We start from the raw sequence: 57,671 nt of genomic DNA, 5'->3' as shown, positions 1-57,671 counted from the left end.
ACATCACTATGCGAAGAAATGGATTTGAATTTTGCCGTTTTCTTTAGCATCGGGCTGTAAATGTAAAAGGGAACATGAAAACGTGATAAATTATCTTTTTGCGGAACCGGAATTAGCCTGTGATCACCTGTGATTATAAAAATGGTGTTGGCATAATCAGGTCGCTTAGCATAAGCTTCCATGAAATTTTGGATAGAATTATCGGTGTACAGCAAACAGGCAAATATGTCTTTATATTCATTCAGTTTGTTTTTTTCGAAATATGATTTGGTTTTTAAGATGCCTTCAACTTTTTCTAAATACGCTTTTTTAGAAGGGAAATCAAATGGTTCGTGATTAGTAAGCGTCATTATAATATCCAGTCTGGGTTGCTTATTATCTTTTAATTCAGCTAATGTTTTACGATATATTTCGGCATCCGGATAACCCCAAGAAAAACCACCGGCGTTCTCTTTTGTTTTAACATATCCGGGACCAAATTTATTGATATCAATAATTTTATCAATACCATTGTATTCTAAGAAATTACTTTTTCTATCAAAACTGGATTCATCTCCACAAAAATAATTGGTAGTGTATCCATTTGATTTCAGAATACTGATAAGTGAATTGTGTTTGGGTAATGGATTCAATTCCATGAAACCGTTTTCTCCAAACGGTAATGAACCTATTAAAGAAGGTAATGCGCCAAATGTTCGGCCAGCATTACTTACAAAGTTTTCCCAATACAGCGATTTCGATGTCAAGGAATCCAGATAAGGCGTGAAACCATTATAGTCACCATCATCCGTAAAGTCACTTCCCAATCCTTCAACAATTATAAAAACAACATTTGGTTTTTCTTTACTAATATTGAAAAATGGAGCCAGAACATCCTTAGTATTTAATGCGGATTGTTCTAAAGGATATTCCTTTTTAAAAGTAGCATTTCCTTGAGAAGCCAAAGATTTATCATTTTCAGCTCGTATGATATCACTCAACAAAAAATTCAATTTGTTTTGAGTAGCTGGTTTATTACTTCCTGCGATTATTAAAGTCAAACTTCCAAAGAAAAATATAACTACAAGTAAAATTTTAGGATTGATTTTATGTCCAAAGAAATGTAACAACCAATTGAGTCCTAAATAGACAAGAGGCAAAACAATAAAAGGTAAAAATAAAAGGAATGAAATGGACAAAGATGCAGTTACAGTAGTGTACATATCACTCAAAGAATACCCTAAAAGATCTGCGCCAAGATTGATATGAGTTGTCAGGCTGTATCCTATTAATCCAAGTTGAATGAGTGCAATAACCGAAAATAGTACTTTGATGACAATTATTCCCAAAGAATTTTTCATATATTTTAATACTAAATACAACGGAAAAAACAATAATCCGATTACTGTTCCCGTGAAAAAATCATTTAATATTTTATATGCGAATGGTAGTGTGTCAAAATTTTTGAATACTTCAATTAAACTCAATAAGCAAAAAACAAGGATTAACGAAATCGTTGCATATAGGTATTCTAAAATGTCTTTATAAGTAAATTTTATTTCCATTTATAGGTGGTTTATTGTTTTATGCTTTTGTCATTCCTTTTCTGGTCATTTCTCCCCATTTCTTCTTTTTGTTAAAGTAGTAATCTATATTTCCTCGAATTGCAGCATATAAAATAAAGGGATGCGTAACAATTGGTTCTAAAAAAGCAATCCGTAATAAGCGAAAACCTGTTCCTTTCTTTTTATACTGATGGTAGGTTAATTCTTCAGTAATTAAGGCTATCAGCGAAAAGAAAACGGTAAATAAGTAGGCTAAAGTAATAAAGGCAAAGGAATAATCCCATCGCACAAAATTAAATAAAATAAGGATTCCAAAATAAAACAGGCCAACCACTTCGATTACCGGTGCCAATCTTTCGAAAAAAAACCAATACGGATAACTCAGCATTCCAAGGGCTTTATATTTTGGATTAAACCCAATTTTTCTATGTCTTCTCAAGGTTTCTATTGTTCCGCGAGTCCATCTGTTTCTTTGAGAAATAAATATTTTATAATTATCAGGCGCTTCGGTCCAACATAACGGATCAGGAATATAGGCTACTTTGTATTTTTTTTTCAGTTCTTCCATGTGACCTCTCATTCTGACTACAAGCTCCATATCTTCGCCTACAGTTTTAGTGTCGTAACCGCCAACCCGAATTGCAATTTTTTTATCAAAAAGACCAAAAGCTCCAGAAATAACCAACAAGCCATTAAGTCTGCTCCAAGCCATTCTTCCTAATAAAAAAGCACGAATGTATTCTAGAATTTGTCCTTGTTCTAATAATTTTTTAGGAAAATTAACGTCATGTAATTTACCGTCTTTTACAACGCAGGAATTCGAAATTCTAATCACTCCACCGGCAGCAATAACTCTTCTACCAGTCGTTTCCAGAAATGGTTTTATCATTTTTTGAAGTGAATCTTCTAATAGTAAACAATCAACATCTATACAAGCTACATATTTACTGTTGCTTATATTAAGTCCCATATTCAAAGCATCAGATTTCCCTCCGTTTTCTTTATCTACAATAATCAATTTTTCAAATGCGGGATTGGTAGATTTGTAAATTCCTTTTCTGAGGGGTTTGGTCGGAATTTGTTCGTTGATGAGGTAATCTATTTGTACCAAGTCATAAACTTCAATCAGTTTTTCTAAGCTGTCATCTTTACTTCCGTCATTTACTATGATTACGTCATAATTTACATAGTGATTAGACAATAAGGAGCGCACGTTTTCAACGATATTCAAACTTTCATTATACGCAGGTGCTATAATGGAAATAGAAGGTGAAATGTTTGAGGACATTATTTCTTTGTAATTAACAAAGCTGTTTTTTCGTTTGTATTCAACCGTCTCCACAGCAGAAATTGCTGCAAGTACAAGATAAGATCCTATTGCCGCAATACTATAAATAAAAAATAAATAATGAATTATCTCAAGAATAATTTGATACGTAGTTGCTCCCATATTTAATTATTTTCGATAAAATTTACGATTCTCAAAAATTTAGGCTCTGAAGACTCAAACTTAAGAAGATTGAATCTTTCTCTATTGAGTACTTTTAAAATTTTTAAAGTAGAGACCTTAATTTCAAAAATTTCGTGATGGATGTATTTCACTACAAAAGATTCATCCGTTTGTTCATACAAATCCTCCATCATTTTAAAAAAAGCAATTTGTTCCTCCGGACTACGTTCTTCTATATTGTTTTTCAAAATTTCTTTGGCTTCCAAAGCATTTAAATAACTTAATACATGTATTGATTCCAGTCTGATTTTTTTATTAATGTGGTGTAACAAATTAATGAGTTCGTCTTTTGCTTCAAACTGATTGTAGATTTTTGCAAGTTTCAAAGCAAAAATGATAACGGAATCATTAGAAGAATTTAACCAAGATTTGATGTTGGAAATATTTTGGTTTTCCATTCGTTGTAATACTTCTAATAATTGAATCTGGTCCCACTCTGATAATGGCGTTTCTAAAACATCTAAAAAATCCAGTCCTTCAAAATAAAATAAATTGACCATGTACAATTGCATTTCTTTTCGGACCTCACGTCTGGGATGATTGATGTGAACAATAACTTCATCATGCGCTTCCTTCACATGGAATTGCTTTAGTTCTCGGATTCCTTTCGCAATAACAAACCACTTTTCATGTTTTAATCGCGATAAAGCAAAATTGACAAGACCTGTATGAAAATAAAGTTTATGAATGGATTCAGCAATTTCCCCTGAAATTTCATTTTTTAACTTCAGCAAAACACCAATTAAAATTTTTCTTCTAAAAGGGTCTTTAATACATTCTTTTAATTGATTGATAATTACTTGTTGCTCTGCGCTGATTTCCTCTTCTTCATTTCCAGAATACAAATAATTAATAAGAGACGATTCATAATCATTTTCTAATTCAGCTGTTACCCTTTCTTTTTTTCTTAAATGTCCCCTCAGAAATTTTAGATAAAGAATTAATGGAATGATAATTATAAAAAACACAACACTAATGCTCCATGCTACTTGAATAATAGATGGTGATTCATTAAAATAATCAATCAAAAAGTAATTTGTATTCATAAAATAATCTGGGCAATTTGAACTATTAACGCAATAATCTTTTTACTCTAATGACAAGTTCATTGGGACTTAAAGGTTTACTCATAAAGTCAGTAGCTCCTAAATCAAATGCTTTAAGGACTATTTCCTCTTGACCGGCTGATGAAAAAACGATGATTGGAGTTTTCATGTTCAATTTGTTTCTTACATGACTGATAACCTCTAAACCGCTGATGAATGGCATCATAATGTCAGTCAAAATTAATTCTGGACTGTGTTCTTCAATTAAGTCAATTGCTTCTTTTCCATCTACTGCAGTCAGGATTTTATATCCCTCTTTTTCCAATCTGAATTTTAGCAATAACAAAAAAATAGAATTATCCTCTGCTAAGACAATTTTTTTGGCATCACTCATGGTGCATTAATTTTAGTTTTGGTAAAAAAGTAAATGATATATAAATAAAAATTGATTGGTAGAAGTTTGTAAGCTCTGCAATTTTATTTTGTAGTTTCTCTTTTAGTAATTTGTTCATCATGGATTGAATCTCTAATTTGTTCTATTTGGGAATACCAAATAGGAATGATTGACCTAACATCTATACTTACGAAATGTCAGCAACAATAGTTTCTGACTTTTGATTAATTAATGAAGTTATTTACAACTTGTGGGTTTGAGTAAATTATTAAAGTAACTACGCAAAGATTATACCCATTGTGTTGAAGACTTCATTATAAATTTTGTTTTAAACTAATACACGTAGTTCAAAGAAAAATTTCTTTTGAATAAATCATTAATTTCGTCTTTGTTTCCAAAATCATTATCATTACGATATCGTAACAACTGAAAGCTAGGGAAGTAAAAAAGCGCATGATGTTTGGCAAAATACCGAATCAAATCATTGGATAATTTGAATATATAAAAGAGATTATTTGTAGAATTAAATTCAGGTTTAATATTTTTCAGGACACTAAAAAATGCTAATTTAGTTCGGAAAATAGTATTGATATCAATAGTATTTCGCAGCAAAACACTCAAGTAGGTTTTCATGTTTTTGTTCATTTTAAGTTCAATTTTTGTAAGGGCATTTGTAGTAAATAAAACAGCGGGGACTATTCTATAACAACTTCCGGTCTAAATATATAAATAAAAATTATACAAACAATAAATTTACTTTTAGGGAAGTTAAAATCCCTCGAAAACACCTAATCCAAATAAAGCAAAATCGTATTTAACAGGATCTATACTATCTAATTCACGAAGTTTTATGTCCAATTCTGACAAGGCTTTTCCATCATTTTGTTTCCTTGTTAAGATTCCTAATTTTCGTGCTACATTTCCGGAATGTACGTCCAAAGGGCACGATAATGAGGCTGGCGAAATGCTCTTCCAAATTCCTAAATCGACTCCTTTATTGTCTTGACGAATCATCCATCTAAGATACATGTTGATTCTTTTTGCTGCGGAATTATTCAGCGGATCTGATACATGTTTTTGGGTTCTATACTGGTGTGGAATCTCAAAAAATATTTTCTTGAATTCATGGATACTTTTTTGCATCGAATGGGTTTCCTGATGTTTATTGAAAACCGATTCTAAACCGCCATGATTGCTGTATATGTGTTGTAAACTTCTAATAAAACTAGTAAAATCTATTCCGTTGAACGTGCGGTGTACAAAAGTTTCCAATCGTTCCAAATCATTTTCAGTATGTGACATGACAAAATCATATGGCGCATTTCCCATCAAATCCATCATTCGATGAGAATTTTTGATAATCATCGTGCGATTTCCCCAAGCAATGGTAGCGCTCAAAAAACCGGCAATTTCAATATCTTCTTTTTGTGAAAATAAATGTGGAATTTGTACCGGATCACTTTCTATGAAATCGAGTGTATTGTATTGCAGGACTTTTTCGTCAAGGAAATCTTTAAGTTCTGATGGATTCATTTTCGATTGATGACTTTGAATACTAATTTGTTTTAGGAAATACTTCTTGTTGTTTCAAGGTATAGCTCAGATAGAAACGGCATCCTTTTTATTTTTTCTTTAAAAATGAAAAGATAGAGTGTATAGCTGGAAATAGCTCCTAGTTACTAATTAAACCGTCTACCATTATTAGTTTTCTGTCGGCCATGTTCGCTAATTCCTCGTTGTGTGTCACTATGACAAAAGTTTGTCCCAACTCATCGCGCAATTTGAAAAATAATTGATGCAGGTTTTCAGCTGAAGCTGTGTCGAGATTTCCCGAAGGCTCATCAGCAAAAATGATGGCTGGTTTATTAATCAGCGCTCTAGCCACTGCCACACGTTGCTGTTCTCCACCCGAAAGTTCGTTGGGTTTGTGATTCATTCGGTGCGAAAGACCAAGGTAGGTTAATAATTTTTTGGCTTCAGTCTCAGTCTCCTCTTTGGATTTATTGGCAATGAAAGCGGGAATGCACACATTTTCCAGGGCAGTAAATTCCGGTAATAATTGGTGAAATTGAAAAATGAAACCTAAATTCAAGTTTCTGAATTTCGATAAGGTTTTGTCATTCATGGTTAGAATGTCTTCATTATTGATGCGCAACTCAATTCCGCTTTCAACGGTGGGCTTGTCTAAAGTACCAAGAATTTGTAAAAGTGTCGTTTTTCCTGCACCGGAAGCACCTACAATAGAGACTATTTCTCCTTTTTGAATATGTAAATCAACTCCTTTCAACACATGCAGTTGGTCGTAATATTTATGTAGATTTTTGGCTTGTATCATTTTGAAACTGTTTTTACAAAGAAACAAAGATTTTAATGATTATGAATTGGAACACCACTTATTTTCCTTTGACAAACTATAAACTTTAGTTAACAGAGAATATTCACAACGATTTATTGAATAAATTTGATTCTAAATCATACAAATTATGAAAAAAATAATTGGGATTTTTTTGGCGCTATTGCCTTTTTCATTTTGTGCAAAAGAAAAGAATATTACTTTGCCAAAAAGTATAGAAACAAAAAATATGGAAATACAAAACGGAATGGAAGTTGCAACCTTTGCAGGAGGTTGTTTTTGGTGTACTGAAGCAGTTTTTTTAGAACTGGACGGTGTAAGTAAGGTAGTTTCAGGATATATAGGTGGAAACACTGTGAATCCTACTTATCAGGAAATTAGTACTGGTGATACTGGTCATGCCGAAGCGATTGAGATTACGTTTGATCCCAATAAAATAAGTTTTGGTGAACTATTAGAAATATTCTTTGCCACGCACGACCCTACGACATTGAACCGTCAAGGAAATGATATTGGAACACAATATCGAAGTGAAATTTTTTATCACAATCCTTTTCAAAAACAATTATCTGAAGATTATATCGCTTTGATGACGACTGAGAATACGTTTGGAAAACCAATTGTTACAAAAATTTCATCAGCAACCAAGTTTTATGTAGCCGAAGATTATCATCAAAACTACTACAATCAGAACAAGACTCAGGGCTATTGCAGTTATGTGATTACTCCTAAAATTGATAAATTGAAAAAATTATATCAGGACAAGCTCAAAAAATAATTGGCATTAGATTTGTACGTATTCTGGAAAATAATAATCTAAATACTATGACAGAACAAGTGTCCGTTAGTGCAGTAAATAACAAAACCAGAAATCTGGTATTGGGAATTCTGTTTGATGCCATTGGAATGCTTTCGTTTACCGTTCCTTTCATCGGTGAATTTTCAGATGTAATCTGGGCTCCTTTAGCCGGTTTTTTAATGACTTGGATGTATAAAGGAACAATAGGAAGAGTAGGAGGAGTTGTTACATTTCTGGAAGAAATTTTACCATTTTCGGATTTTATTCCAACTTTTACGTTAACCTGGATTTATAATTATGTAATTAAAAACAAAGATGCCTCGTAATTCGAGGCATTTTTTGTTAGTCGTTAAAAAGAAATCCTAGTCCCATGCGTTTCAGCATTTTTTTTTCGAAAGACCAAAAGAATTTGAACTGTCCAAACAAAAATCCTATCAATACTAATAAGACTTGATAGATTGGAAAGATTAGAATTAACCGAATAGGAGTAAACCAATAGCCTAAATCTTCTTTTGTAATTCCAAGCCAAAAACAAAAAGGTTTAGAAAGCCACGCCGATGCAGATCCGGTTATCGCAAAAACAATAAATATAATGGTAAGTTGAAAATTGCTATCAATTCCCCAACGTTGTTTCAGTTTGTTCATTTTTATTTATAATGAATACAAATATAGTGACATTATCTGATGGGGACAAAACCAAAAAGTTTTTGTTTGTATGTGTTTTGAAAATAAATCATGTAATTGTATATCAAATAATTTACCTCATATCCATAATCAATATTAGGGTCATAATTTATTGTCATTTCATATAAATTTGGATCATAACGTAGCGGTTGCAAAACACGACTGTTCCATTCCATCACATAAAGCTGATTTTTGGTTTCCAAAAAAGATTGCGAATGATACCCTCGTGGGAACGCTCTTGAATTAAGCCATGTATTAAAGCCGGGATCAATGATAATCACCTCGTATTCCAGTTCATCATTAGCAATTCGGACTGTGTCGCCCTGAGCAGCAACAGATTTTTCAGTGCTTGGAAATGCAGTTTTTGAAGTGGTGCAACTCAAAAACACACAAAAAAAGACGATTGTAATGTAATAACTGTTTTTCATGACGAAAAAAATTGAACTATAAAGTTACAAAAACAAATGATTGATTGATAGGGTTTTGACCAAAAAAAAGAGGCTATTTAATAAAAACAGCCTCTAATTAAATATTTTACTAAGTAAAAACTTAGCCTAACAAACTAATAATTTGTGACGCTAATTCAGTACCAATTCTGTCTTGTGCTTCTCCAGTTGCTGCTCCAATATGTGGAGTCAACGAGATTTTATGGTTCATCAAAATAGCCATTTCAGGAGTTGGTTCGTTTTCAAAAACGTCTAATCCTGCAAATAATACTTTTCCACTGTCTAATGCTTTTACTAATGCCACTTCGTCAATAACGCCTCCACGAGCACAGTTTACAATACCTACACCATCTTTCATAATCGCCAATTCTTTTTCGCTAATGATGTAACCATCTTGAGCAGGAACGTGTAATGTAATGAAATCAGCTTCTTTGAACAACGACTCCAATGATTGTGAAACGATTGTAGTGGTTATTGATTGTCCGTCAAAAAAGGATACTGTAACATCTACTTGCGGGATAAAACTATCGGCTGCAATAACTTTCATTCCCAATCCTAGCGCCATTTTAGCGGTAGCCTGACCAATACGGCCAATTCCAACTATTCCAAGTGTTTTTCCTCTTAATTCGATTCCATTTGCGTACGCTTTCTTCAAGCCATCAAAGTTGGTATCGCCTTCAAGCGGCATATTTCTGTTCGAATCATGCAAGAAACGAACACCAGAAAATAAGTGTGCAAAAACCAATTCTGCCACTGATTCTGATGATGAAGCCGGAGTATTGATTACGTGAATTCCTTTGCTTTTAGCATAATCCACATCAATATTGTCCATTCCTACACCACCACGGCCTATAATTTTCAAGCCCGGGCAAGCGTCTATGATATCTTTACGAACTTTAGTCGCACTACGAACCAAAACAACGCTTACATTATTCTCATTAACAAAATTAGCCACTTGTTCCTGCGCTACTTTTGTCGTTATAACTTCAAATCCACCTTTTTCTAAAGCTAGAATTCCACTTTTAGAAATTCCGTCATTGGCTAATACTTTCATTTTTTATGTCATTGCGAGGAATAAAAAAATCATCCTCATATTATTTATAATTTTATTTTTCTGGAGCTATTTCCCGCTTTCCATTGCAATCTTTTATGTTTTTAAAGAAAAAACATAAAAGGATTTCCATTTCAATCGGGGCTAGGTGTCCAGAATTCAATTGATGTTTTTTGTGAAACTGAAAACTGCGACTGAAAACTAAACTTTAGCTTCCAAGGCTTGCATTACATCAACCAATACTTGAACGCTTTCTAACGGAAGCGCATTGTACATAGAAGCCCTGTAGCCACCCACTGATCGGTGTCCAGGCAAACCTGAAATTCCCGCTGCTTTCCACATCGCATCAAATGTTGCAGCATGTGCTTCATCATTTAATAAGAACGTAGCATTCATGGTCGAACGGTCTTCAACAGCTGCAGCTCCTTTGAATAAAGGGTTTCTGTCTATTTCTCCATAAAGCAACGCCGCTTTAGCATTGTTTATTTTTTCAATAGCAGCAATTCCACCTAGGTTTTTCAACCACTGTAAGGTCAATAAAGACGCGTAAACAGGAAAAACAGGTGGCGTGTTGTACATGCTCTCTGCTTTGATATGTTTGGCGTAATCCAACATGCTTGGGATTATTCTACCATTTTTACCTAAAATTTCTTCTTTTACAACAATCAGCGTAGTTCCTGCTGGTCCCATATTTTTTTGTGCTCCTGCATAAATCAAATCAAATTTAGAAAAATCCAATTCTCTTGAAAATATGTCAGAACTCATATCACATACAAGTGGTATATCAACTGATGGAAATTCCTTCATTTGTGTACCAAAAATAGTATTGTTACTAGTGCAATGGAAATAATCAGCATCTGCAGGAACAGTATATCCTTTTGGAATGTGATTGTAGTTTTCTTCTTTTGAAGAAGCGATAACCACAGTTTCACCAAAAAGTTTTGCTTCTTTTATAGCTGCTGCTGCCCAAGTTCCTGTATCAAGATAAGCCGCTTTCCCGCCTTCTTTCATCAAGTTATAAGGAGCCATAATAAATTCTAAACTCGCTCCGCCAGCAAGAAATAAGGCGCTGTAGCCTTTGCCTTCAAGGCCTAAAAGTTCCAGAACGATTGCTCTAGCTTCATCCATAACGGCAACGAAGTCTTTACTTCTATGCGAAATTTCTAAAAGAGATAACCCAGAATCGTTAAAATTTAAAATTGCTTGTGCTGATTTTTCAAAAACTTCTTGCGGTAAAATACAAGGTCCTGCGCTGTAGTTGTGTTTTTTCATGGTGTAGTTTATGTCCAAAAAATTAAAGTGCAAATTTCGACAATAGGAGTTTAAAAAGCGTTAATTTATTCGAAATAATTGCACTTTTTTATACTATATTGTTAACAAAAACGAAATAGTATCGGTGTTATCTGCGTAATTCCATAATCGGGGATTTTGAGTTTCTCCAAAGTCCACGCTGTTTTCTATAGTCTCATCAGCAACAATACATTGTAATAGCTCACTTTCCGACTCTAATCTTGTTTTTAATTTATTTATATCTTCGTAAAACTCATAAAAAACACTCGAAATAGGCGAGGCATGACTTTGATCTTCTTTTAAAGTCAAAAATCCGTTATCCAATAATTTGAAATTACTCATCAAGAAAACGGCTTTGTTGTAATCGTAATTGTTGGCGTATTTTTCGTAATGAATGACGTCCTGGTAGGCAAATATCGCTTCAAAAAACGGAACAAAGGAATATCCTTTTGGAACAAAAAGTTTAGAAACATTGCGGCAACCCAATCCAAAATAGCGAAAAATATCTTCACCCAAAGCGGTAAGTTGCTCTTTGGTTTCATTACCGGTTAAAACTGCTACTGAATTTCTGCTTTTTCGAATAATCGACGGTTTATCTTTGAAATAATATTCAAAATAACGGGCTGTGTTGTTACTTCCCGTGGCTATAACGGCATCAAAATTTTCTAATTTCCCCTCTACAAAAGTAATATTATGAGCTAGTTCTGGTTGAACAGCAATGATATATTTCGCTAAAAAAGGTAATAAATGCTGATCGTTTGAGGATGTTTTTACTAAAACAGTATTTCCGGTAATCAAAACCGAAAGGAAATCGTGAAAACCCACCAACGGAATATTACCTGCAAGAATTAAAGCGACTTTTTTAGGCTCTTGAATTGGAATTGTATAACTTGAAAGCCATTGATTCAGGTTTTCTTCTGTTAATGCTTCTGCCCAAGATTGTATGGAAAAATAGACGTTTTCAGGAGTATACCATCCATTATGCGATTGTGATAATTTTATCAAGTCAACAAAAGCATCAAAAAACGTTTCGTTGTGCAAAACAGCCGGATTTTTTAAAGTGTTATTTTCGGAAAACTGACTTAAAAATTTTCCTAATTCAACAAAAACACTTTTTTTTGTTTCTAATGTCATAATGTTTGCTTATGAATAGTTTTGATTGTAATTTTGCACAAAAATAAGCTATAAAACGTATAGTTAAAAGATTAAAAGAGGAAAGATATGAGAATCTTAAATCCAAAATCTTATTTCCTTAATATCCTAAATTAAAAAGATGGCAATTATAATAACAGACGAATGTATCAATTGTGGTGCTTGTGAACCCGAGTGCCCAAATACAGCAATATATGAAGGAGCAGACGATTGGAGATACAAAGACGGAACAAAACTGAAAGGAAAAGTGATTTTGCCTGATGGTACCGAAATTGATTCTGATGAAGCTCAAACTCCAATTTCTGACGAAGTGTATTACATCGTACCAGGAAAATGTACCGAATGTAAAGGTTTTCATGATGAGCCACAATGTGCGGCTGTATGTCCTGTAGACTGTTGTATTCCGGATGACAATCACGTGGAAAGTGAAGAGACTTTGTTGAACAGACAAGCGTTTTTACACAACGAATAATAAATATTACGATATTAACAAACATAAATCCTGAGTCTATACTCGGGATTTTTTTTATTTTGTTGTCAAAATATCAAAACTCATAATCAGTGTATTTTTTAAGTCAAATATAGTTTTACGGTAATTATTAAATTTTTCAGAGAATAAACAAAAAAAAAGGCTGTCAATGACAGCCCTTTTTAAATTATTCTATAACTGAATTAGAATTTATAGTTCAATGATAAATTAAACATAGTTCCTAATTGGCTGAAGTGATATCCATCATACGTCATTTGAGAGTAACGTTGGTTGAAAGTAATCAAGTCAGATTGTTCTTTGATTGCAACTGCATTATTAATAAGCGCAGTTCCAGCAGCATTTTCAGCTTTAAAATTCCATTCAGGTAAAACATTTAATAAATTATTTACATTTAAAGAAAGTGTTAATTTCTCAGTTGCAGAGAATGTAACTCCCAAATCAGTAACAACTTTTGTTAAAAATTCGATTCTTAAATCATCGCTCATACCTGCGTTTTTGAATTTTGTAGGTCCAAAAACAGTATTATTCAAAGAAAAACCAAATTTACCAACTTCGTAATCTCCTCCCAAAATATATTTGAATTTTGGTCTTGACGTAAAAAGTAATGCTTCCTGTGTAGCATCAATAATAGTTTGATTCGCTAAAGCTCCTGTTAAGTTTTTTACACTTTGAGGGTCTTTTACAGCACCATCTCTTTCATTTACAAACGTGTAGTTTCCAGAGAAATTAAATCCTAATTTACCAGAACCTAATTCAATATTTCTATAATTGGCAACTACATCAAGTCCAGAAGTTTTAGTATCCATACCATTTACAAAAAAACTTTGTTTGTTAGTTGGTTTTCCAGCTTGATCAAGTTCAAAAGCAATTTCATTACTTAGCAATACTCTGTCTTTTACTTTGATATTGTAGTAGTCTAAAGTGAAAGTAAAATCTTTAGAAGGTTTTAATCCAAAACCTAATGTTAAGTTTTTCGATTTTTCAGAATCTAATTTTGGTATTCCGTTTTGTCTTGCTGCAGATGAAACATTGTTTATTAAACCTGTTACCACAATAGCTCCACCAGCTTCGAAAGAGGATTGCGATTTTTGAGTGTAAATTTGGTGTAAAGACGGCGCTCTAAAACCAGTTGAAAGCGAACCTCTTAAAGTGATTTTGTCATCTAAAAATTTATATCTTGAACTTACTTTCCAAACCGTTGCTCCTCCAAAATCACTATAATCTTCATAACGAACAGTACCATTAATCAAAAAATCTTTAGTTACATCAAACGCAACATCAAAATAGCCACCTAAATTGTAACGATTAAATTTTCCTGAATTCTCAGGAGTATTTCCTTGGAATGAATCTGCACCTACACCAAAATATGAAGCTTCATCTCCAGCAATAATTTCAAAATTTTCTGTTCTAAATTCAGATCCAAAACCAATGCTAATTTTATCAGAAACTGCTTTAGAAATGTCCAAGTTACCAACTATATGATTAAACGATGTTCCTCCTGGTCTGAATGAAATTGGGCTTAAACCACCGTAAACAAAATCATATGTTGCTGGATCTCCGTCAAAGTCTGACCTATTGTGAGAATTACTAACGGTATAGCTTTGTTTGTTCCCGCCTGTTGTAATACTCACATCTGTATTCCATTCATTCTTTGTAGCTTTATAACCAACTGTAGCATTATAATCATTCAAATCTCCTGTAAAAGTAGGAACATAACCTACATAAGAACTTGGATTTGTGCCGTCTCCAAATAAATCTAATAAATAAGGAAATTCATCTAATGTTCTCCAATAAGGAGTTCTGTAGTTTGCAAATGAGTTTACTTTCTTGTAAACGTAAGAAGCATTGTAGTATAATTGAGTGTTTTCTGTGTAATTAACTCCACCATTTACTAAAAATTTAGCAGCAGCAGTTTCAGGAGAACCATTAATATTTCCAGCATCAGGATATTTTGCAAGAAAAGCTTGAACATCTGCTAAAGGAGCTCCAAAACCTGTGTTTCCATCCGCTTCGGCAGCTGCATCAACTTTTCCGGGTCTGTTAGCCAGATTGACTTTAGAAAAATCTATTGTATAATTTACAAATCCTTTATCACCAACAGTTGATCCATTGTTCAAACTCACACCTAACATTTCGCCATCTCCCTCAGATGTAACACCAGTTCTTACTGTTACAGATCCGTAATTAGTATTCTTTTTTAAGATGATGTTCATTACACCAGCAATAGCATCAGATCCATATTGAGCAGACGCTCCATCACGAAGAATTTCAACTCTTTCAATAGCATCTGTTGGAATTGCAGAGATGTCTGAACCTGTTTCTCCACGTCCCGGAGAAGTTTGCGTATACACAAGTGAACTCATGTTTTTTCTTTTTCCATTGATTAAGATTAGGGTTCTACTTGGTCCCATATTTCTGATTTCATAAGGATCAAGTAATGAAGTTGCATCATTCACAGGTGTTTGAACCGTGTTGAATGATGGAATTTTGTACTGTAATGCTTTGTCAAATGAAGCTTGTCCGGTTGAATTTAAATCTTTTGCTGATAATACATCTATAGGAAGCGCTGATGTTGTGTTACTTCTTGGAGCCGTTCTGGTTCCTGTAACTACAACTTCGTCAAGATTTTGTCCGCCTTCTTCGGATAAAACTATATTTATAACCGCATCAGTAGCTGCTCTTTCTAATTTAGAAAAACCAACATAGCTAAAAACTAAAGTAGCCCCTTCTTTTACTTTAATGGTATACATTCCGTCCATGTCAGTCGAAACTCCGTTTTGAGTTCCTTTTTCAACAATGTTTACGCCCGGTAAAACATTGCCAGTGTTGTCTTTTACCACGCCCGAGACTTGCTTTTGAGCAAAAATAAACGAGACGTTTAAAAGGATTAATAATAATGCAAATTTTTTCATAATAAGTTGTGTTTAATTTTTGGTTTGGTTTAAAATCATTCGCAATATAATTTTTTTTAACATAAAATTTGTAATTTTTTTATTTTTTTATAAAAAACATATTAGACCTCTTTAATGTATAGTTTTTAATTATTTAAAACATTTATAAAATCTTATATTTGCAAACTTTTAGAGCAAACGTTATATTTAAACTTAGCGTGTTATTTGCAGAAAAAAGTAGTACGAATTCTGTTTAAAATACAGAAAGAATACGACAAAATATTCCATTAAAAAACAAATATTATCTACATATGAAAGCAGGAATTGTAGGATTACCAAATGTTGGAAAATCAACATTATTCAATTGTTTATCCAATGCAAAAGCGCAAAGTGCCAACTTTCCTTTTTGTACTATCGAACCTAATATAGGAGTTGTAAATGTTCCGGATTCCAGAATAGAAAAATTGGAAGAACTAGTAAAACCAGAACGTGTACAAATGGCTACTGTTGATATTGTTGATATTGCAGGATTGGTAAAAGGAGCTAGTAAAGGCGAAGGTTTAGGAAACCAATTCCTTGGAAATATCAGAGAATGTAATGCGATTATTCATGTTTTGCGTTGTTTTGATAATGACAACATTGTTCACGTTGATGGAAATGTAAATCCTATTCGAGATAAAGAAACAATTGATATTGAGTTGCAGTTGAAAGATTTGGAAAATGTTGAAAAACGTTTAGAAAAAGTAAAACGTGCGGCTAAAACAGGAAATAAAGAAGCAATTGTTGAGGAAGCGTTGTTGAACAGAATTAGAGAAACGTTACTTCAGGCAAAATCTGCTAGAACTATTACTCCGCAAAATAATGATGAAGAAGTTTTGATGGAAGGTTTCCAATTGATTACCGCAAAACCAGTATTGTACGTTTGTAATGTGGATGAAAATTCAGCTGTTAACGGAAATAAATATGTAGACCAAGTTCGTGAATTAGTAAAAGATGAAGATGCAGAAGTTATCGTGCTTTCTGTAGGTGCGGAAGCCGATATTACCGAATTAGAAAGCTATGAAGAGCGTCAGGTTTTCCTTGAAGACATGGGATTGACAGAGCCAGGAGCTTCGGTTTTAATTCGTGCCGCTTATAAATTATTGAAGCAACAAACCTATTTTACCGCCGGTGTCAAAGAAGTTCGTGCTTGGACCATCAATGTTGGATCAACCGCGCCGCAAGCTGCGGGAGTAATTCACACTGATTTCGAAAAAGGATTTATCCGCGCCGAAGTTATTGCGTATGAAGATTTCGTTCATTACGGTTCTGAAGCCAAATGTAAAGAAGCTGGAAAATTCAAAGTAGAAGGAAAAGAATACATCGTTAAAGATGGTGATGTAATGCACTTTAGATTCAACGTTTAATATTAGATTAAAGAAAATAGACTAAAGAAGATAGAGAAAACTGTTCAAGCAATTGGACAGTTTTTTTATGGACCTATTCCAGCTTTCCACTTCAAGATTTTCCCATCAATCTCTTTTTTATAAGACAAAAAAGGAGCTTCCTTCGGTCGCTCTTTTATGTCAATAAAAAATGAAATTGATCAAAAAAATGCTTTCCGTTGCAATCTGGGGTAAAATCGATTTGTAGGAAAATGAAATTTTGTTTTTTTCTTATTTGTTGTCGTAATCTGTGAATCAGTGGCTAATTATTTTGTTGTTATTTTATTTTTACTACTTTTAATAAAAACTAATCATCATGAAAATTATAGCCTTTGGCGCAAGCCCCAGTAAAAACTCTATCAATAAAAAATTAGCGACGTACGCAGCAACTCTTTTTGAAAATGCCGAAGTGGAGGTTTTGGACTTAAACGATTTTCAAATGCCGATTTTCACAGTAGATATCGAAAAGGAAATGGGACAACTTGAGTTAGCAAAATCATTTCTGGCTAAAATTGCTACCGCTGATGTTTTAGTAGTTTCCATGGCGGAAAATAATGGTAATTATTCAGCGGCTTTCAAGAATATTTTTGACTGGTGTACTAGAATAAATGCTAAGGTTTTTCAGGAAAAACCAATGTTATTGATGGCAACTTCGCCAGGAGCAAAGGGCGGGGCTAGTGTATTGGGGATTGCAAAAAATGCCTTTCCTTTTTATGGAGGAAATGTAAAAGCAAGCTTCTCATTGCCTAGTTTTGATATTAATTTTGATTTAGAAAAAGGAAAAATTTCCAATCCTGAATTGGATAATCAACTGAAAGAAATCATTAAAAATTTTTAATCTTTTAATTTTTCAATCTTTAAATCTTTGAATAGAAAATGTCAATATCATTCTTGATAACTTTGGCTGATTCCTGTTTTAAATTTTATCGAATTACACTACATTAGCACAAAATCCACAAAATTTACAATGTCCGATCAAAATCAATATACCGAAGATAATATTCGGTCACTCGACTGGAAAGAACATATTCGCATGCGTCCCGGAATGTACATCGGGAAATTGGGTGACGGCTCTTCTCCGGATGATGGTATTTACATTCTTCTCAAAGAGGTTTTGGATAACTGTATCGATGAATTTGTCATGGGTGCCGGTAAAACAATTGAGGTTACAATCAAAGATAAAACGGTTAATGTTCGAGATTACGGGCGTGGAATTCCATTAGGAAAAGTCATTGATGTAGTTTCTAAAATGAATACCGGTGGAAAATACGATTCTTTGGCATTTAAAAAATCCGTTGGTTTAAATGGAGTTGGGACAAAAGCTGTAAATGCTTTGTCAAATTATTTTCGTGTAGAATCCGTTCGGGACGAAAAACAAAAAGCAGCGGAATTCTCTGCTGGAAACTTAGTTCTCGAAGAAGATATTATTGATACAACGAAACGAAAAGGAACTAAAGTAACTTTTATTCCGGATGAAGCGATTTTCAAAAATTATAAATTCCGCTACGAGTATATCATCAAAATGCTTAAAAACTATTGTTATTTAAACAATGGTTTGACAATCATTTTTAACGGAGAAAAATATTTTTCTGAGAATGGTCTGAAAGATTTATTAGAAGAAACCATTCACGCTGAAGATTTGGAATATCCAATCATTCACTTGAAAGGCGACGATATCGAGATTGCTTTAACACACAGTAAAACACAGTACAGCGAGGAATATCATTCCTTCGTAAATGGACAAAATACCACGCAAGGAGGAACGCACTTAGCGGCGTATCGCGAAGCAATTGTAAAAACGATTCGGGAGTTTTATAATAAAAGTTTCGAAGCTTCAGATGTTCGAAAATCGATTGTTACAGCGATTAGCATCAAAGTAATGGAACCGGTTTTTGAGTCACAGACCAAAACTAAATTAGGTTCAACTGATATGGGTTCAGAGCCAGGAATGCCTTCGGTTCGAACTTTTGTAAATGATTTTGTGAAAACGAAATTAGATAATTATTTGCACAAGAATCCTGCAACTTCAGACGCATTGTTACGCAAAATTCTTCAAGCAGAAAGAGAGCGAAAAGAATTATCTGGAATCAGGAAACTAGCCACTGATCGTGCCAAAAAAGCGAACTTACACAATAAGAAATTAAGAGATTGTAGGGCGCATCTTCCGGATACTAAAAATCCTAAAAATTTAGAAAGCACGCTTTTTATTACGGAGGGAGATTCAGCTTCTGGGTCGATTACCAAATCACGTGATGTAAATACGCAAGCCGTTTTTAGTTTACGTGGTAAGCCTTTGAATTCTTATGGAATGAGCAAGAAAATTGTTTATGAAAATGAAGAATTCAATTTATTACAAGCGGCACTTGATATTGAAGATGGATTAGAAAAATTGCGTTATAACAATATTGTAATTGCTACTGATGCCGATGTCGATGGAATGCACATTAGATTGTTATTAATTACGTTCTTTCTGCAATTTTTCCCTGAATTGATAAAAGAAGGACATTTATATATTTTGCAAACACCACTTTTCAGAGTTAGAAACAAGAAAGAAACAATCTATTGTTATTCTGAAGATGAACGAAAAGCAGCAATCGAAAAACTAAAGCCAAAACCGGAAATCACCCGATTTAAGGGATTGGGAGAAATTTCTCCGGATGAGTTCAAGAATTTTATTGGAGAAACCATTCGTCTTGATCCTATTATGATGGATAAAAACACTTCGATAGAACAATTGCTTTCTTTTTATATGGGTAAAAATACTCCCGACAGACAAGAATTTATTATCAAGAATTTGAAGGTGGAATTAGATGTAATCGAGAAAGTTTAAATAGTTATTAGGATGCCTTCAAAAAGAACGCTAATTTTTATCGCTTTACTATTTTTGATTAGTTTTTCAACTATTTTTTTTATTAAAGGTAGTAATGATCATAAGGAATGTGATATAGTTATAAAGAAAGAGTTGGATACAAATGGAAATGAGACTAGAAAGGAAGAGCATGTTTGTAAAGAGAAATATTCTTTTTAGCATTTTAAGCGAAAAATTAGAGTTGACTACTATTCAATAGAATATATTTAATGAAAGACAAAGAAAATACAGTTTCAGATAATTCTCAAAATAAAATTTTATTTTCTCAAGTAGTCGCGCTATTGCAAAATGCCCGTCAACAGGTTTTACGTACTGTAAATTCAACAATGGTGTATACCTATTTTGAAATAGGAAGAATGATTGTGGAAGAAGAGCAAAGCGGAAAAGAGCGAGCTGAATATGGAAAGCAACTACTAAAAGGACTTTCTGAACAGTTGACTATTGAGTTTGGAAAAGGGTTTTCTGTAGCTAATTTAGAGAATATAAGAAAGTTTTATTTAACTTACTCAATTTCCGAGACAGTGTCTCGGATTTTACAAATTCAAAAATCCCAGTCACTGAATGGGGAATTGAATATTAAGATCCCTCAACCACTGACTGGGTTTTCTGAAAATCAAAAAATGCAATCGCTGATTTCATTTTTTAAATTGACATGGTCTCATTATTCATTCTTAATGCGAATTGACGATGACAAAGAAAGACGTTTCTACGAAATAGAATCTGAGAAATACTACTGGAGTGTTCGGGAATTAAAGCGTCAATATGATTCAGCTCTTTATACGCGATTGGCTTTAAGTCGAGATGCAGCAGGAGTTTTGAAACTTTCGGAACAAGGACAGATTATAGAGAAACCAAAAGACCTTATTAAAGACCCTTATATTTTAGAATTTTTAGGTTTACCAGAATTACATCAGTATTCCGAGTCGGAATTAGAGGAGGAAATTATCAATAAACTAGAACATTTTTTATTAGAATTAGGTCACGGATTTACTTTTGTCGCAAGACAAAATAGAATTACTTTTGACGATAAACATTTTCGAATCGATTTGGTTTTTTATAACAGAATTCTTAGATGTTTTGTGCTGATTGATTTAAAAATAGGCGAATTAAAACACCAAGATTTAGGTCAAATGCAAATGTATGTCAATTATTACGACAGAGAAATGCGTTTGGAAGACGAAAATAAAACCATTGGAATTGTACTGTGCCAAAACAAAAGTGATTTGGTTGTAGAATATACTTTACCGGAAAATAATGAACAAATTTTTGCCAGTAAATACAAAACAATTCTGCCAAGCAGAGAAGATTTAATACAATTAATTTCGGAATCAATATAATGAAAGACGAAGAAGACGAAAACATATTACCAGAAGGTCAAGAAGACGAAAATACAAGTGGTGATGGAGGTTTTGAAGATATAATTTCTTCCGGAAGCCAACATTTTTACGATAATCAAGAAGACGGAAACGATACCATTACCAAAGTTACGGGAATGTATAAAGACTGGTTTCTAGATTATGCTTCCTATGTAATTTTGGAGCGTGCCGTTCCGGCGATTGAAGACGGTTTTAAACCCGTGCAACGTCGTATCATGCACTCTTTGAAAGAATTAGATGACGGTCGTTATAATAAAGTGGCAAATGTTGTGGGACACACCATGCAGTATCATCCTCACGGAGATCAGAGTATTGGTGATGCGATGGTGCAAATTGGACAAAAAGAATTATTGATAGACTGTCAGGGAAACTGGGGAAATATCCTAACGGGTGATGGTGCCGCTGCTTCCCGTTACATTGAAGCGCGTTTGTCTAAGTTTGCTTTGGAAGTTATTTACAGTCCAAAAATCACGGATTGGGGCGTTTCTTATGATGGAAGACGAGCGGAACCAAACAATCTTCCGGTGAAGTTTCCATTGCTTTTGGCACAAGGAGCCGAAGGTATTGCAGTAGGTCTTTCGACCAAAGTTTTGCCTCATAATTTCAATGAATTAATCGATTCTTCGATAAAAATATTAAAAGGGAAGCCTTTTATGCTGTATCCGGATTTCATGACGCAAGGTATTGCTGATGTGTCTAATTATAATGACGGATTGCGTGGCGGGCGTGTTCGGGTTCGTGCCAAAATTGCTCAGCTGGACAAAAACACATTGGTGATTACCCAAATTCCGTTTTCAACTAATACTACGACTTTAATTGACAGTATTTTGAAAGCCAATGAAAAAGGGAAAATCAAGATCAAGAAAATTGAGGACAATACCGCTGCTGAGGTTGAGATATTAATTCACCTTTTTCCAGGTGTTTCTCCTGATAAAACTATTGATGCATTATTTGCATTTACGGCTTGTGAAACTTCGGTAGCTCCTTTAGGTTGTGTGATCGAGGATAACAAACCACTTTTTATTGGTGTTTCTGAAATGTTGAAAATATCAACGAACAGAACCGTTGAATTGTTGAAAAGTGAACTTGAAATTCAATTGAGTGAATTGGAGGAACAATGGCATTTTCTTTCTTTGGAACGTATTTTCATCGAAAATAAAATCTATCGTGACATTGAAGAAATGACGACTCGAGAAACGGTAATTAAAGCCGTCGATGACGGTTTGAAACCACACACAAAACATTTAAAACGAGCGGTTACTGAAGACGATATTCTGCGTTTATTGGATATCCGAATCATGCGTATTTCCAAATTTGACAGTAATAAAGCGCAGGATAAAATTGAATCATTGGAAGGTGATATCGAACAAGTAAAACACAATTTAGAACATCTGATTGATTTTGCGATTGCCTATTTTACCAAGTTGAAAGAGAAGTATGGGAAAGGGCGTGAGCGTCAAACAGAGCTTCGAATTTTTGATGATATTGAAGCAACGAAAGTAGTTTTAAGAAATACTAAATTATACGTAAATAAGGAAGAAGGTTTCGTAGGTACAAGTTTGAAAAAAGACGAATATGTTACGGATTGTTCTGATATTGATGATGTAATTGTTTTTCTGCGTGACGGAAAAATGATGATTACCAAAGTAGATGCTAAAACTTTCGTGGGTAAAGACATAATTCACATTGCTATTTTTGATAAAAGCGATAAAAGAACGATTTATAATATGATCTACCGTGACGGAAAATCGGGGCCTTCATACATAAAACGTTTCAATGTTTCTGGAGTTACCCGAGATAAAGCCTACGATTTAACCAATGAAACTGCTGGTTCTCAAGTATTGTATTTTTCTTGTAATCCAAATGGTGAAGCAGAAGTAATTACAATATTATTACGCCAGGTAGGAAGTGTAAAAAAACTGAAATTCGATATTGATTTCGCCAGTTTAGCGATAAAAGGACGCGCTTCCAAAGGGAATTTGGTAACTAAATATCCAATTAAAAAAATAGAATTGAAGGAGAAAGGAATTTCTACTTTATTACCAAGAAAAGTTTGGTTTGATGATACTGTTCAACGATTGAATGTAGATGGAAGAGGAGAATTGTTGGGTGAATTCAGACCAAGTGATAAGATTCTAATCATTTCACAAACGGGGAAAGCGAAAGTAATTACGCCGGAATTGTCTACGCATTTTGATGAAGACATGGTAGTTTTGGAAAAATGGATTCCAAAAAAACCAATATCGGCGATTTATTACGATGGAGAAAAAGAACGTTATTATATCAAACGTTTTTTAGTTGAAACAGAGAATAAAGAAGAAACTTTTATCACGGAACATGCTAATTCACATCTTGAAATTGTCTCAACAGATTATCGTCCAGTTGCGGAACTAGTTTTTACAAAAGTAAAAGGTGTACAGAAAGAAAATATGACGGTGGACATTGAATCTTTTATTGCCTTGAAAGGATTTAAAGCATTAGGAAATCAATTGACAGCTGATAAGTTGAAACAAGTAAATCTATTAGAGCCTTTGGCTTATGAAGTTCCGGTTGAGGTAATTGCTGAGGATTTAGAAGTAAAAGGAGAAACGGATGCTGATGATGCTTCGATTCAATTAGATGATGATGGTCAGATTACTTTATCTTTAGAATAAAAGAAGCTCCTGAAAAGGAGCTTCTGTATTTAAAAAAGGTTTTTATTATTTATTTTTCTTCATTTTCATATTCAGCACTTCAACTAATAATGAGAATGAAATTGCAAAATATAAATATCCTTTTGGAACTGGTGAAACATGACTTCCAAAGATTAAAGCATTTGATAAATGGGCACTTTCAGTCAGTAGCATCATCCCAATAAGAATCAAAAACGATAATCCCAGAATCTGTATAGAAGGATGTTTATTGACAAAATTCCCAACAGGAACAGCAAATTGCATCATTACTAAAACTGAGATTACGACAGCTGTAATCATAATGTACAAAGCACCTTCCACACCGTTTGTCATTCCTACCGCGGTAAGAATACTATCAAAAGAAAAAACTAAATCAATCATGATTATTTGGATAAGTACATTTTGAAATGATTTAGTTGCCGTTTTACCTAATTCCTTTTCTTCATGTCCTTTTTCATCAACTTTCTCTCTGATTTCATTCGTACTCTTGTAAATTAAGAATAAACCACCACCAAGTAATATAAGACTCTGACCGGTAATTCCAGCTGAAAACCAACTCAAATCAATATAAAACCAAGGTTCTTTCATTTGTATCAACAGATTGATACCAAACAAAAGTGCAATTCTCATGAACATGGCAAGGAACATTCCTATTTTAGTGGCTCTTTTGCGTTGTTCAACAGGCAGTTTTCCTGTGGCAATTGATATGAAAATGATATTGTCGATTCCCAATACAATCTCCAGAAATGTCAATGTTAAAAGGGCTATCCAAGCGTCGGGATTTAAAAATACTTCCATTTTATTCAGTTATAAATTATAATTTTTAATCGGCAATTTTGGTAACAGTTCCTTTTTGTTTGGCATCTGATCCAACCATTCCAAATTCAAAGGTATAGGAATTTTTTGAGGTTGTCAAAATTTTCATACCAATAGCTTTTTCCTCAGCCATATTTTTAGGATGTATTTTTTGTAACACATATTCACAATCATTTACCCATCGAATTGAAGCTGTATCTGTTTTGCCTTCAAAAGTTTCAATCTCTATAGTGTCATTGCGTTCAAAAAGAGTAGTTTTTTTCACACCGTCAACTTCATATTCAAATTTGAATTTTCCGGTTTTGAAATCTTTGCAATTGCGCTCCGCATCATAGCACGACATTAGTAGCAGTAGTGGGAGGAGGAATATTATTTTTTTCATTAGTAAGAGGTTTATTTTTAATTTTTATAAAGTAAATCAATTTTACTGATTCAATCGAAGGCTTGTTGTTAGAAATCTAATTACACAATTTTAATATCGTATTTATCTAAAAGTCCAATAATTCCTTGAGTTGAAAATTTTGCTTTTTTCATCGGATTGAATTCGGGATCAATTTTAAAATCAGTAGCTTTTGAAAAATCGGCTCCAGTTAATTGCGTATTATTGAAAATAGAACCATCTAAATTACTATTGTCAAAAACGGCGCTTGTAAGATTGGTTCCAACAAAGCTTACTTCTCGTAATGAACAGGAATTGAATTTTGTCTTCGGCATTTTTTTATTGGCAAACGAGGAATAATCCAAAACACATTCTTGAAAACTGACATTAAACAAGAAATCATCACATTCCTCAAATTGAATTCCCAGTAATTTGCAGTTTTTAAATTGTACACCTTTCAAGCTAGTCCCAGATAATTTAGTCATAGCCAAATTGCAATCAATGAACTCGCAATCCATGAAGCTGCTATACGAGAAATCACTATTTGATAAATCACAGTTCTTAAAAACGCAATCCTCAAATTCTCTATTGTTCACTTTTTTATCGACGTAAACGATTTTTTCAAATGTTTTTTTAACGTGAATTAGGTTTTCCATTAGTCGTTAAATAAGCTTTTCATAATTGTTTTTAGCCCCAAAAACATCAAATACATGGCAGCAATACAAGCTATAATTCCTATTGCTAAAACCAAATAATGCCAGACATTTTGTTTGTTCATAAAGGCATTATATATTAAGGTAGGACCAATGAAGATCAACGGTAAAGCTCCTGATAAATATTTGATTCCTTTAGATAATAGTTCTTTGTTGGTTGCCATCGTTTTGTTTAAAGTTTAAGTTTCGGCATTTGTCGATGTACTCAAAAACATTAGCCTGTATTCTGAAATCTGTTTATTGAGCTGTAAAATTATCAACAGCTTTCCTTACGCTTCCGTGCTTTTTTAATAAATCAGCGGCTTGTTCGTAGGAAACTGGAATTTCTTCCATAATCATTTTCACGCCGCGATCCACGAGTTTGCTGTTGCTGAGTTGCATATCTACCATTTTGTTGCCTTTCACTTTCCCCAGTTGAATCATGGTTGCGGTTGAGATCATGTTGAGTACCAGTTTCTGAGCTGTTCCGGCTTTCATGCGGGAACTTCCCGTTACAAATTCAGGTCCTACAACTACTTCAATAGGGAATTTTGACGTTTGCGAAAGCGGGCTTCCTGCATTACAAGAAATACTTCCTGTGGTAATATTATTTTCGTTACAAGCTTGTAATCCTCCAATAACATAAGGTGTTGTTCCCGAAGCGGCTATTCCTACAACTACGTCATTTTCATTTACATTGAAATCTTTCAAATCAATCCAAGCTTGAGTAGCATTGTCTTCTGCATTTTCTACGGCTTTCCGAATGGCAGTATCGCCGCCGGCAATAATGCCAATTACCAAATCAAAAGGTACACCAAATGTTGGTGGACATTCCGAAGCATCTAGTATTCCAATACGTCCTGATGTTCCTGCGCCAATGTAGAATAATCGTCCGCCAAATTTCATTTTAGCAACGATTTCAGTCACTAAAGTTTCTATTTGTGGCAATGCTTTTTCTACGGCAAGAGGAACAGTTTTGTCTTCCTGATTGATATTAGAAAGCAATTCCTGAACTGACATTTTTTCTAAATGTTCGTATTTTGAAGATTGTTCGGTGATTTTTGTGAAGGTCATTTTTCGTATTATTGGACAAGTCCAAAATTAACCTTTTTTATCACAATCTCGAAATTTTCTATTTTTTGTTTCAGGTTTTAGAAGTTTCAGGTTTCGTTAGTTTTATACAGATGGAGTAATTTTTCCAGTTTTAATTTCTTATCCAGCGAAAGGATTTCAAATTGTTGTCACGTGAACTAAAATACTATATTTGTTAAATATTAAAAGAAAAATGGATAGATTAAGCTTACTGCAGGGAATTGGCAGCATCTCAGTTTTTGTTTCTTTATTGCTTTCGTTTTTTTTATTAACGGTTAAAACCGAAAATAAATTAGCAAATCGTTTATTTGCCTGGTTTTTTATTTTCTCTGCTATCGATCTTAGCGGATTTTTTATTGACGTGGGTACTCGTAATGAGTTAAATTTAGAGATTTTTAGATCTACGGCCTGTTTGTTTGGAATGCCTTTATTTTATCTTTTTGTACTGGCAGTCTGTTATTCTGATTTTAGATTAAAGTGGAAGCATTTAGTGCATTTGCTTCCTTTTTTATTGATTAATTTGGTTTTTATTCCAAGGATTTATCTTAGCACGAACATAGATAAAGATAGTTTTGCTGCAACGCTAAATCAAATGCCAGAGATATACCTGATTCAGATTTTAATTGAATTTCAATATGTATTTTATATCGTCAGCGTATTTTTGATTTTGAAAAAGTATAGAGAAATCTATTTAGAAAATTACGCTGATTCGAGTACTGCGACTTATAAATGGCTTTTTCAGATAACCTGTGTTTTTCTTATCGCACATTCTATTGTGGCATTAAAAAATGTATTGCGTTATAGCGGTTTCAGAGAGATATTTCTTTGGACAAATGTACTTGTAGGGGCTATTGCTTTGCTTATAACATGCTGGTTTATCATGAAAGCGCTCAATCATCCCGAACTTTTTAGGGGAATTAATTCTAAATTACAATTGACAAAAGATATTTTGCCTGCAGTAGAAGAAAAAACAGCATCTAAAAATGTTCAAGACGATGCGATTTCCATTCAAATTTCGGCATTGAAACAATATATGGCTGAGAAAGTGCCTTTTCTTGATCCATCCCTTACCATTCAGGAGCTTGCCACTCAAATTGATATTCCGGTTCGGGATTTATCGGTTTTAATTAATCATCATATGGATCAGCACTTTTTTGATTTTGTCAATGAATATCGTATTCAAAAAGCGATGGGTATTTTAAAAGATCAGTCGAGAAGTCAGGTTACCGTTCTTGAAATTTTATACGAGGTTGGTTTTAACTCCAAATCTTCTTTTAATACCTCTTTTAAAAAACACACTAATTTAACACCTACTGCTTACAGAAACGCCTTATAATAAGTGGTTTGTAAAAAGTCGTACCTCATACCCAATAAAGTCGAACTGATTTTCTGAATAGAAATTAGTTCGACTTTTTTTTGTCGGTCGAATTCTGAGAATTTCTAAGGCAACTTTGCTTCAAATTAATCGAAACAAGTTTTAAAATTAGAAATCATGAAAAAAGTAAATCTCTTTATCTTTTTAATATTGCCTTTATTTTGTTTAGCACAAACATCATTTAAATTAAAGGGAAAAATAACAAATCAAATAATTCCATTAGAATGGGCAGATGTTTCCATATCGAATTCAGAAGGAAAAATTATAGACGGTTCAACCTCTAAACAAGACGGTAGATTTGAAATCAATCTTAAAAAAGGATCTTATAAAATTGGAATCACCCTTTTAGAATTTACAGATTATGAAAAAGAGTTTACAATAGAAAATGATACTGATTTAGGAACAATCATTTTAAAAGAAAGCGCAACTAATTTGAAAGAGGTTATCATTCAATCTAAAAAGAAAACGATCGAACAGAAAACGGATCGTTTGGTTTATAATCTTGAAAACAATGTTACAACAGTTGGCGGAGACGCTTTAAGCGCTATTAATACGGCTCCCGGAGTTGTAGTTCAGAATAATACAATTAATATATTAGGGAAAGGAACTTCCCGTGTTATGATAGATGGACGAATGATTGAATTAGTAGGTGAGGAACTGAATAATTTTCTGAAATCAATTTCGGCTAGTGAAATTAAAAATATTGAAATTATCAGCAATCCGCCGGCAAAATATGATGCCGAAGGAACAGGTGGATTGATTAATATTATTATGAAAAAAGGAGTTCGTGACTCTTGGAAAAACACGACTACAGTTTCTTATGATCAAAATAAATATAGTATTTATACTTTAAGAGATAACTTTTTCTACAATAAAAACAAGTTTAGATTTTCTGCAGGCATTAATGCAAAAACAGGTTATTTGAATGCTACAGATGATTTAAAAATGTATTTTCCTGATGGACTTTCCCATATGAAAAGTGTGACAAAGGTAAAAACTGAAAATTTTTCTGGTAAATTGGCTTTAGATTATGATCTTTCAGAACGTACTACTATTGGATTTCAATATTTAAACGATAGAAATAACCCTGATTTTAAATCGGATATTAGAATTGAGAATTACAATACTCAAAATGAATTGGATAATGTTACACTGAACAACAGCTTCACTGATAAAGGATCAAGAAATCAAACGTACAATGCACATTTGATTACCAAACTAGATTCCTTAAAAAGGAAGTTATCTTTTGATGTGGATTATTTTAATTACGATTCGAAATTCGATAGAAATTTTGTCGCTAATAATTACACGCCAGATATGACATTTGTTGATATAAATCAGTCGGGAAGAAACATTTCGAATCAGGATATTGACAATTGGAGTCTTAAGGCAGATATGGAACATCCGCTTCAAGCGTTGAATTTGTCTTATGGTGCAAAAATGAGTTTTACAAATAGTACAAGTGATGTACTTTATTATAATACGATGACAGAAACTCCAGAATTAGATCCTAACAAATCCAACCGATTTAAATACACAGAGAATAATCAAGCTTTTTATATTAACGGCGATAAAAAATTCGGAGAAAAATGGAATTTTCAAATGGGATTTAGATTGGAGAACACTCAAACAAATGGATTTTCTGAAACAATGAATCAGGAAACAGAAAATAATTATTTGAAATTATTCCCAACGTTTTATGCTTCTTACAAGAGAAACGAAAACAATACTTTTAGTTTCAATTATGGAAAAAGAATCAACAGGCCACGTTTTGACTTATTAAATCCGTTCAGAATTTACATCAACAGCAATAGTTATTCCGAAGGAAATCCGTTTTTAAGACCTTCATTTAGTGATAATTTTGAGTTATCACATTCTTATAAAGAAGTTTTGAGAACGAGTGTTTTTGTCAATGCAATTACAAACGGTTATGGAGTTTTGTTTACTTCAAATCCGGAAACCAATACACAGATTGTAACCCGTGAAAATTATTTTAAAAACTTAAATTATGGAATAGGGGAAAGTTATTCGGCAAGTTTTGCAGATTGGTGGTCTAGTGAAAATTCATTGTATCTTTTGGGAGCAAAAACAGAATTTATTAAAGATATCAATGCCACACCATCAAACAGTTTACAAATTGATTTTTCGACAAATAATACTTTTTTATTAGGTAAAACGACAAAATTGCAAATCGATTTTATGTACACAACGCCTTTTAAATCCGGTTTATATGAAGTAGGATATACCTCAAGTTTTGATATTGGTTTAAAACAGGACTTGTTTAATAAAACCATGCAGATTGCATTTTTTGCAAATGATATTTTTAATACCTCTTATTTAAAAGATTTTACTTCAGTTATAAACGGTGTAAAACAGGTATATGAGGAGAAACAAAGTAATCGATTTGCACGTTTATCTGTGGTTTATAATTTTGGAAACAAAAAAATCAATGTACAACAGCGTGATTTTGGAAATAAGGAGGAGAATAAAAGAACTGGAGGTAATTAGAAAATTGAAAGCTAGGAAACAGAAATCTCTTTATTTCTGTTTCCTAGCTTTATAAATTTATATAAAATATGCCAACGCAATTCCTATCACAATCATAGAAACTTTGGCAATGTTGAACTTGTGTCCTTCGCTGCTTTCGAAAATAATGGTGGATGAAATATGAAATAATATTCCTATTACAATGGCGGTGATTTCAGTATAATACACGTTTAATACTGGCAAATAATCAGATAAAATGGTACCAAGCGGTGTCATGACTGCAAAGGTTATCATGAAAATAAAAATGGCTTTTTTGTTCAGACCGGCATTGATAAAAAAGGTGGTCAGGATTATTGCTATTGGTAAATGATGGATAGCAATTCCGATTGCTAAATCATGGTGATGACTCACTGGAAATCCTTCCAAGAATGCATGAATACATAAACTGATGAATAGCAACCACGGTATTTGGGTCATTGTAGGATGCCCGTGAACATGCCCGTGTTCAGCACCTTTAGAGAAAAATTCCAATATGATTTGGAATAATATTCCTAGCATGATGAAGAGTCCAATGTTTGGGTTTGCACTTTCGTAAATTTCCGGTAATAAATGCATAACCGTTAAGGAAAGTAAAAAAGAACCACTAAAAGCTAGAAGCAATTTGAGGTTCGTTTTGTTTTTTGGTTTTAAAACTAATGCGATACTATATCCTATAATCACGGAAAGTAAAGGTAAAAGGTAATTCATGTTATTTGCTTAACCGTTTATTTGTATGTTCGTTTAACCGTAAATCTGCTTCACGGTTTATTTGTTTTTCGATTAGCCGACTAACTCAACAATTATTTAAAAATCATGATTAGGCGTTCGCTTTCTGTTTTGTGGAATTTTTTTAATTTGTAATCCCCAAAAATATCCAACAGATAAATTCCGGCTTCTTCCATTAATTCCTCAAAATCTTTTAGGGTTAGCGCTTTTACTTTTTCGGTAAAATGAAATTTTTGACCTTTGTCTTCAAAATCAATTTCTTTGTAAATATGACCTTCTTTTAAATAGCGTTTGATATGAAAATCGATTTCATCAACTGTTTTTGTCTCTTCTGGAACTAATGTTTCGAGAACTTGGGCAACATTCATAAAGTCAATTACAGCAAAACCATATTCGGAAAGGCTTTCTTTGATGGCTTTTAACGTAGTTAGATTGTCTTCGTCATTTTCGAAATAACCAAAACTGGTAAATAAATTGAAAATGGCATCGTATTTCTCTTCAAAGGGTTCACGCATATCGTGCACTTTGAAATGAAGGGTTTCATTCGTATTTTTAGTAGCTTCGGCAATACTGTTCTCCGATAAATCAGCACCAAGAACATCAAAACCCAATTGGTTCAAATAAATAGAATGGCGTCCTTTTCCGCAGGCTAAATCCATTACTTTAGCTTTTTCCGGAAGGTTAAGATAATGCGTTAAATTATCCATAAAAATCTGGGCTTCTCTATAATTTCGGTCTTTGTAAAGAATGTGGTAATAAGGAGTGTCAAACCACGAACTGTACCAGTTTACGGGTGTTTGCGGTTGATTATCGGTAGAGGATTTGCTAGATTCGGACATTTATTATTTTTCAATTAATTCGATTGATGCAAATTTAGTGTATTTTTGCCGAATATAACGATAACAATTCCCGCTTTAGTGGGCAAAAGGGGCAAATGGAAAATAATTATAAAATGGTTGCCAAAACCTTTTTTGGTTTTGAAGAAATATTAGCAAAAGAGTTGCAAAACCTTGGCGCGCAAGATGTGGAGCAAGGAGTAAGAATGGTAAGTTTTAAAGGAGATAAAGGCTTTATGTACAAAGCAAATTTGTCTTTACGTACCGCTTTGAAAATCCTAAAGCCTATTTATTTTTTCAAGGCCAATAACGAACAGGCTTTATACAAAGGAATTTCGAGCATGAACTGGTCTAAATTATTGAATGCCAATCAGACATTTGTGATTGATACCACAGTACATTCGGAATATTTTAATCACTCGGAATTCGTTTCTCAAAAATGTAAAGATGCGATTGTCGATCAGTTTAGAGAAAGAACCGGTCAACGACCAAGCATTGATAAAATTCATCCTGATTTAAGAATCAACATTCATATCGATAAAGACCAAGTTTCAGTGGCACTAGATACTTCAGGAAATGCATTGAACCAACGTGGATACAGGACCGCTACCAATATTGCTCCTATAAACGAGGTTTTGGCAGCAGGAATTTTATTGCTTTCCGGTTGGGACGGTCAAACGGATTTCTTGGATCCAATGTGTGGTTCGGGAACATTCTTAGCCGAAGCAGCCATGATTGCCTGTAACATTCCGGCAAATATCAATCGTAAAGAATTTGCTTTTGAAAAATGGAACGATTGGGACAATGATTTGTTTGATAATATCTCAGACAGTTTATTGAAACGTGTTCGTGAGTTTCATTACACTATAAAAGGCTATGATAAAGCACCAAGTGCGGTTCAAAAAGCCAAAGACAATATCAAAAATGCCAATCTTGACGAGTATATTTCGATTGAAGAGCAGAACTTTTTTGATACTGAAAAAACTTCAGAAGGGAAATTACATATTGTATTCAACCCGCCGTATGATGAGCGTTTGGACATTCACATGGAAGAATTTTACAAAAATATTGGTGATACCTTAAAGAAAAATTACCCAGGGACGAATGCTTGGATGATTACAGCGAACTTAGAAGCATTGAAATATGTAGGATTAAAACCTTCTAGAAAAATCAAACTTTTTAATGCTGGTTTAGAAGCTCGTTTGGTAAAATACGAAATGTACGAAGGAAGTAAGAGAACGAAGTTTCAAGTAACAACTGATAGTGCTGAATAGCAATATTCAATTTTTTACGTTCGACCTTTGACTTTAAAACTTTAAGATTTAAAAAAAATGACCAAATTACAAATACGAGCATTCCTATACCAACTGGGATGTTTTGCAATATTATTTATTTCTGCTAGGTATTTAGTGGAACATTACACTAATTTAACCGGATTTTGGATTCCGTTAACTGCATTTGTCATTGGAACGCTTTTGTCGCCAAAATTTCATGCGATAAAAACCAAAGACGGGGAGAAATTATTCATGAAATGGATTTTCATGAAAGGAATTAAGGAAATAGGGTAATTTTACTTTACTATAATAAAAAAAATATCGCAAAGAGAACTGTTGTTTTCCTTGCGATATTTTTTTATTACTAATTCGAAATTACTTTTTCTCAACTTTTTTCGGAATAGCAAACGGCTTTACTTTTTTCTTATAAATAGGAACAAAATAAGTTACCGTATAATTGAATCCGACTCCAAAACTACCGTCGTAGGTTCTGTTGAATCCGGGAATATATAAGTTAGAGAAATTTTCCGGTTCTTTGTTAGTTACCAATCGGTTCAATCGAAGACTGAAACCCATAAATACATTGTCAAATACTTTAGCTTTTACTCCAGCCACTACTTCAATCCAGCTCGCGGATAAACCATCAAACTTTTTGCCAGAAGGAATTACAGGAACTTCTCCGAAATATGGATTCGCATTATAAATTCTATAACTGTTTAACTGCTGATTAAAAGTACTGAAACCGTAACGCATTCCTATAGAAATAATGTTTTCCATATCCAGCCAGTTTTCATAGGCATTATAATCAAAACCCGCTTTTATATAGGAGCCTTTAGTGGTGAAATTTACACGGTCATCATCTGTCGTTTTATTTTCATTGCCAAGTTCGGCAGCCAAAAAATATTTTTTAGTCAATCGATAATCTCCCACCAACTCAATTCCCTTGTAATCTTTGTCATAAAGAGCGCGTGTCAGTTTATATAAATCAACACCCACACGTACACCATAACGATCGGTCTTTACAGGAATCGAATCGTTCTTTATAATTTCAGGACTAATTTTGACTAAAGGCAATGGCGCTTTAGGAATAATCTGTTCTGTTTTGGCAGTTTTTGGATCACTTTTGACAGGTGTTGTCTCTTGAGCCTGTATCAAAGTCAACGACAATACGAGACAAATACTAAAAAAAGATCTTAATGTGTGTTTCATTTTCGTTTTCGATGTTACTTTTTTCAACCGATATAAATTTTATCCATTTTTGATTTGCAGCTGTCGCATCAGTATGTGTATATGGATTTGTTGGATCTAATGTAAAAATTGATTTATAGCCACAGGCTCTGGAAACAAAAAGCTCCTGTGTGGTATAATCAAGTTTTATGATGTCTTCATCAATCAACGCAGGATTAGCATTTCCTGAATTTAATGTGAAACTATAGGTCGTACTTGTTCCAACAGTTTTTAACGGAATAGAAATAGTATTTCCACTGGTCGTTTGGCTGCCGTTAAAAAGGATTCCATCGGTCATTCCTTCGCCAACAACTTTCAGATTAGATACGTTTTTTAAAACGGAAGGATTCAAAAAATCATAAAAACCAATCACCAATCGTGGCGTTGTGGGAGTATTTGCATCGCAAATGTCGTCTTTCTCACAACTGGAGAAGGATAGTGCTAATGCAAATACCAATAAAATTATTTTTTTCATATACAATTTATTGTTCCCCCTTTGGGGGTTAGGGGGCTTATCTTCTTTCCAAAAGTACAACATTTTCCACGTGATGCGTTTGCGGAAACATATCCACGGGGCGCACACGGGTTACTTTGTATTTTTCATCCATTAAAGCCAAATCACGCGCCTGTGTAGCCGAATTACAACTTACATAAACCACTTTTTCAGGAGCAATTTTCATAATTTGTTCGATTACATCTTTGTGCATTCCGTCTCTTGGCGGATCCGTGATAATTACATCAGGATGGCCGTGTTGAGTGATGAAATCATCATTGAACACCACTTTCATATCTCCTACAAAGAACTCACAATTGGTAATTTCATTACGTACCGCATTAGCTTTGGCGTCTTTAATCGCATCAGGAACACTTTCTACACCAATTACTTTTTTTGCTTTTTTCGAAACAAACTGAGCAATTGTACCCGTTCCAGTATATAAATCATAAACGATTTCATTTCCAGTCAATCCAGCAAAATCACGCGTTATTTTATACAATTCATACGCTTGATCCGAATTGGTTTGGTAAAAAGATTTTGCATTAATGCTAAATTTTAAACCTTCCATTTCTTCCAAAATGTAATCTCTTCCTTTGTATAATTTAATATCAGTATCGTATAAAGTATCGTTCGCTTTATTATTCACTACATATTGCAACGAAGTAATTTGCGGGAATTTCTCGTAAAGATGATTTAGGATTAATTCTCTGTTGGCTTTGTCATTTTCAAAAAACTGAATCAAAACCATGATTTCACCCGTCGAAGCCGTGCGCAACATCAAAGTTCTCAATAAACCTTCATGCGCTCTTGGATTAAAGAAAGTCAGTCCATTTGCATTAGCAAAATCTCTAACTTCGTTTCTGATAGCATTCGATGGATCTTCCTGCAAATGACATTTATTGATGTCCAGGATTTTGTCCCACATTTTCGGAATGTGAAAACCAAGTGCATTTCTGTTTCCTAAATCTTCGGTGCTGTCGATTTCTTTTTCGGTCAACCAACGGCTGTTCGAAAACGAAAATTCCATTTTGTTTCTGTAAAAAAACTGTTTCTCTGAACCTAATATTGGTTCAAATTCCGGAAGTTCTATTTTTCCAATGCGTTGCAAATGATTTTTTACTTCATTTTGCTTGTAATACAACTGTTGGCTGTATTTCATATTCTGCCATTTACAACCGCCGCAAACACCAAAATGCTCGCAAATAGGTTCTACACGATGCTCTGAATATTCATGAAAATGAACTGCTTTTCCCTCGTAATAGGCTTTGCGCTTCTTGAAAGTTTGCACATCAACCACATCACCCGGAACCACATTCGGGATAAAAACTACTTTTCCATCGGGAGCCTTTGCTACCGAAACGCCTTTTGCACCAGCATCAAGGACTTTTATTTGATGAAAGACAACTTTGTCTGTATTTTTCTTAGCCATAGCGCAAAAATAAGTGTTTGAATGGTTTTATAAATTCAAATTGTGAAATATTTTCATTTTTAGGTGTTTTTATTTGATACTATTTTTGCTTTTCGCTGCAACTGCGTTGTTGAACTACCGTTCTTTAGTTAATAAATGTAAAGACCAACTCATCTAAAATGCTTTTATATATGAAATTTTAAAAATGTGAATTATGCAATTTTTTTGTTTAATTGAATAACATTTCGTTTTGATATCATTAATATATTTGACATAACGAAATGATTAACATAATTTTATTATAAATTTAAAACTATTCAACATGAAGCAATTACAAAACATTAGCACAACTTTCAAAAAGTCTTTATTATTAATTACACTTTTATTTTCTCAAAGTCTTATTTGGGCACAAGATAAAACAGTGGATGTGAATTTGAATGTAGATAAAGGAGGAAGTGACTGGTACGCAGAGCCATGGATTTTGGTTGTAGGCGCTGCAGTTTTTATTATAATTATAGTAGCTCTTGTAAGAGGTAAAAGTAGTAACTAATTACAACTGAAGCTCTTTTACGATGGGTAACTAAAAAAACCGGCATAAATTGACCTTCGATAAGGTTTATTTTATGCCGGTTTTTTCATTTTTAATTATTTACGAATATTTAAAAAGTTAGAAAATTGCTAATCTCGCGTTTGTTATAGGTTCTCGATTATTCTGGCTTTTGAAATTCAACCGTAAAATGTTCTAAATTTATTTTTTGTTTGACTAAGGAAAGTCCATATTTTTCTTTTAATTGCTTTTTTATACTTTCAAAATCATTAATTTTTAGAGTTAAATTGTAATTGTCTTCGCTACCTGTTTTATCCAAAATCATTTTATTACTTTTTGGAATTAAAGCATAGACGAGCGCACTAATTTTTGATTTTTCAATGATGATTTCCTTTGGATTTACAGTAATTATGTTTCCGTAAGCGTTATTGTTTGATTTATATTTTGATAATAAGGCTTGATTTGTAACTTCTAAATTCCAAACTTCAGTAGGGGTTGTGCTTTTTTTGATTTTAAAATCATAGCTTTTCGCCAATTGATTTAAGGCAATACTTTTAGTTTTAGAACTGTCTTTAGATTTGTTTTTGAAGTTTAAGTGCAACGTTTTGTCTAACATTACGGTGTCATTGGTGTTTAGTAATATTTCATTTGTATTCAATAAATAGGTTAGGGTAGTTTTCAGACTTACATTTTTATAAACAAGGCTATCCGGGTAATTTTTTTGGTAGCTTGGAATAGATATATCGTTAGTTTCTTCTATTTTTATGGAATATAAACTGGTTTCATCGTTTAATTTTTCCGTGTCGTTTAACATGAAAAATAAAGGAATACCAATAAAAAAAGCATTGTGAAGTGAATGAAGCAGTAATCCTGAAATAAATCCATTGCGAACTCTCAAATACCCAATAATCAGACCTGATATTATTTGTGGTGCTACTAAGATTGGTGTTAAAAGTAAAATTGTATATGAAAATTCATAATTACTTATGTGGATTAATCCAAAAATTACAGCAGAAAAATAGAATATGAACTTGTATCTTTTTTTCCAAAGAGAAATAAAAAACGTTTCTGCTTTTTGTTCATTTCGAACACCCGTGAGGGAAACTATTGAAATTAAAAAATGCAGCGCATAATTATTTTTATAACGCAAATACAGCCTAAATATAAATTCTTCAATTAAAGGGCCAATTACAACGGTTAATACTAATAGCAATACAACTGGATAGGACTTAATCATGTCCAGAATTTTATGGTTATCTGAATCAATAAATCCCAATGTTTCCAACCCACTTATCAGAAGTATCAAAACTGCCATAAGAGGAATTTCAATTATCAATAAAGAGATAACACTTTTAAATTTTAGTGCTATTGATAATTCGGGTCCCGCTTCGTCGCTCGGGTTTTTTAAAAAAGAGATTAAATCAGTATAGGTTTCTTTTATGTTGTCCAGCATAGTATTGTTGCTCATATTTAATTTTGATGTTTTGGTTTTTTACTTTTTTTCCCCAAACTCTTTAGCTACAAACATAATGAATTAAATAAGAAAAGTAGCATAATTATTAATTTTAAACTTAGCTTAGAATTCTTAGAATCAGAATTTTTTCGAACAATTATTAAAGTATCAAGTGAAGGAGATGATGAGAGTTTCAATATTAAAACGAACTTTAAATTTTAGTTAAATTATCAATTGTTTGAAAGTATTTTTTGATAAAAGAACTAAATTTGAGAAAACAGAAAACTGAAAATTATGAAAAGAAATGCAACCGCAGTCTGGAATGGTTCACTGAAAGAAGGAGCCGGAAAACTTACCACACAAACTACCACATTAAAAGATACGCAATATTCGTTCAAATCCCGTTTTGAAGAAGGAGTTGGAACAAATCCGGAAGAATTGATCGCAGCAGCGCACGCAGGTTGCTTTACAATGCAACTTTCGGCTTACATAAGCGAAGAAGGTTTTGAAATTGAAAGTATCGAAACTAAATGTGATATTGATTTCGTTGACGGAACAATTATCACGTCACACTTAACTGTTGCAGCAAAAGTGAAAGAAATAACAGAGGATGCTTTTCAGCAATTGGTTACTAAAGCAGAGAAAAATTGTCCGGTTTCTAAAGTGTTGAATGCAGCAATTTCAAGTACAGCAACTTTAGTATAAACAACAATTTACAAAATAAAAAAGGCTCGATTTAATTTAAATGGAGCCTTTTGGTTTCTGTATAATAGATTATTTTTTTGCTAAAACTTCCGTGATTGCTTTTTCAGCAAGCGGAGCCATGATCTGATATCCTAATTTGTTGGGATGTACGCCGTCTCCGGAATATGCAGTTTTCAATCCGTTACGGTCATCTTGCATAGACGAAAAGTAATCAAGATAAATAATGCCATTGGCGTCAGCGTATTTTTTTATCATTTTATTTAAATCGACCACTTTTTCAGCCGGATTTTGATTGGGTTTCCAAGAGAAATCATACGCTGGTAATACAGAACACAAAATCACTTTAATGTGGTTTGCTTTTGCCAATTCAGCCATCGAAAAGATATTGTTTGCAATCATATCTAATGTTGCGGGACCGGTATTGCCGGCAATGTCATTTATTCCTGCTAAAATAACCACAACGACTGGTTTTAATGCAATAACATCGGCTCTAAAACGGATAAGCATCTGAGGTGTGGTTTGGCCGCTGATACCGCGATTAACGTATGGTTTTCCAGCAAAATATTCAGAATCTGTTACACTCCAAAATTCAGTAATGGAATCGCCCATAAATACAATTCTTTTTTGTCCGGGAGCTGTCGGTTTTAGATTCGCATTTTCATATTTATTTAAATTCGGCCAATCTTGCGCCTGTACTTTTCCTCCCATAACGATTGATAAAAATAGTATACTGTAAATTAATTTGATATTTTTCATTTGGAACCTGATTTTAAATTTTGAAAACAGAAAAAATGAGATGCTGAAATAAAACAAAACAACCCTCCATGTTATATCCGAAAGATACAGAAACGTAAGGCTATTTTTATAAAGGTATGGTAATTTAATCAAACAAATCCGAAGACAAATACCGATCGCCTCGGTCGCAAATGATAGCGACAATCACTCCTGATTCTAAATTTTCAGCTATTTTTATTGCCGCAGCTACTGAGCCACCACTGCTCATTCCCGCAAAAACGCCTTCTTCAAGTGCTAAACGTTTGGTCATCGCTCGTGCTTCTTCTTCGGAAACTTCAATGATTGTATCTACTTTCTTGGCATCAAAAATTTTAGGTAAATATTCTTGAGGCCATTTTCTGATTCCTGGAATTTGGGAGCCGTCGCTGGGTTGCGCACCCACAATTTGGATAGCAGGATTCATTTCTTTTAAGTAGGTGGAAGTCCCAATAATTGTCCCTGTTGTTCCCATTGCCGAGACAAAATGGGTTACAGTTCCTTCAGTATCATTCCATATTTCGGGTCCAGTGGTATTGTAGTGTGCTTTCCAGTTGTCGTCGTTTGCAAACTGATTTAGCATAATATAACCACCCTCGGCTACTTTTTTATCGGCATAATCTCTGGAACCAATTATTCCGGTTGCTGCGGGTGTCAAAATTACGGTTGCGCCATAAGCACGCATGGTTTGCGTACGTTCTATAGTGGAATCTTCCGGTAAAATCAATTCGATTTCGATATTGAATAATTGGGCAATCATCGCCAGAGCAATTCCGGTGTTGCCACTTGTTGCCTCAATAAGTTTATCGCCTTTCTTGATGTCACCTCTGTCCAGCGCGGATTTAATCATATTGTACGCTGCACGATCTTTTACGCTTCCTCCGGGATTATTTCCTTCCAGCTTTAGTAAAAGTTTTACGTTTTTATTTTGTATCAAATGAGTAGATTCAACTAAAGGTGTATTTCCTATTAAGTCTAATATTTTGTATGATTTCATGCTGTCGATTTCTATTGTTTGGATTGTAATTACTAAATTTTGGATTTAATTACAATAAGAATTTTTTTGAAAACTGTTTATACTAAGTGAATTTTAAAAACAGCAACAACAGCAATAGAAAGGAATGTTTTCGAAGTTTAGTGACATTTTCATGGGTTTTAAAACGAATCACAAAGATATTGAACTAATTCGAATTATTTCTTTCTTATGTACAAAGCTATCTTGGTTATTGCGACACTTTTGTTAAATTTATAGTGTTTAAATGCTAGAGAATTTATTGTTTTAAATTTTTGTGATGAAAGAGTGGTTTCATTTTTTTATTTTCAATCTACAGAAACCGATTAGTAGTTTTGATGAAAGTGTTTTTTAAATTAGCCAATAAATAACAATCCATGAAAAGTAATGCAACTTTTATAAGTGATATTTCCAAAAAGGAGTTCCCAATTGCGGATAAAGTATCAGCTAAAACTATTCGAAATCCAATATTGGCGCTTATCCAAAATGATTATCCTGATTTTGATGCCGATAAATTCTTGTCCCTTACTGAGCTCAACATGTATCGGGAGAAATACATTTCGAATTATTTATTAGTTGAAATAGGGGAGTTGACCAATCTGGAAACCAGAGTTATTGGTTCGCTAAACGAGGATAAATCCTTAGTGAGTACTGTAGAAGATGAAGCCGGTATTCGAACCTTTGGGCAAATAGTGGCGGATAAAGTAGCTGCTTTTGGCGGAAGCTGGAAATTTATAATTTTTTTCGGAGTGTTTATTCTGTTGTGGATTTTGGCTAATATCTATATTCTCTTGAATAAAGGATTTGATCCGTATCCGTTTATTTTGTTGAATTTAATTTTGTCGTGCCTTGCCGCACTTCAAGCTCCGGTAATTATGATGAGTCAAAATCGTCAAGAAGAAAAAGACCGCGAGAGAGCTAAAAAAGATTATATGATCAATCTGAAATCAGAACTAGAAATTAGAATGCTTCATGAAAAACTGGATCATTTAATAATGCATCAACAAGAAGAATTAATACAAATTCAGAAAGTGCAAATCGAAATGATGAATGATATTTTGACACGCATCAAATAATTTTTTGGTTCTAAAAAGTTAAAAAAAGGAACCCGTTAATAGTGTTTGAAATAATATCCCGCAATCATAAAAACACCATTTAAGATTGCGGAGCCAATGATGATTTTTTTATAATTCCTGTTTTTGTCGATAAAATTTAAACCCAGAATTCCCAGAAATAACAGGGTGGTAAAAATGGCTGGATACATCTTAAAAGCACCTTCGAAATCACCTTGCAAGAGCAATAAAAATCCCCTCTGAAAACCACAGCCTAAACACTCCATTCCGAAGAGTGTTTTACTTAAACACGGCAGCATATATTTTTCTAAATCCAATGGTTTTTCTTTTTACAATTGTACGAAAAAATAAGAAAGGTTTGTCATAATAATTGATGCAATTTTAAATTCATTACTTTTGGAATCTGATATTTTAAAAGATGAAAAAATTTATAATTCCCATAATGATTGTCGCTATCATTGTTGCTTTGTATGAGCAGGTGAGTGCCGAAAAAAATGTGTATATCATGGTCGTCGCAATTGTAATATTTATGATTGGAATGATGCAATTGAGTGCCAAAACACCAAGTAAAAATCAAGATAAAGAAGACGAAAATGTTTAACAAAGGAGATAAGGTTTCAGTGCTGGATGAAGCCATAAATGGAGTTGTGCTTTCAGTAAAAGAGCAGCAAGTAACCATAGAAACTGAGGATGGATTCATGATGACATTTTTTGTCAAAGAGTTGATTAAAGTAAACGATTCCAGTAACTTACTCGATTCTATCAGAAGAATAAATATAAGTGAGGTTTCTAAGGAAAAAGAGATTCCAAAAGCACGAAGTTTTGTAAAAGAAAAGAAATCAAAGCACGAAATTCCGGCTCCGGAGTTTGATTTACACATTGAAAAACTGGTGCCAAATAAACACGGAATGTCAAATTATGATATTCTGACATTGCAGACAGAAACGGCAAAAAGACACATAGAATTTGCCATTCGCAATAGAATTCCGAAGATTGTTTTTATTCATGGAGTTGGCGAAGGAGTTCTGAAAGCAGAGTTGGATTTCTTATTGGGACGATACGATAACATCGCTTTTCAAGAAGGCAATTATCAAAAATATGGACAAGGCGCAACAGAAGTTTTCATTAAGCAAAGTGCTATGTAAGTATTATTATTTATATAAAAAACATAAAAAAAGAATCCCAATTTTAAATGAATTTCAATATTTAAATTCATTTAAAATTGGGATTTTTTTGGACAAAAAACCAAACGTTTAACCGGTCGATTTTCATGCCTTTTCAGGTCTTAATTTGTAGTTAATAATTCACCGTAAATGTAATTATCGCCCAAAATAAAATCACTGTTTCCTTTCTTCATTTTAACTTTTTTGAGGACAACGGTGTGCTTAAAACCATTACCAAAAGCAGTAGTTGTTACTTCAACTATACCACTGATATTTGCTACTCCAGCTACTGCGATCCATTCTTCGGTCACTGCGGGAGTTGCTGGAAAAGTGGTGTTACAAAAATACGCGCCAGTTACTAAACCAGAGAATAATCGGTAGGTTAGTTTGTTTTTTATATCGCTTATCAATCCTGTTCTTGGTGCATTTAGTGGTGTTGCTTCATTAACAATCAAAGCAGAATCCACATCAAGAATCAGCGCTTCACTACTATTGTAATCGTATAATTGCTTAGATGAAGGACATTGTTCAAGGGTTTTATTGAATGCTAATGGTAAAGGAGTTGCCGAAATCAAATAGTCTCCAAAAGCGAATGTTTCGTAAACTTGTGTCCCAGTTCCTTTATCAAAAGTGATGTTTTTGAAAGTGATATTGTGATTATAACCTGTAATTTTTGTGCTGTTATCTGTTTCATTCGTTGTTTTAACAGCGGTAGTGTTTATCACTATATTTCCACCTGTAGCGGTCCATTGTCCTGTGACAATAGGAGTTGCCGGCGGTATTGATTCGCAAATTGTTGACGCACTAACGGCACCATTATAAAAGCGGTAAATCACGCGATTAGCACTGCTGATGTTCAATTCTTGAGAAGTAGTTTCGGTAGGGAATGTAACTCCTGTAGCTTCAAAAATAAGCGCTTCACTTTCTTTCAGTTTGTAAATGATGTTGTTTGTGCTGCATTTTTGTGCGGTAACATCTTCAAAATTGATGTCTTCCTGAATTAAATCGCCATCATCACACCCATTTAAGAACATGGAAAAAACCAACAAGCTAAGGACTCTTTTCATTTTTTATAATATTTCTAACAAAAATAGAATTTTTAATTTGTTCCAAATACATAACCGTTTAAAAATAGATTATTTAACAGGATTTTGGGTTTTCTATCGAAATGTTCGAGATTTATATAACCGCCCGGAGTTGTCAGCATTGCTGTCGTTTAAAGCCAATGGAATTCGTTATCTTTGCACTAATTTAATACTGGTCATGAGGCTTAACAAATATTATTCGGCTGCTTTTTTAGCTTTTTTTGTGTGGGGATTTTTTAGTTTTGCTTTGAAACCGTTGCATAATTATCCTTCTTTGGATATTTTGTTTTATCGGGTGTTTTTTAGTGTGATTACGATGGTATTAATCAATGTTGTCTTTCGTAGAAAGGTAATGCGACAAAATTGGAATCATTTCAAAAATATCTCTTCAAAACAGCAAAAAAATGTTGTGTTATTGACACTTGGCGGTGGCGTATTTCTTTCCTCAAACTGGTTTGTTTACATTTATGTGATGAATCACGTCAGTGTTAATGCGGCATCTTTGGCCTATCTGATTTGTCCAATAGTAACAACAGTATTTGCCTTTTTTATGTTGAAAGAAACATTAAGCAAATGGCAGTGGGTTGCAGTTTCAATCAGTTTTTTTAGTTGTATTTTGTTATCATTCAACCATTTTCAGGATATTTTTTACAGCCTTATTACCGCTGCTACTTACGCACTCTATTTAGTGAGCCAAAGAAAAAATAATGATTTGGATAAATTTCTGGGGCTGACGATTCAATTGATTTTTACAGCGCTTGTTTTGCTTCCTTTTTATCCAAAATACAGCGGCGCAATCCCTACTGAACCTCTATTTTACACTTGTATGTTCATGATTGTGGTGTTTTTTACCATTATTCCACTGTTTTTAAATCTCTATGCGCTCAAAGGAATTAACTCTTCCGCAGTGGGAATTATGATTTATATTAACCCGATTATTAATTTTTTACTGGCCATATTTTATTACAATGAGCAAGTAAGTTTCCTTCAATTGTTTTCTTATTTTCTAATTTTGGTTTCGATAGTTGTTTTTAATGAAAGAATTCTCTTCACCAAAAAACCGAAAGCGATGCCAACAGAAATCGAAGGGCTGTAATAATTTTATAATTTAAAAAAATGAAAAAAGTATATCTCGATAACGCCTCAACCACGGCTCTTCGTCCGGAAGTGATTCAGGAAATGACTAAAGTTTTAACGGAAGAGTACGGAAATCCATCGTCAACACATAGTTTAGGGCGTTCTGCAAAAAATATTTTGGAGCTTTCCAGAAAATCAATTGCTAAAAATTTGAATGCTACGGCTCAAGAAATTATTTTCACGTCTTGCGGAACCGAGGCTAATAATTGGATTCTTCGTTCTGCGGTTAAGGATTTGAAAGTAAAGAGAATTATTACCAGTAAAATAGAGCATCATGCCGTTTTATACACCGCTTTAGCATTAGAAAAAGAGTATGGTATTCAAGTAGATTATGTGGCAATAAAACCAAATGGGGAAATTGATATTACAGATTTAGTAGAGTTATTATCGCAGGAAAAGAAAACATTAGTCAGCTTGATGCACGTAAATAATGAAACAGGAACCGTTTTAGATTTAGAGCGAATAGGACGAATTTGTCAAGAACATAATGTTCTATTTCATTCGGATACGGTGCAATCCATCGGGAAAACAACAATCGATTTGCAAGCTATTCCTGTTGATTTCATTGTGGCCAGTGCGCATAAATTTCACGGACCTAAAGGAGTTGGTTTTGCTTTTATTCGAAAAAATTCGGGATTACAACCTCTATTTTTTGGCGGAGAACAGGAAAAAGGATTGCGTGCGGGAACTGAGGCTTTACACCAAATTGCCGGAATGACAAAAGCTTTAGAACTTTCATACAGTAATTTAGAAACAGAGAGAGAACATATTACTGAGTTGCGAAACTACCTGATTACCCAACTTGAAATCGAATTTCCAGCTTTTGAAATCAATGGAACTGCTGATGGATTTTATACGGTTTTGAATGTTTTAATGCCTTTTTCAGCAGATAAAACAGCGATGATTTTATTTCATTTAGACATGAAGGGAATTGCAGTTTCCCGCGGAAGTGCCTGTCAATCCGGAAGTATAAAACCATCGCATGTTTTAGCCGAAATGCTTTCGAATGAAGATTTGAAAAAACCAAGTTTGCGAATTTCGTTTAGTCATTTAAATACAAAAGAGGATATTAATGTACTTATTGAAGCATTAAAAAAGATATAAAAAAAATCTGCTGAAAAGCAGATTTTTAGTGGAATTTAAGTAATTAAGGACTTCTTTTTGGATATTTTTATTTGATTGGACGGTTTTTCCATATATTTTTCCATGATTAATCGCGCTTTGAAAAAACACAAAGTAGATTCAGCTCCCTGATTGATATTGATGTGTTTATCCTCCAAGCCATCATAAGAAGCTCCATTTTCGGGATTGTACATGATCTGTTTTAGATGATTGTTCCCTAAAAACCAGATGAAGGCGAGTTTTAATTGCTCTTTATATTTTTTATTTTGAGTTACTTCATAAAATAAATCAAGTGCAATAATGGTTGTAGCTACTTCAATAGGTTGTTCGCCATAGAAAACTCTTTCATTTTGTTTCTTGAACCAACCTCGATTAGAGATTACCTTCAGCTGCCCTTTCATAAAATAATGAGAAAGCAAAAAGTCGAACGTTATGACCGCAATTTTTTTATACTTCGGATTTTTGGTGACTAGATAACTGTACATCATAGCTTCTGGCAGTACATTATTGGCATAAGTCATATAATCTTCATACCAACACCAATTTTCAGCCGAATTGATTTTATAATGACGCAACAGTTCATCGGCAAGGTTCTCGATATGTTTTTTTATTTCGTCGTCTTCATACATTTCATGATAATGATAAAGTCCTTTCAATGCGTAAGCTATGGCCCTAGGAGATTTAAAATTATCAATTTTTTTGATGGCTTTATCCCAGCATTTTACCGCTTGGCAAATCATGTCCAGCGGTAAGTTTTGTCTGTGAGAAATCACCGTTCCAAGACTCCACAATGCTCTCCCATTAGCATCTTCCAAATTTACCTCTTCGTTTTGTTTGGTCAATTTCTTGTTGTAATCTTTATAATTATCAAACCAGCCATCGTGTTGCTGTATTCCTTCAATAAAATTCAAATAAGTATTCGCTAATTTTAAATTTTCCTTATCGGGAAAAGCTTTGTTGTATAGGACCATATTGATTAATGCTCTGGCATTATCATCTAGTGTATAGCCTGATTCAGGATCAGGCTGACTGAATTTGGAAAACTGAAGAATTCCAAAATCGGTAGTCAGTTTTTTGATATGATCTAACTTTATTGGAGGAAAATTGAATCTCAAATCATCCTCTCTATTCGTTAATTGGTCAAATAAAAGGCGGTATTGTATGGCGATATTCTCCCAGTTTGTAGCACGAGCCATAGAAAAAGCATTTCTTCCCATTGCTATTCGTTGCTCTTTATTTTCGATGAGAAAAAGAATTGCTTCCTTAAATTCTTCAGGATTATCGAAATTTTTTAATAGGATTCCATTGCCGTTTCCTAACGATTCGACGGCATGCGGTATCGGTGTAGAAATTACTGCGCAGCCGCTGCTCATTGCATACGCAAAAGTTCCGCTTACGGCTTGATTGGGATCTTTGGACGAAAATAAATAAATTTCGGATAACGTTAAAAATTCCAGTAATTGGTCCAATTGAAGATACTCATTGACGAAAATCACATTGTTTTCCAGACCAAGTTTTTTTACTGTAGCGGTAAGCAAATTGCGGTATTTTTCACCCTCTCTTTTTATAACTTCAGGATGAGTTTTCCCTATAACAAGATAAATTACTTCAGGATGTTGAGCTACGATTTCTGGTAAAGCGCATAATACGTTCTCAATTCCTTTATTTTCACTAATCAATCCAAAGGTTGATAATACCACTTTATCTTTAAAGCCATATTTGTTTTTAAGAACTTTTTTTTGTTCCCAAAGCACGGTATGATTACCATGAGGAATAATCATACATTTAGAAGGAGGACAATTGTAATAATCAGTCAAAATTTCTTTTGATTTTTTGGTCAATACCACCACTTTGTCCGATAAATCAGTAAGTGCATAGACTACTTTTTTTCTTTTTTCATCCGGATTAGGCAGCACCGTATGGAAAACGGTGACAATGGGTTTGTTAAGTGCCAGAATAAAGGAAAGAATATGATCGCCATATTCCCCTCTAAAAAGACCAAATTCATGCTGAATACAAACCAATCCAATATCGTTTCGTTCATTTATTTTCTCGGCAACCAACCTGTAATGGACCAAAGAATCTACCGGCAGAACATAGCTCACTTCTTCAGGATATTGAAAATCTTGTTCTCTGGTTTGCAACGCACATACTTCAACAGGAAGCGTGTCTCCAAAGACAACATCCAATGCATTTACAATATCATTCGTAAAAGTTGCTATTCCGCATTCTCTGGGCGGATAGGAGCTTACAAGAAGCATTTTAATTCCTTTCTCGATTTTCATAGCTTTATTTTTTAAGGTTGTTTTCTCAATTCGAGAAGCAATTCGTTGAGATTTATTTTTGCAACAGCAATATGTTTATCGGCTACGCCGTAGTATATATAAAGATCGTTGCCAAATAGCGCATGTCCCGATGGAAAGACAATATTACTCACTTCTCCCTCAATTTCCCATTGCTTTGTAGGTGAAAACAGCGGAAATGGCAATCTGGCAATCTCAATTTTCGGATTATCTAATTGTAATAATGCGGCTTTGGCATGATATATTTTCCCCTTTATCGTTTCTTGTACGCCATGGTAAATCAGCAACCAGCCATCTTCAGTCTCTATAGGTGGACCGCCAGCGCCAATGTAATTGACTTCATATACATCTTTGGGATCCAGTACAATATGATCCACCAAATTAATGAGATATTCTTTCCAAAATGACTCCGTTAAATCCTTGAAATCGGTAAATTCCGCAATCTGAATTCCTGGCCAAATCCTATGTAATAGCATGAACTTTCCGTTTATTTTCCTTGGAAACAATACCACATCTTTATCCCGAAGCAACCTGAATTCATCAGCAACCAATCCTATTTGCGCAAAAAGATTGTAATATTGATGGTATTTTGGATTCAGTTTATTGCTGTCACAGTAGTTTACAAAATTTTCATATTCTTGATAATTAACATGCGGCGTTATGATACCGTGTTTTTCAAAATGAATTAAATCCTTTGAAGTGGCAAGGGCTCCCATAGCATTGACTCCATCATAGGCTGTGTAGGTAACGTAATAAGTGTCTTCAATTTTGACAACTCGGGCATCTTCCACACCATGTTTTTCATAGTCAAAATCTCTGGCAATCAAGGGTTTTTCATGACGTTCAATTACCTTTGTTGGTCCATCCATCTTGGCATAACCAATGGTCGAATAATTTCCGTGTTCCACTGCTCGATATAAAATATGAATCGTATTTCCTTCCTGATAAATCCCGGGATTGAACACGCCGTTATTTTCAAATTGCTTGTCAGTTGGACCTAAAATTATTCCTAATTTTTCTATTGTAACCATGATACAATCGTCTTTTATATGGTTTTAAATTCAAATGAATTTCCAAAAAACTATTTTTATTCTTCCGCTTTCTTTTCTTCTTTCAATTTGGCTTTTTCCTGTTTTCTAAAATATCCCCGTAGTAAAAAATTATGTTTCAAAGCTTCTAGATTTTCATTCAAACGCAAACTCGCCTCGTTAACATTTGTCATCGTTGAATCTATTTTTTGAACTAATTCAGGGTCATTCGAAAGATAATTTACTGCTCCTTTACCGTTTTTTATATTTACAATTGTAGTATCGAGGTTGTTTACAACGTTATCTATTTGTGTACTGGTTTGCTTTAAATTCAGTACTATTTTTTTAAGATTATTAGCAACAGCCGTATCTTTTAAAACACCAATCACATTGTCTTTATTTTCTAATGAAGAAATAAGTCGGTTTATTTTTATGATTGATTCTGAACTTCCTTGTCCTGTAATTTTCAAATAATGAATGGTTTGTTTCAAATCATTTGCCAAGTTAGAATCTTTAATTAACAAGCCCACGGTTCCAGTTCCCTGATTGATTTCATTCGTGATTTTAAGTAAATCTGATGTCAGTAGAGCTGCATTTTTATTGGTTTTGCCAAGGGTATTCAGCATATCATCAGTGCGAATGCGGTTTAACGTACGAATTTCATCTCCTGGCGATATTGAGGTTGCTTTGTCCTTCCCAGGAATAATATTAATAATCATATTGCCTACCAAACCATCAGAACCTATTGTGGCAATTGCATTTTTCCTGATATGCGGGAAAATGGTCTTGTCAATCAGCATATTGACTTTTATTGCCGTGTCATTAATCATCGTAATGCTGCTAACCGTTCCCACATTTATTCCAGAATAGCGTACATTGTTTCCAAGTTGCAGGCCGCTAACATTATTAAAAACCGCTGATAACTGATTGGTTTTTCCAAACATTTGTTGTTTATCGCCAATGAAATACACTGCGAGTATAAACAGCGATAACCCGATTATTACAAAAAGTCCAAGACGCAATTTTTGTGATGTCGTTTTTTCCATTTTTTATTCTTATTTAAAAAAAGCTTGCACTTTTGGATCAGTTGAGACGGATAATTCCTCAAAAGTACCTTCGATATAATTGATGCCGTCAACCAATAAAATCATTCGGTTCGAAATCACTCTCGCGCAATCCACATCGTGCGTAATAATTATTGCGGAGGTGTTGTATTTTTGTTGGATAGTCATCATCAAGAGCAAAATTTCTTTTGCAGTAATGGGATCTAATCCTGTTGTAGGTTCGTCATACAAAATTATTTTGGGTTGCAGAATCAATGTTCTGGCCAAAGCAATGCGGCGTTTCATTCCACCCGATAATTCTTCGGGCATTAAATTAATGGTTTGAGCCAATCCTACGTTTTCCAAAGCCTCCATCACTAATGGTGTGGTATCTTTAATGACTCCAAACTTTTTTTTATGACGACGCAACGGAAACTCCAGATTTTCCCTGACGGTCATGGAATCATAGAGCGCGCTTCCCTGAAAAAGGAACCCAACTTCTGTCCGTAAATCGTCCAGTTCTTCGCGGTCGAGTTCACTAATGTCTTTTCCCATCACAATGATAGAACCGCTGTCCGGCTGCTCTAGTCCAATCAAGCATTTGATCATCACTGATTTTCCGGAACCGGATTTCCCCATAATCACCAGATTTTCACCTTCATTGAGCACCATATTAAAACCATCTAAAACATGATTGTCACCATAACTTTTTCGCAAGTCTTTGATTTCTATAATTCGGTTTTGATTGGGTGTAGGGATACTCATAATCGTTATAAATCATAAAATATATCAGTAACAAAAACAGCAATAAAATCAATAATAAACAGCAACATCGACGTGAAAACCACCGCAGAATTAGCTGCTAATCCCACACCAGCTGTCCCTTTTTTGCAATAATATCCTTTGAAACAACCTACTAATCCGATGGCAAAGCCAAAAAAGAATGTTTTGATGGTTGCGGGTATCAAATCACCAAATTCCAAAGCATCAAAAACCTTGTTGTAATACAATAAAAAAGAGACATTTCCTTTGATATTTTCGACCAGAAAAGAACCAAATATTGCAATAGCATCGCCAAAAAAAACTAAAACGGGTAACATAAAAGTGGTGGCCAAAACTCGGGTTACCACTAAATATTTGAACGGATTAGTGCCGGAAACTTCCATGGCATCAATTTGTTCCGTAACTCGCATCGAACCTAATTCAGCACCAATACCAGAACCAATTCGTCCTGCACAAATCAATGCCGTTATAATAGGACCAATTTCTCGAATCAGTGAAATACTAACCATTGATGGCATCCAGGAAACAGCGCCAAATTCCTGCAGTGTAGGACGCGATTGCAAAGTGAATACCAATCCAATAATAAATCCCGTGACCGCAACCAAAAGCAAGGAACGATTTCCCATATTAAAACATTGTCGCAAAAACTCTTTGAACTCCATGGGACGTTTGAAAGTTTCTTGAAAAAAACGGCCAGCAAAGTAGGAGAGTTCGCCAATTTCGAGTAAAAAAGCTTTGAATAATTCCCTTATTTTTGAAAATGTATCCATAAGCAAATGAATTAGTTTTTAACAGAAAACAGCTACTCAAATATATAGTTATTTATCTGATTATCAGTGCTATTAAAAGTGTTGTTTGCCTATTATATTGAGGGTTTTGTCGAGAAAATATCAATTTTAAAAAATAACAGCATTTTTACAATCGTTATTTGTATTTGGGGGAATAATTCTCATTGTAAAATTGAACCTGAAGAAGTAATTTTTGATAAAAAAGAAAGGAGAATAAAACTGAGATTTAGTAAGATTGTATTATTAATTATGGATATATGGTGAATCTTACATTTATTTTTTATGCTTCTACTTGTCTTGTTTTTTTCTGTTTTTAATCCACTTCTCTATTTCTACCGCCCAAAAAACAATACTTGATACCGCAAAAGTCAAAAGCAACTCATATAAAGTAAGTGGTTGTGTTTTGAAAATTCCATTAAAGAAAGGCAGGTAAACAATCATAAGTTGTAGCGAGACTGTTATTAATAAAGCGCCAACCATGGATTTATTGGAGAAAAAACCAATTTTAAAAATTGAATCTTGTCCGGAACGTATCACCATTACATGTCCCAATTGACTGAAGCACAGCACCGTAAAAGCCATCGTTTGCCAATGTGAGTTTGCTACATGTATGGCATAAGCCTGCATCCCAATTGTGACGACACCCATTAAAAATCCAACCCACAGAATGTGAACCGCCATACCATTTGAAAAAATACTTTCAATAGGGTTTCTAGGGGGGCGTTTCATAATATTTATTTCTGATGGCTCGGAGGCCAAGGCTAATCCGGGTAAACCATCTGTTACCAGATTGATCCAAAGAATATGAATGGCTAATAACGGAATGGGTAAACCAAAAAACGGCGCCAAAAATATCGCCCAGATTTCGCCTGAATTTCCGGTCATGATGTACTTAATAAATTTCAGAATATTATCGAATATTTTTCTGCCGTGTTTGACTGCAACTATTATGGTAGCAAAATTATCATCGAGCAAAATCAGGTGCGACGCTTCTTTAGAAACTTCAGTACCGTTGATTCCCATAGCGATACCAATATCAGCGTTTTTTAGTGCTGGTGCATCATTCACACCGTCTCCAGTCATGGCCACAAAATGATTTTTAGATTGTAACGCATTAATGATTCTTAATTTCTGTTCGGGATTGACACGGGCATACACGCGAACTTTCTCCACAATTTCCACAAATTCTGTTTGTGTTAATGCGGATAATTTAGAACCCGTCAGCACCATATCTTCCTCGGAAGAAATTATTCCTAGTTTTTCGGCAATGGCTTTTGCGGTGAGTTTATGATCGCCGGTAATCATCACTGGAATAATACCTGCTTCTTTGCATTCCGAAACCGCTTGTTTTGCTTCCTCGCGTGGCGGATCAATCATCCCAACAAAACCAATAAGTGTAAGTTCTGTTTCAATTGTTTCTGAATCTAAATTTTCAGGTAAAGAAGAAAGTGTTCTCATGGCATATCCTAAAACTCGATAGCCTTTTTCTGCCATTTCATTGACTTTACGTTCCAATTCTGGAATATGTGATTGCTGCTCGGCACTCAGTTTATGGAATAGGACATCGACTGCTCCTTTTGTAATGACAATCACTTCATTATCAGTATTTTTACTATGATGCAGGGTTGTCATGCATTTTCTTTTGGAATCAAAAGGCAATTCTGCTATTCGGGGAAATGAAACTTCTAAATCAGCGCGGTTTAAATTTTTATCGAAAGCGTATTGCACCAATGCCACTTCAGTTGAATCTCCCAACCATTTTCCGTTTTCGCCTTTTGAGACATCGTTATTTAAAGCTATGGCGTGAAGTAATCGGTTTTTTTCTTCAAAAGCGGTATTGTATTTTGTATCTGAAGTTTCAAAAATTTCCTGTACAGTCATTTTATTCAGCGTGAGAGTTCCTGTTTTATCAGAACAGATATAGGTTACGGAACCCAGTGTTTCTACAGCGGGTAATTTGCGAATAAGCGCATTGTTTTTGGCTAATTTCTTGGCACCAAAAGCCAAAGCGATAGTCACTAATGCTGGTAAAGCCTCAGGAATTGCAGCAACAGCAAGAGAAATGGAAGTAATCAACATCGTCATTACAGATTCTCCCCGCAGCCATCCGATAAAGAAAATGACAGTGCAGATGATTAGAATAACAGCGGACAAACGTTTGCCAAAAGCAGCTAATCTTTTTTGCAGCGGTGTTGTAGTTTCATCCGTTTGAATCATTTTAGCGATATGTCCCAGTTCAGTATGCATTCCTGTGGCCACAACATAACCAAGTGCTCTTCCGTTTGTAATCGAAGTACCTTTGTAGCCCATATTGGTTTGGTCGCCTAGAGCATAATTTCCTTCTGGAAGTTCCTCTGTATTTTTTTCTACATTGTTGGATTCCCCGGTAAGTGCTGATTCGTCCACTTTTATTTGATGGGTTTCAAAAAAACGAATATCTGCAGGAATAACATTTCCAGCTTCTAGAACTACAACATCGCCAGGAACAAGATCCGAAGCCGGAATGTCAATCATTTTTCCTTCGCGCACAATGCGCGCATGGTTTGCAACCATATTTTTCAATGCTTCCATCGCTTTTTCGGCTCGATATTCTTGAATGAATCCCACAATGGCATTGATAATAATGATAGCAAGAATAATAATCGTGTCCGTTACATCGCCTATTATTCCCGAAATTATTGCGGCCGCGATCAGAATCAGAATCATGAAATCAGATAACTGAGAAAGGATCATTTGTAAAATACTTTTCTTTTTCGTGTCTTCAATTTCATTTTTTCCATGTTCGCACACACGTTCTGATACTGTAATTTCATCAATACCGTTTGGAGTTGTTTGCAACAACTGGGTAATTTCGGAAAGTGGGAGTAAATGCCAGTTCATCGCTTTATTTTTTATTTTTTGTAATATAAAAGCCCCATCATAAGTACGTAAACTACAGCAATTAATGCAGTATCAATGGCGAGTTTCCATTTTTTTTCTTCTTTGAAAACAATTCCGATAATTCCTATTGCTGTAATAATAATGGTGCCAAGGACGGGAATAATATGATTGGGACTTGTAAATTGAAAAATGGGTCCTTTGGTATACAGTATATCATCAAGGGCAAGAATGGCAATGTTAAAAATATTACTTCCAAAAATATTACCAATCGCCAAGTCAATAGTTCCCATGCGGATGGCGGCAATAGACACGACTACTTCTGGAAGTGACGTGGAAGCCGCGATGAATAATGTACCAAAGAAACTTTGTCCCAACCCGCTGGCTTCAGCAAGGTGTTCTCCAAAATATGGCAATAGCATAGCAGCACCCATCAAAATGACCGCGTTCAAAGCATAACGGAGAACCACTTGTTTTAAGGTTAAAGTGTAAGTATCTTTTCGTGCTTCACGATGATTATTTTCTTTTTTGTCATAAAGGAAAATAACCCGAATGGCTACGAGGTAAAATATCAGAAATAGAATACTGAATTCTCCAATCCAAAGAATAGTTCCAAAAAAATTAGGCATCAAAATAGCAAAAGCAACTAAGCATAACAGTATGATTCCAAAAGAGGCCGCAATTATATGGCCCGGTTGTGCAACGGATGTTAATGGTTTTTTATGATCGTAAAAAAAATCCATAATGGAAATAATAAGGATGTTGAAAGCGCAACTTCCCACAATATCGCCAACGGCAAGGTCAGGAGCATCCAGAATACCTACAGCGCTTATTCCGTTCATCAGTTCAGGCATAGAAGTTACAGATGCCATCAGGATAAGACCCATAAACATTTTTCCCCAGCCCAGCATATCAGCCATTATATCTCCATATTTGGAAAGTTTTGAACCAGTTGTTACGATTATCGCTGTTGCAATTAGAAACCCAATACTATCCAGATATAAAGTATTCATATAAAACAATTACTTCGTTAATGTCTTTGGTTTTCCTGATTAATTATTATAAATCAGAAGGAATGAAATTTTTTTAGTAGGTACTTTTATTAAATTATTTCTACTCGTTAGCTATAACTATTGAGCAGTTTGGGGAGTGAAAAGACATTATTTGGTTGGGATGCTTAATAAAGGAACGGGAATATGATACGCTATTTTTTTGGTTACACTTCTGTAAAAAATACGATTCCAGATTCCTTTTCTTTTCAATGGATTCATTACTATTATATCCGTCTTGTCCAGTAAGGTTTCCTCTAAAATAGTTTTTGAAACATCCTTTCCTACTGTATGATTAAAAGTGAATTCAAAATCTTTAAAATGATTTTGGATTGTTTTTTTATAGTGTTCATAATCTTCATCCGCTGTAAAAAAAGTGATTCCCCAATCGATGTGTAAAATTGTGATTTTAGCATTGAAAAGCCTATTAAACTCTAATAGCGATTGCAGTACTTTTTTGTCTTTTTTATTATAATTAGTGGCGTAAGTAATTTTTTCAGGGACTTTGAATGTATACTTTTTTGGAATAGCTAAGACCGGACAAGGCGCATTGGTCATAACTTCAGCGGTAAAACTTCCTATGAGTTTTTCTTTCAAACCACTGGCGCCTTTGGTGCCCATTACAATCAAGTCGGATTTGCTTTTTTTGCAAAAATCAATAATCTTAATGCCTTCCGGACCCTGATCTACGTGAATAGAAACAGAAAGATTTGGGTTTTTCTTTACAATGGAATTCTTTATGGTAGTAAGCCTGTCCGTTAATTTTTTATGGGCTTCAATATTTTCTTGCTCACTCAGTGAAAGCAGATAAAAACCACTTTCGAATGGAATGAAACTGTGGTACAAAATCAATGAAGCATCCCAAAATAAAGCCATCTTGATAGCGTAATGAAT

General features: G+C 34.0%; 55 protein-coding genes (2 of these 55 running past the window's edge). 19 read left to right on the top strand and 36 right to left on the bottom strand.

What is annotated here, in order from left to right; translation table 11 throughout:
* The 7 genes from DR980_RS00770 to DR980_RS00740 form a co-directional block, all read right to left on the bottom strand.
* Positions 1-1,544: the 5' portion of an LTA synthase family protein gene (locus tag DR980_RS00770; RefSeq protein ID WP_113633362.1), read on the bottom strand. The gene continues 847 nt to the left of window position 1, outside the view; only the first 1,544 of its 2,391 coding nucleotides appear in the window; it begins with the start codon at positions 1,542-1,544; the stop codon falls past the left edge of the window.
* A gap of 19 nt (positions 1,545-1,563) precedes the next feature.
* The gene (locus tag DR980_RS00765) at positions 1,564-2,994 is read right to left on the bottom strand and encodes a glycosyltransferase family 2 protein (protein WP_113633361.1); all 1,431 of its coding nucleotides are present in this window, start codon (positions 2,992-2,994) and stop codon (positions 1,564-1,566) included.
* A gap of 2 nt (positions 2,995-2,996) precedes the next feature.
* On the bottom strand, positions 2,997-4,100 hold the full coding sequence (locus DR980_RS00760) for a HEAT repeat domain-containing protein (RefSeq protein WP_113633360.1): 1,104 nt from the start codon (positions 4,098-4,100) through the stop codon (positions 2,997-2,999).
* 25 nt (positions 4,101-4,125) lie between these two features.
* The gene (locus DR980_RS00755; RefSeq protein WP_113633359.1) at positions 4,126-4,494 is read right to left on the bottom strand and encodes a response regulator transcription factor; all 369 of its coding nucleotides are present in this window, start codon (positions 4,492-4,494) and stop codon (positions 4,126-4,128) included.
* Between the two features lie 333 nt (positions 4,495-4,827).
* Positions 4,828-5,139, bottom strand: coding sequence for a hypothetical protein (locus tag DR980_RS00750; protein WP_113633358.1), 312 nt, complete (start codon positions 5,137-5,139; stop codon positions 4,828-4,830).
* A 123-nt stretch (positions 5,140-5,262) separates the two neighbouring features.
* Positions 5,263-6,027 carry a TIGR02757 family protein gene (locus DR980_RS00745; protein ID WP_113633357.1) on the bottom strand — a complete coding sequence of 255 codons (765 nt, stop codon included), beginning with the start codon at positions 6,025-6,027 and terminating at the stop codon, positions 5,263-5,265.
* Between the two features lie 139 nt (positions 6,028-6,166).
* Complete coding sequence (locus DR980_RS00740) at positions 6,167-6,829, bottom strand: ABC transporter ATP-binding protein (protein ID WP_113633356.1); 663 nt, start codon at positions 6,827-6,829, stop codon at positions 6,167-6,169.
* A gap of 247 nt (positions 6,830-7,076) precedes the next feature.
* Between DR980_RS00740 and msrA the strand changes: the two genes are divergently transcribed.
* Positions 7,077-7,625 (top strand): peptide-methionine (S)-S-oxide reductase MsrA, encoded by a 549-nt coding sequence (msrA, locus tag DR980_RS00735; protein ID WP_113633626.1) that lies wholly within the window; start codon positions 7,077-7,079, stop codon positions 7,623-7,625.
* A gap of 47 nt (positions 7,626-7,672) precedes the next feature.
* Positions 7,673-7,972: a hypothetical protein gene (locus DR980_RS00730; RefSeq protein WP_091171981.1), complete on the top strand. Its 300-nt coding sequence runs from the start codon at positions 7,673-7,675 to the stop codon at positions 7,970-7,972.
* A gap of 16 nt (positions 7,973-7,988) precedes the next feature.
* Here DR980_RS00730 and DR980_RS00725 read toward each other — a convergent pair whose 3' ends face one another.
* The 5 genes from DR980_RS00725 to DR980_RS00705 all read right to left on the bottom strand — a co-directional run bounded on the left by DR980_RS00725 (position 7,989) and on the right by DR980_RS00705 (position 12,251).
* Positions 7,989-8,291 carry a DUF6787 family protein gene (locus DR980_RS00725; RefSeq protein ID WP_113633355.1) on the bottom strand — a complete coding sequence of 101 codons (303 nt, stop codon included), beginning with the start codon at positions 8,289-8,291 and terminating at the stop codon, positions 7,989-7,991.
* A gap of 32 nt (positions 8,292-8,323) precedes the next feature.
* Complete coding sequence (locus tag DR980_RS00720; protein WP_113633354.1) at positions 8,324-8,758, bottom strand: DUF6146 family protein; 435 nt, start codon at positions 8,756-8,758, stop codon at positions 8,324-8,326.
* Positions 8,759-8,879: 121 nt separating this feature from the next.
* Positions 8,880-9,830, bottom strand: a complete 951-nt coding sequence (locus DR980_RS00715; protein ID WP_113633353.1) for a D-2-hydroxyacid dehydrogenase — start codon at positions 9,828-9,830, stop codon at positions 8,880-8,882.
* Positions 9,831-10,028: 198 nt separating this feature from the next.
* Entirely contained in the window at positions 10,029-11,099 is a 1,071-nt protein-coding gene (serC, locus tag DR980_RS00710; RefSeq protein ID WP_113633352.1) for a 3-phosphoserine/phosphohydroxythreonine transaminase, read from the bottom strand.
* Positions 11,100-11,192: 93 nt separating this feature from the next.
* On the bottom strand, positions 11,193-12,251 hold the full coding sequence (locus DR980_RS00705) for an acyl-CoA reductase (RefSeq protein WP_113633351.1): 1,059 nt from the start codon (positions 12,249-12,251) through the stop codon (positions 11,193-11,195).
* Between the two features lie 139 nt (positions 12,252-12,390).
* Between DR980_RS00705 and DR980_RS00700 the strand changes: the two genes are divergently transcribed.
* Entirely contained in the window at positions 12,391-12,741 is a 351-nt protein-coding gene (locus DR980_RS00700) for a 4Fe-4S dicluster domain-containing protein (RefSeq protein ID WP_091171992.1), read from the top strand.
* 200 nt (positions 12,742-12,941) lie between these two features.
* On the opposite strand, the gene DR980_RS00695 is transcribed toward DR980_RS00700, so the two are convergent.
* Entirely contained in the window at positions 12,942-15,671 is a 2,730-nt protein-coding gene (locus DR980_RS00695; protein ID WP_113633350.1) for a TonB-dependent receptor, read from the bottom strand.
* A gap of 290 nt (positions 15,672-15,961) precedes the next feature.
* Here DR980_RS00695 and ychF point away from each other — a divergent pair, with 290 nt between their 5' ends.
* From ychF to DR980_RS00665, 5 genes are all read left to right on the top strand, one after another.
* Positions 15,962-17,056 (top strand): redox-regulated ATPase YchF, encoded by a 1,095-nt coding sequence (gene ychF / locus DR980_RS00690; RefSeq protein WP_113633349.1) that lies wholly within the window; start codon positions 15,962-15,964, stop codon positions 17,054-17,056.
* Positions 17,057-17,390: 334 nt separating this feature from the next.
* Positions 17,391-17,912 carry an NADPH-dependent FMN reductase gene (locus DR980_RS00685; protein WP_113633348.1) on the top strand — a complete coding sequence of 174 codons (522 nt, stop codon included), beginning with the start codon at positions 17,391-17,393 and terminating at the stop codon, positions 17,910-17,912.
* A gap of 129 nt (positions 17,913-18,041) precedes the next feature.
* On the top strand, positions 18,042-19,904 hold the full coding sequence (locus DR980_RS00680; protein WP_113633347.1) for a DNA topoisomerase IV subunit B: 1,863 nt from the start codon (positions 18,042-18,044) through the stop codon (positions 19,902-19,904).
* A gap of 248 nt (positions 19,905-20,152) precedes the next feature.
* The gene (locus DR980_RS00670; RefSeq protein ID WP_113633345.1) at positions 20,153-21,280 is read left to right on the top strand and encodes a PDDEXK nuclease domain-containing protein; all 1,128 of its coding nucleotides are present in this window, start codon (positions 20,153-20,155) and stop codon (positions 21,278-21,280) included.
* On the top strand, positions 21,280-23,973 hold the full coding sequence (locus tag DR980_RS00665; protein WP_113633344.1) for a DNA gyrase/topoisomerase IV subunit A: 2,694 nt from the start codon (positions 21,280-21,282) through the stop codon (positions 23,971-23,973). Before DR980_RS00670 ends, DR980_RS00665 begins: the two co-directional genes overlap by 1 nt.
* 45 nt (positions 23,974-24,018) lie before the next feature.
* Here the strand turns inward: DR980_RS00665 and DR980_RS00660 are convergent, their stop codons facing one another.
* The 5 genes from DR980_RS00660 to murQ form a co-directional block, all read right to left on the bottom strand.
* Positions 24,019-24,789 carry a TerC family protein gene (locus DR980_RS00660; RefSeq protein WP_113633343.1) on the bottom strand — a complete coding sequence of 257 codons (771 nt, stop codon included), beginning with the start codon at positions 24,787-24,789 and terminating at the stop codon, positions 24,019-24,021.
* Positions 24,790-24,814: 25 nt separating this feature from the next.
* Positions 24,815-25,189 carry a DNA topoisomerase IV gene (locus DR980_RS00655; RefSeq protein ID WP_113633342.1) on the bottom strand — a complete coding sequence of 125 codons (375 nt, stop codon included), beginning with the start codon at positions 25,187-25,189 and terminating at the stop codon, positions 24,815-24,817.
* A gap of 80 nt (positions 25,190-25,269) precedes the next feature.
* The gene (locus tag DR980_RS00650) at positions 25,270-25,842 is read right to left on the bottom strand and encodes a pentapeptide repeat-containing protein (RefSeq protein ID WP_113633341.1); all 573 of its coding nucleotides are present in this window, start codon (positions 25,840-25,842) and stop codon (positions 25,270-25,272) included.
* Positions 25,842-26,063 (bottom strand): DUF6095 family protein, encoded by a 222-nt coding sequence (locus tag DR980_RS00645; protein WP_113633340.1) that lies wholly within the window; start codon positions 26,061-26,063, stop codon positions 25,842-25,844. The genes DR980_RS00650 and DR980_RS00645 overlap by 1 nt, the downstream gene beginning before the upstream one ends.
* 73 nt (positions 26,064-26,136) lie before the next feature.
* Positions 26,137-26,952, bottom strand: coding sequence for an N-acetylmuramic acid 6-phosphate etherase (gene murQ, locus DR980_RS00640; RefSeq protein WP_113633339.1), 816 nt, complete (start codon positions 26,950-26,952; stop codon positions 26,137-26,139).
* 211 nt (positions 26,953-27,163) lie between these two features.
* Between murQ and DR980_RS00635 the strand changes: the two genes are divergently transcribed.
* Both DR980_RS00635 and DR980_RS00630 read left to right on the top strand, forming a co-directional pair.
* Positions 27,164-28,306 carry a helix-turn-helix domain-containing protein gene (locus DR980_RS00635; RefSeq protein ID WP_113633338.1) on the top strand — a complete coding sequence of 381 codons (1,143 nt, stop codon included), beginning with the start codon at positions 27,164-27,166 and terminating at the stop codon, positions 28,304-28,306.
* A gap of 156 nt (positions 28,307-28,462) precedes the next feature.
* A complete protein-coding gene (locus DR980_RS00630) occupies positions 28,463-30,853 on the top strand; it encodes an outer membrane beta-barrel family protein (RefSeq protein ID WP_113633337.1) in 2,391 nt (796 codons plus the stop codon).
* A gap of 57 nt (positions 30,854-30,910) precedes the next feature.
* On the opposite strand, the gene DR980_RS00625 is transcribed toward DR980_RS00630, so the two are convergent.
* Both DR980_RS00625 and DR980_RS00620 read right to left on the bottom strand, forming a co-directional pair.
* The gene (locus tag DR980_RS00625; protein WP_113633336.1) at positions 30,911-31,579 is read right to left on the bottom strand and encodes a ZIP family metal transporter; all 669 of its coding nucleotides are present in this window, start codon (positions 31,577-31,579) and stop codon (positions 30,911-30,913) included.
* Positions 31,580-31,671: 92 nt separating this feature from the next.
* A complete protein-coding gene (locus DR980_RS00620; RefSeq protein ID WP_113633335.1) occupies positions 31,672-32,436 on the bottom strand; it encodes a class I SAM-dependent methyltransferase in 765 nt (254 codons plus the stop codon).
* A gap of 95 nt (positions 32,437-32,531) precedes the next feature.
* On the opposite strand from DR980_RS00620, the gene DR980_RS00615 reads away from it, so the two are divergent.
* Entirely contained in the window at positions 32,532-33,707 is a 1,176-nt protein-coding gene (locus DR980_RS00615; RefSeq protein WP_113633334.1) for a THUMP domain-containing class I SAM-dependent RNA methyltransferase, read from the top strand.
* Between the two features lie 57 nt (positions 33,708-33,764).
* Positions 33,765-34,001, top strand: coding sequence for a hypothetical protein (locus DR980_RS00610; protein ID WP_091172024.1), 237 nt, complete (start codon positions 33,765-33,767; stop codon positions 33,999-34,001).
* An 81-nt stretch (positions 34,002-34,082) separates the two neighbouring features.
* On the opposite strand, the gene DR980_RS00605 is transcribed toward DR980_RS00610, so the two are convergent.
* From DR980_RS00605 to rlmD, 3 genes are read right to left on the bottom strand one after another with little or no spacing between them, the layout of a single operon-like run.
* Positions 34,083-34,916, bottom strand: a complete 834-nt coding sequence (locus DR980_RS00605) for a DUF6048 family protein (RefSeq protein ID WP_113633333.1) — start codon at positions 34,914-34,916, stop codon at positions 34,083-34,085.
* Positions 34,888-35,409 carry a DUF6452 family protein gene (locus DR980_RS00600; RefSeq protein ID WP_113633625.1) on the bottom strand — a complete coding sequence of 174 codons (522 nt, stop codon included), beginning with the start codon at positions 35,407-35,409 and terminating at the stop codon, positions 34,888-34,890. The genes DR980_RS00605 and DR980_RS00600 overlap by 29 nt, the downstream gene beginning before the upstream one ends.
* 37 nt (positions 35,410-35,446) lie before the next feature.
* Complete coding sequence (gene rlmD, locus DR980_RS00595) at positions 35,447-36,859, bottom strand: 23S rRNA (uracil(1939)-C(5))-methyltransferase RlmD (RefSeq protein ID WP_113633332.1); 1,413 nt, start codon at positions 36,857-36,859, stop codon at positions 35,447-35,449.
* A gap of 301 nt (positions 36,860-37,160) precedes the next feature.
* Between rlmD and DR980_RS00590 the strand changes: the two genes are divergently transcribed.
* The gene (locus DR980_RS00590; protein ID WP_113633331.1) at positions 37,161-37,388 is read left to right on the top strand and encodes a hypothetical protein; all 228 of its coding nucleotides are present in this window, start codon (positions 37,161-37,163) and stop codon (positions 37,386-37,388) included.
* 157 nt (positions 37,389-37,545) lie between these two features.
* On the opposite strand, the gene DR980_RS00585 is transcribed toward DR980_RS00590, so the two are convergent.
* Complete coding sequence (locus DR980_RS00585; RefSeq protein WP_113633330.1) at positions 37,546-38,853, bottom strand: CPBP family intramembrane glutamic endopeptidase; 1,308 nt, start codon at positions 38,851-38,853, stop codon at positions 37,546-37,548.
* Positions 38,854-39,132: 279 nt separating this feature from the next.
* Here DR980_RS00585 and DR980_RS00580 point away from each other — a divergent pair, with 279 nt between their 5' ends.
* Positions 39,133-39,543 carry an OsmC family peroxiredoxin gene (locus DR980_RS00580; protein ID WP_113633329.1) on the top strand — a complete coding sequence of 137 codons (411 nt, stop codon included), beginning with the start codon at positions 39,133-39,135 and terminating at the stop codon, positions 39,541-39,543.
* A 69-nt stretch (positions 39,544-39,612) separates the two neighbouring features.
* Here DR980_RS00580 and DR980_RS00575 read toward each other — a convergent pair whose 3' ends face one another.
* Together DR980_RS00575 and cysM are read right to left on the bottom strand one after the other, a co-directional pair.
* Positions 39,613-40,299 (bottom strand): SGNH/GDSL hydrolase family protein, encoded by a 687-nt coding sequence (locus DR980_RS00575; RefSeq protein WP_244199228.1) that lies wholly within the window; start codon positions 40,297-40,299, stop codon positions 39,613-39,615.
* A gap of 124 nt (positions 40,300-40,423) precedes the next feature.
* Positions 40,424-41,311: a cysteine synthase CysM gene (cysM, locus tag DR980_RS00570; RefSeq protein ID WP_113633328.1), complete on the bottom strand. Its 888-nt coding sequence runs from the start codon at positions 41,309-41,311 to the stop codon at positions 40,424-40,426.
* Positions 41,312-41,703: 392 nt separating this feature from the next.
* Between cysM and DR980_RS00565 the strand changes: the two genes are divergently transcribed.
* Complete coding sequence (locus DR980_RS00565; protein WP_113633327.1) at positions 41,704-42,402, top strand: DUF1003 domain-containing protein; 699 nt, start codon at positions 41,704-41,706, stop codon at positions 42,400-42,402.
* 35 nt (positions 42,403-42,437) lie between these two features.
* On the opposite strand, the gene DR980_RS00560 is transcribed toward DR980_RS00565, so the two are convergent.
* The gene (locus DR980_RS00560; protein ID WP_113633326.1) at positions 42,438-42,716 is read right to left on the bottom strand and encodes a DUF2752 domain-containing protein; all 279 of its coding nucleotides are present in this window, start codon (positions 42,714-42,716) and stop codon (positions 42,438-42,440) included.
* 101 nt (positions 42,717-42,817) lie between these two features.
* On the opposite strand from DR980_RS00560, the gene DR980_RS00555 reads away from it, so the two are divergent.
* Entirely contained in the window at positions 42,818-43,000 is a 183-nt protein-coding gene (locus tag DR980_RS00555) for a hypothetical protein (protein ID WP_113633325.1), read from the top strand.
* Entirely contained in the window at positions 42,993-43,544 is a 552-nt protein-coding gene (locus DR980_RS00550) for a Smr/MutS family protein (RefSeq protein WP_113633324.1), read from the top strand. Before DR980_RS00555 ends, DR980_RS00550 begins: the two co-directional genes overlap by 8 nt.
* A gap of 140 nt (positions 43,545-43,684) precedes the next feature.
* Here the strand turns inward: DR980_RS00550 and DR980_RS00545 are convergent, their stop codons facing one another.
* The gene (locus DR980_RS00545; RefSeq protein WP_146779206.1) at positions 43,685-44,629 is read right to left on the bottom strand and encodes a hypothetical protein; all 945 of its coding nucleotides are present in this window, start codon (positions 44,627-44,629) and stop codon (positions 43,685-43,687) included.
* Positions 44,630-44,825: 196 nt separating this feature from the next.
* On the opposite strand from DR980_RS00545, the gene DR980_RS00540 reads away from it, so the two are divergent.
* Positions 44,826-45,743 (top strand): EamA family transporter, encoded by a 918-nt coding sequence (locus DR980_RS00540; protein WP_113633623.1) that lies wholly within the window; start codon positions 44,826-44,828, stop codon positions 45,741-45,743.
* Positions 45,744-45,763: 20 nt separating this feature from the next.
* Positions 45,764-46,888 (top strand): cysteine desulfurase family protein, encoded by a 1,125-nt coding sequence (locus DR980_RS00535; protein ID WP_113633322.1) that lies wholly within the window; start codon positions 45,764-45,766, stop codon positions 46,886-46,888.
* A gap of 35 nt (positions 46,889-46,923) precedes the next feature.
* On the opposite strand, the gene DR980_RS00530 is transcribed toward DR980_RS00535, so the two are convergent.
* The 8 genes from DR980_RS00530 to DR980_RS00495 all read right to left on the bottom strand — a co-directional run.
* Positions 46,924-49,191: a glycosyltransferase gene (locus DR980_RS00530; RefSeq protein ID WP_113633321.1), complete on the bottom strand. Its 2,268-nt coding sequence runs from the start codon at positions 49,189-49,191 to the stop codon at positions 46,924-46,926.
* An 11-nt stretch (positions 49,192-49,202) separates the two neighbouring features.
* Positions 49,203-50,240, bottom strand: coding sequence for a glycoside hydrolase family 130 protein (locus tag DR980_RS00525; RefSeq protein WP_113633320.1), 1,038 nt, complete (start codon positions 50,238-50,240; stop codon positions 49,203-49,205).
* Positions 50,241-50,296: 56 nt separating this feature from the next.
* A complete protein-coding gene (locus tag DR980_RS00520) occupies positions 50,297-51,283 on the bottom strand; it encodes an MlaD family protein (RefSeq protein ID WP_113633319.1) in 987 nt (328 codons plus the stop codon).
* A gap of 9 nt (positions 51,284-51,292) precedes the next feature.
* On the bottom strand, positions 51,293-52,045 hold the full coding sequence (locus tag DR980_RS00515) for an ABC transporter ATP-binding protein (protein ID WP_113633318.1): 753 nt from the start codon (positions 52,043-52,045) through the stop codon (positions 51,293-51,295).
* Between the two features lie 5 nt (positions 52,046-52,050).
* A complete protein-coding gene (locus DR980_RS00510; protein ID WP_113633317.1) occupies positions 52,051-52,833 on the bottom strand; it encodes an MlaE family ABC transporter permease in 783 nt (260 codons plus the stop codon).
* A gap of 306 nt (positions 52,834-53,139) precedes the next feature.
* Positions 53,140-55,731, bottom strand: a complete 2,592-nt coding sequence (locus tag DR980_RS00505) for a cation-translocating P-type ATPase (RefSeq protein WP_113633316.1) — start codon at positions 55,729-55,731, stop codon at positions 53,140-53,142.
* 11 nt (positions 55,732-55,742) lie between these two features.
* On the bottom strand, positions 55,743-56,741 hold the full coding sequence (locus DR980_RS00500) for a sodium:calcium antiporter (RefSeq protein ID WP_113633315.1): 999 nt from the start codon (positions 56,739-56,741) through the stop codon (positions 55,743-55,745).
* A gap of 147 nt (positions 56,742-56,888) precedes the next feature.
* A protein-coding gene (locus DR980_RS00495) for a universal stress protein (RefSeq protein WP_113633314.1) crosses the window boundary here: on the bottom strand, positions 56,889-57,671 show its 3' portion. 51 nt of this gene lie beyond the right edge of the window; only the last 783 of its 834 coding nucleotides appear in the window; its start codon lies beyond the right edge, outside the window; its stop codon occupies positions 56,889-56,891.

It is taken from the genome of Flavobacterium psychrolimnae, assembly GCF_003312425.1.
GTDB classification, from domain to species: Bacteria; Bacteroidota; Bacteroidia; order Flavobacteriales; family Flavobacteriaceae; genus Flavobacterium; species Flavobacterium psychrolimnae.
This window is presented reverse-complemented; position numbering and strand designations above follow the sequence as displayed.

Bases quoted from the DNA above. Each gene is read 5' to 3' on its own strand.
- DR980_RS00535 (WP_113633322.1), top strand. From the start codon at position 45,764: ATGAAAAAAGTATATCTCGATAACGCCTCAACCACGGCTCTTCGTCCG.
- DR980_RS00715 (WP_113633353.1), bottom strand. From the start codon at position 9,830: ATGAAAGTATTAGCCAATGACGGAATTTCTAAAAGTGGAATTCTAGCT.
- DR980_RS00605 (WP_113633333.1), bottom strand. From the start codon at position 34,916: ATGAAACACACATTAAGATCTTTTTTTAGTATTTGTCTCGTATTGTCG.
- DR980_RS00610 (WP_091172024.1), top strand. From the start codon at position 33,765: ATGACCAAATTACAAATACGAGCATTCCTATACCAACTGGGATGTTTT.
- DR980_RS00620 (WP_113633335.1), bottom strand. From the start codon at position 32,436: ATGTCCGAATCTAGCAAATCCTCTACCGATAATCAACCGCAAACACCC.
- DR980_RS00550 (WP_113633324.1), top strand. From the start codon at position 42,993: ATGTTTAACAAAGGAGATAAGGTTTCAGTGCTGGATGAAGCCATAAAT.
- DR980_RS00590 (WP_113633331.1), top strand. From the start codon at position 37,161: ATGAAGCAATTACAAAACATTAGCACAACTTTCAAAAAGTCTTTATTA.
- DR980_RS00725 (WP_113633355.1), bottom strand. From the start codon at position 8,291: ATGAACAAACTGAAACAACGTTGGGGAATTGATAGCAATTTTCAACTT.
- DR980_RS00685 (WP_113633348.1), top strand. From the start codon at position 17,391: ATGAAAATTATAGCCTTTGGCGCAAGCCCCAGTAAAAACTCTATCAAT.
- serC (WP_113633352.1), bottom strand. From the start codon at position 11,099: ATGAAAAAACACAACTACAGCGCAGGACCTTGTATTTTACCGCAAGAA.
- DR980_RS00680 (WP_113633347.1), top strand. From the start codon at position 18,042: ATGTCCGATCAAAATCAATATACCGAAGATAATATTCGGTCACTCGAC.
- DR980_RS00565 (WP_113633327.1), top strand. From the start codon at position 41,704: ATGAAAAGTAATGCAACTTTTATAAGTGATATTTCCAAAAAGGAGTTC.
- DR980_RS00575 (WP_244199228.1), bottom strand. From the start codon at position 40,299: ATGAAAAATATCAAATTAATTTACAGTATACTATTTTTATCAATCGTT.
- DR980_RS00650 (WP_113633341.1), bottom strand. From the start codon at position 25,842: ATGGAAAACCTAATTCACGTTAAAAAAACATTTGAAAAAATCGTTTAC.
- DR980_RS00645 (WP_113633340.1), bottom strand. From the start codon at position 26,063: ATGGCAACCAACAAAGAACTATTATCTAAAGGAATCAAATATTTATCA.
- DR980_RS00580 (WP_113633329.1), top strand. From the start codon at position 39,133: ATGAAAAGAAATGCAACCGCAGTCTGGAATGGTTCACTGAAAGAAGGA.
- msrA (WP_113633626.1), top strand. From the start codon at position 7,077: ATGGAAATACAAAACGGAATGGAAGTTGCAACCTTTGCAGGAGGTTGT.
- ychF (WP_113633349.1), top strand. From the start codon at position 15,962: ATGAAAGCAGGAATTGTAGGATTACCAAATGTTGGAAAATCAACATTA.
- DR980_RS00705 (WP_113633351.1), bottom strand. From the start codon at position 12,251: ATGACATTAGAAACAAAAAAAAGTGTTTTTGTTGAATTAGGAAAATTT.
- DR980_RS00505 (WP_113633316.1), bottom strand. From the start codon at position 55,731: ATGAACTGGCATTTACTCCCACTTTCCGAAATTACCCAGTTGTTGCAA.
- DR980_RS00655 (WP_113633342.1), bottom strand. From the start codon at position 25,189: ATGAAAAAAATAATATTCCTCCTCCCACTACTGCTACTAATGTCGTGC.
- DR980_RS00760 (WP_113633360.1), bottom strand. From the start codon at position 4,100: ATGAATACAAATTACTTTTTGATTGATTATTTTAATGAATCACCATCT.
- DR980_RS00585 (WP_113633330.1), bottom strand. From the start codon at position 38,853: ATGAGCAACAATACTATGCTGGACAACATAAAAGAAACCTATACTGAT.
- DR980_RS00530 (WP_113633321.1), bottom strand. From the start codon at position 49,191: ATGAAAATCGAGAAAGGAATTAAAATGCTTCTTGTAAGCTCCTATCCG.
- DR980_RS00635 (WP_113633338.1), top strand. From the start codon at position 27,164: ATGGATAGATTAAGCTTACTGCAGGGAATTGGCAGCATCTCAGTTTTT.
- DR980_RS00525 (WP_113633320.1), bottom strand. From the start codon at position 50,240: ATGGTTACAATAGAAAAATTAGGAATAATTTTAGGTCCAACTGACAAG.
- DR980_RS00755 (WP_113633359.1), bottom strand. From the start codon at position 4,494: ATGAGTGATGCCAAAAAAATTGTCTTAGCAGAGGATAATTCTATTTTT.
- DR980_RS00510 (WP_113633317.1), bottom strand. From the start codon at position 52,833: ATGGATACATTTTCAAAAATAAGGGAATTATTCAAAGCTTTTTTACTC.
- rlmD (WP_113633332.1), bottom strand. From the start codon at position 36,859: ATGGCTAAGAAAAATACAGACAAAGTTGTCTTTCATCAAATAAAAGTC.
- DR980_RS00765 (WP_113633361.1), bottom strand. From the start codon at position 2,994: ATGGGAGCAACTACGTATCAAATTATTCTTGAGATAATTCATTATTTA.
- DR980_RS00665 (WP_113633344.1), top strand. From the start codon at position 21,280: ATGAAAGACGAAGAAGACGAAAACATATTACCAGAAGGTCAAGAAGAC.
- DR980_RS00745 (WP_113633357.1), bottom strand. From the start codon at position 6,027: ATGAATCCATCAGAACTTAAAGATTTCCTTGACGAAAAAGTCCTGCAA.
- DR980_RS00615 (WP_113633334.1), top strand. From the start codon at position 32,532: ATGGAAAATAATTATAAAATGGTTGCCAAAACCTTTTTTGGTTTTGAA.
- DR980_RS00720 (WP_113633354.1), bottom strand. From the start codon at position 8,758: ATGAAAAACAGTTATTACATTACAATCGTCTTTTTTTGTGTGTTTTTG.
- DR980_RS00600 (WP_113633625.1), bottom strand. From the start codon at position 35,409: ATGAAAAAAATAATTTTATTGGTATTTGCATTAGCACTATCCTTCTCC.
- DR980_RS00700 (WP_091171992.1), top strand. From the start codon at position 12,391: ATGGCAATTATAATAACAGACGAATGTATCAATTGTGGTGCTTGTGAA.
- DR980_RS00545 (WP_146779206.1), bottom strand. From the start codon at position 44,629: ATGAAAAGAGTCCTTAGCTTGTTGGTTTTTTCCATGTTCTTAAATGGG.
- DR980_RS00540 (WP_113633623.1), top strand. From the start codon at position 44,826: ATGAGGCTTAACAAATATTATTCGGCTGCTTTTTTAGCTTTTTTTGTG.
- DR980_RS00520 (WP_113633319.1), bottom strand. From the start codon at position 51,283: ATGGAAAAAACGACATCACAAAAATTGCGTCTTGGACTTTTTGTAATA.
- DR980_RS00625 (WP_113633336.1), bottom strand. From the start codon at position 31,579: ATGAATTACCTTTTACCTTTACTTTCCGTGATTATAGGATATAGTATC.
- DR980_RS00750 (WP_113633358.1), bottom strand. From the start codon at position 5,139: ATGAACAAAAACATGAAAACCTACTTGAGTGTTTTGCTGCGAAATACT.
- DR980_RS00555 (WP_113633325.1), top strand. From the start codon at position 42,818: ATGAAAAAATTTATAATTCCCATAATGATTGTCGCTATCATTGTTGCT.
- DR980_RS00500 (WP_113633315.1), bottom strand. From the start codon at position 56,741: ATGAATACTTTATATCTGGATAGTATTGGGTTTCTAATTGCAACAGCG.
- DR980_RS00515 (WP_113633318.1), bottom strand. From the start codon at position 52,045: ATGAGTATCCCTACACCCAATCAAAACCGAATTATAGAAATCAAAGAC.
- cysM (WP_113633328.1), bottom strand. From the start codon at position 41,311: ATGAAATCATACAAAATATTAGACTTAATAGGAAATACACCTTTAGTT.
- DR980_RS00660 (WP_113633343.1), bottom strand. From the start codon at position 24,789: ATGGAAGTATTTTTAAATCCCGACGCTTGGATAGCCCTTTTAACATTG.
- DR980_RS00740 (WP_113633356.1), bottom strand. From the start codon at position 6,829: ATGATACAAGCCAAAAATCTACATAAATATTACGACCAACTGCATGTG.
- DR980_RS00670 (WP_113633345.1), top strand. From the start codon at position 20,153: ATGAAAGACAAAGAAAATACAGTTTCAGATAATTCTCAAAATAAAATT.
- murQ (WP_113633339.1), bottom strand. From the start codon at position 26,952: ATGACCTTCACAAAAATCACCGAACAATCTTCAAAATACGAACATTTA.
- DR980_RS00630 (WP_113633337.1), top strand. From the start codon at position 28,463: ATGAAAAAAGTAAATCTCTTTATCTTTTTAATATTGCCTTTATTTTGT.
- DR980_RS00730 (WP_091171981.1), top strand. From the start codon at position 7,673: ATGACAGAACAAGTGTCCGTTAGTGCAGTAAATAACAAAACCAGAAAT.
- DR980_RS00695 (WP_113633350.1), bottom strand. From the start codon at position 15,671: ATGAAAAAATTTGCATTATTATTAATCCTTTTAAACGTCTCGTTTATT.